Source organism: Shewanella sp. 10N.7, assembly GCF_020806285.1.
Lineage (GTDB): Bacteria > Pseudomonadota > Gammaproteobacteria > Enterobacterales > Shewanellaceae > Shewanella > Shewanella electrodiphila.
In genome coordinates this window covers 88,063-145,733 of sequence record NZ_JAJGZS010000002.1, presented here as the reverse complement: position 1 = coordinate 145,733, position 57,671 = coordinate 88,063, and the positions used below count along the sequence as shown (strand labels likewise).

General features: G+C 39.8%; 42 protein-coding genes, 2 tRNA genes and 2 pseudogenes (2 of these 46 only partly in view). 22 read left to right on the top strand and 24 right to left on the bottom strand.

The genetic code is table 11. From position 1 onward, the window contains the following. Both recB and recC read right to left on the bottom strand, forming a co-directional pair. Positions 1-2,734: the 5' portion of an exodeoxyribonuclease V subunit beta gene (gene recB, locus LMH66_RS02545; RefSeq protein WP_229368382.1), read on the bottom strand. The gene continues 1,106 nt to the left of window position 1, outside the view; 2,734 of the gene's 3,840 nt are visible here — the first part of the coding sequence; its start codon is at positions 2,732-2,734; the stop codon falls past the left edge of the window. Beyond that, positions 2,734-6,528 (bottom strand): exodeoxyribonuclease V subunit gamma, encoded by a 3,795-nt coding sequence (gene recC / locus LMH66_RS02540; RefSeq protein WP_229368379.1) that lies wholly within the window; start codon positions 6,526-6,528, stop codon positions 2,734-2,736. Before recC ends, recB begins: the two co-directional genes overlap by 1 nt. Positions 6,529-6,977: 449 nt before the next feature. Between recC and LMH66_RS02535 the strand changes: the two are divergent. Both LMH66_RS02535 and LMH66_RS02530 read left to right on the top strand, forming a co-directional pair. Further along, a pseudogene (locus LMH66_RS02535) lies at positions 6,978-8,099 on the top strand (ISAs1 family transposase). 194 nt (positions 8,100-8,293) lie between these two features. Beyond that, positions 8,294-9,415, top strand: coding sequence for a hypothetical protein (locus LMH66_RS02530; RefSeq protein ID WP_229368377.1), 1,122 nt, complete (start codon positions 8,294-8,296; stop codon positions 9,413-9,415). A gap of 130 nt (positions 9,416-9,545) precedes the next feature. On the opposite strand, the pseudogene LMH66_RS02525 reads toward LMH66_RS02530, so the two are convergent. The 7 genes and pseudogenes from LMH66_RS02525 to rmuC all read right to left on the bottom strand — a co-directional run. After that, positions 9,546-9,808, bottom strand: a pseudogene (locus LMH66_RS02525) (IS4 family transposase); the annotation flags it as partial. 293 nt (positions 9,809-10,101) lie between these two features. Beyond that, positions 10,102-10,572, bottom strand: a complete 471-nt coding sequence (locus tag LMH66_RS02520) for a DUF2059 domain-containing protein (protein ID WP_229368376.1) — start codon at positions 10,570-10,572, stop codon at positions 10,102-10,104. 73 nt (positions 10,573-10,645) lie between these two features. Next, a complete protein-coding gene (locus LMH66_RS02515) occupies positions 10,646-12,754 on the bottom strand; it encodes a transglutaminaseTgpA domain-containing protein (RefSeq protein WP_229368367.1) in 2,109 nt (702 codons plus the stop codon). After that, positions 12,744-13,820 carry a DUF58 domain-containing protein gene (locus LMH66_RS02510; protein ID WP_229368364.1) on the bottom strand — a complete coding sequence of 359 codons (1,077 nt, stop codon included), beginning with the start codon at positions 13,818-13,820 and terminating at the stop codon, positions 12,744-12,746. The genes LMH66_RS02515 and LMH66_RS02510 overlap by 11 nt, the downstream gene beginning before the upstream one ends. 5 nt (positions 13,821-13,825) lie before the next feature. Beyond that, complete coding sequence (locus LMH66_RS02505) at positions 13,826-14,737, bottom strand: AAA family ATPase (protein WP_102528334.1); 912 nt, start codon at positions 14,735-14,737, stop codon at positions 13,826-13,828. A gap of 154 nt (positions 14,738-14,891) precedes the next feature. Next, on the bottom strand, positions 14,892-16,841 hold the full coding sequence (locus tag LMH66_RS02500; protein WP_229368361.1) for a transglycosylase SLT domain-containing protein: 1,950 nt from the start codon (positions 16,839-16,841) through the stop codon (positions 14,892-14,894). Positions 16,842-17,039: 198 nt separating this feature from the next. Next, positions 17,040-18,521, bottom strand: a complete 1,482-nt coding sequence (rmuC, locus tag LMH66_RS02495; protein WP_229368359.1) for a DNA recombination protein RmuC — start codon at positions 18,519-18,521, stop codon at positions 17,040-17,042. A gap of 200 nt (positions 18,522-18,721) precedes the next feature. On the opposite strand from rmuC, the gene msrP reads away from it, so the two are divergent. The 3 genes from msrP to LMH66_RS02480 all read left to right on the top strand — a co-directional run bounded on the left by msrP (position 18,722) and on the right by LMH66_RS02480 (position 21,778). Then, positions 18,722-19,756, top strand: a complete 1,035-nt coding sequence (msrP, locus tag LMH66_RS02490; protein WP_229368357.1) for a protein-methionine-sulfoxide reductase catalytic subunit MsrP — start codon at positions 18,722-18,724, stop codon at positions 19,754-19,756. Further along, positions 19,753-20,361, top strand: coding sequence for a protein-methionine-sulfoxide reductase heme-binding subunit MsrQ (gene msrQ / locus LMH66_RS02485; protein ID WP_229368344.1), 609 nt, complete (start codon positions 19,753-19,755; stop codon positions 20,359-20,361). Before msrP ends, msrQ begins: the two co-directional genes overlap by 4 nt. A 571-nt stretch (positions 20,362-20,932) precedes the next feature. Then, on the top strand, positions 20,933-21,778 hold the full coding sequence (locus LMH66_RS02480) for a magnesium transporter (RefSeq protein ID WP_229368342.1): 846 nt from the start codon (positions 20,933-20,935) through the stop codon (positions 21,776-21,778). Positions 21,779-21,856: 78 nt separating this feature from the next. On the opposite strand, the gene LMH66_RS02475 is transcribed toward LMH66_RS02480, so the two are convergent. From LMH66_RS02475 to LMH66_RS02460, 4 genes are all read right to left on the bottom strand, one after another. Beyond that, entirely contained in the window at positions 21,857-22,204 is a 348-nt protein-coding gene (locus LMH66_RS02475; protein WP_229368339.1) for a hypothetical protein, read from the bottom strand. Between the two features lie 195 nt (positions 22,205-22,399). Further along, a tRNA-Pro gene (locus tag LMH66_RS02470) sits at positions 22,400-22,476 on the bottom strand. 108 nt (positions 22,477-22,584) lie between these two features. Further along, positions 22,585-24,387, bottom strand: a complete 1,803-nt coding sequence (locus tag LMH66_RS02465) for a DUF3413 domain-containing protein (protein ID WP_229368337.1) — start codon at positions 24,385-24,387, stop codon at positions 22,585-22,587. Positions 24,388-24,529: 142 nt separating this feature from the next. Next, positions 24,530-24,748, bottom strand: coding sequence for a YejL family protein (locus LMH66_RS02460; RefSeq protein ID WP_102528342.1), 219 nt, complete (start codon positions 24,746-24,748; stop codon positions 24,530-24,532). A gap of 276 nt (positions 24,749-25,024) precedes the next feature. Between LMH66_RS02460 and yejK the strand changes: the two genes are divergently transcribed. Continuing rightward, the gene (yejK, locus tag LMH66_RS02455; RefSeq protein WP_229368334.1) at positions 25,025-26,053 is read left to right on the top strand and encodes a nucleoid-associated protein YejK; all 1,029 of its coding nucleotides are present in this window, start codon (positions 25,025-25,027) and stop codon (positions 26,051-26,053) included. Between the two features lie 201 nt (positions 26,054-26,254). Then, the gene (corA, locus tag LMH66_RS02450; RefSeq protein ID WP_229368331.1) at positions 26,255-27,202 is read left to right on the top strand and encodes a magnesium/cobalt transporter CorA; all 948 of its coding nucleotides are present in this window, start codon (positions 26,255-26,257) and stop codon (positions 27,200-27,202) included. Between the two features lie 84 nt (positions 27,203-27,286). Here corA and LMH66_RS02445 read toward each other — a convergent pair whose 3' ends face one another. Beyond that, on the bottom strand, positions 27,287-28,543 hold the full coding sequence (locus LMH66_RS02445; RefSeq protein ID WP_229368328.1) for an HD-GYP domain-containing protein: 1,257 nt from the start codon (positions 28,541-28,543) through the stop codon (positions 27,287-27,289). Positions 28,544-28,670: 127 nt separating this feature from the next. Between LMH66_RS02445 and LMH66_RS02440 the strand changes: the two genes are divergently transcribed. Beyond that, positions 28,671-29,366, top strand: coding sequence for a 2OG-Fe(II) oxygenase family protein (locus LMH66_RS02440; RefSeq protein ID WP_229368326.1), 696 nt, complete (start codon positions 28,671-28,673; stop codon positions 29,364-29,366). A gap of 41 nt (positions 29,367-29,407) precedes the next feature. On the opposite strand, the gene LMH66_RS02435 is transcribed toward LMH66_RS02440, so the two are convergent. From LMH66_RS02435 to LMH66_RS02420, 4 genes are all read right to left on the bottom strand, one after another. Continuing rightward, a complete protein-coding gene (locus LMH66_RS02435) occupies positions 29,408-30,760 on the bottom strand; it encodes a sensor histidine kinase (protein ID WP_102528347.1) in 1,353 nt (450 codons plus the stop codon). Next, positions 30,751-31,425, bottom strand: a complete 675-nt coding sequence (locus LMH66_RS02430; protein ID WP_229368324.1) for a response regulator — start codon at positions 31,423-31,425, stop codon at positions 30,751-30,753. Before LMH66_RS02430 ends, LMH66_RS02435 begins: the two co-directional genes overlap by 10 nt. A 225-nt stretch (positions 31,426-31,650) precedes the next feature. Continuing rightward, positions 31,651-32,430, bottom strand: a complete 780-nt coding sequence (locus tag LMH66_RS02425) for a LysE family translocator (RefSeq protein ID WP_229368320.1) — start codon at positions 32,428-32,430, stop codon at positions 31,651-31,653. A 157-nt stretch (positions 32,431-32,587) separates the two neighbouring features. Next, the gene (locus LMH66_RS02420; protein ID WP_102528350.1) at positions 32,588-33,892 is read right to left on the bottom strand and encodes a dicarboxylate/amino acid:cation symporter; all 1,305 of its coding nucleotides are present in this window, start codon (positions 33,890-33,892) and stop codon (positions 32,588-32,590) included. A gap of 642 nt (positions 33,893-34,534) precedes the next feature. Between LMH66_RS02420 and LMH66_RS02415 the strand changes: the two genes are divergently transcribed. Next, positions 34,535-37,048 (top strand): hypothetical protein, encoded by a 2,514-nt coding sequence (locus LMH66_RS02415; RefSeq protein ID WP_420709396.1) that lies wholly within the window; start codon positions 34,535-34,537, stop codon positions 37,046-37,048. A 90-nt stretch (positions 37,049-37,138) separates the two neighbouring features. Here the strand turns inward: LMH66_RS02415 and astB are convergent, their stop codons facing one another. Then, the gene (astB, locus tag LMH66_RS02410) at positions 37,139-38,473 is read right to left on the bottom strand and encodes an N-succinylarginine dihydrolase (protein ID WP_102528352.1); all 1,335 of its coding nucleotides are present in this window, start codon (positions 38,471-38,473) and stop codon (positions 37,139-37,141) included. Between the two features lie 358 nt (positions 38,474-38,831). Between astB and topA the strand changes: the two genes are divergently transcribed. Further along, the gene (topA, locus tag LMH66_RS02405) at positions 38,832-41,495 is read left to right on the top strand and encodes a type I DNA topoisomerase (protein ID WP_229368316.1); all 2,664 of its coding nucleotides are present in this window, start codon (positions 38,832-38,834) and stop codon (positions 41,493-41,495) included. A 299-nt stretch (positions 41,496-41,794) separates the two neighbouring features. Here the strand turns inward: topA and LMH66_RS02400 are convergent, their stop codons facing one another. Continuing rightward, complete coding sequence (locus LMH66_RS02400) at positions 41,795-42,580, bottom strand: hypothetical protein (protein ID WP_102528354.1); 786 nt, start codon at positions 42,578-42,580, stop codon at positions 41,795-41,797. 354 nt (positions 42,581-42,934) lie between these two features. Here LMH66_RS02400 and cysB point away from each other — a divergent pair, with 354 nt between their 5' ends. Then, positions 42,935-43,909, top strand: a complete 975-nt coding sequence (gene cysB / locus LMH66_RS02395) for an HTH-type transcriptional regulator CysB (protein WP_102528355.1) — start codon at positions 42,935-42,937, stop codon at positions 43,907-43,909. Between the two features lie 82 nt (positions 43,910-43,991). Here the strand turns inward: cysB and purN are convergent, their stop codons facing one another. Together purN and purM are read right to left on the bottom strand one after the other, a co-directional pair. Further along, positions 43,992-44,636: a phosphoribosylglycinamide formyltransferase gene (gene purN, locus LMH66_RS02390; protein ID WP_229368314.1), complete on the bottom strand. Its 645-nt coding sequence runs from the start codon at positions 44,634-44,636 to the stop codon at positions 43,992-43,994. Continuing rightward, positions 44,637-45,674: a phosphoribosylformylglycinamidine cyclo-ligase gene (purM, locus tag LMH66_RS02385; protein WP_102528357.1), complete on the bottom strand. Its 1,038-nt coding sequence runs from the start codon at positions 45,672-45,674 to the stop codon at positions 44,637-44,639. It abuts the gene before it with no gap. A 241-nt stretch (positions 45,675-45,915) separates the two neighbouring features. Between purM and upp the strand changes: the two genes are divergently transcribed. Beyond that, entirely contained in the window at positions 45,916-46,542 is a 627-nt protein-coding gene (gene upp, locus LMH66_RS02380) for a uracil phosphoribosyltransferase (protein WP_102528358.1), read from the top strand. Between the two features lie 102 nt (positions 46,543-46,644). On the opposite strand, the gene LMH66_RS02375 is transcribed toward upp, so the two are convergent. Next, complete coding sequence (locus LMH66_RS02375; RefSeq protein WP_102528359.1) at positions 46,645-47,964, bottom strand: Na+/H+ antiporter family protein; 1,320 nt, start codon at positions 47,962-47,964, stop codon at positions 46,645-46,647. Positions 47,965-48,379: 415 nt separating this feature from the next. Between LMH66_RS02375 and LMH66_RS02370 the strand changes: the two genes are divergently transcribed. After that, positions 48,380-48,985, top strand: coding sequence for a peroxiredoxin (locus LMH66_RS02370; RefSeq protein WP_102528360.1), 606 nt, complete (start codon positions 48,380-48,382; stop codon positions 48,983-48,985). 62 nt (positions 48,986-49,047) lie between these two features. On the opposite strand, the gene rnt is transcribed toward LMH66_RS02370, so the two are convergent. Then, positions 49,048-49,725: a ribonuclease T gene (gene rnt, locus LMH66_RS02365; protein ID WP_102528361.1), complete on the bottom strand. Its 678-nt coding sequence runs from the start codon at positions 49,723-49,725 to the stop codon at positions 49,048-49,050. 138 nt (positions 49,726-49,863) lie between these two features. On the opposite strand from rnt, the gene LMH66_RS02360 reads away from it, so the two are divergent. The 9 genes from LMH66_RS02360 to LMH66_RS02320 all read left to right on the top strand — a co-directional run. Next, positions 49,864-50,733, top strand: a complete 870-nt coding sequence (locus LMH66_RS02360) for a flagellar protein MotY (RefSeq protein WP_102528362.1) — start codon at positions 49,864-49,866, stop codon at positions 50,731-50,733. A 1,525-nt stretch (positions 50,734-52,258) separates the two neighbouring features. Continuing rightward, the gene (gene ybgC / locus LMH66_RS02355) at positions 52,259-52,660 is read left to right on the top strand and encodes a tol-pal system-associated acyl-CoA thioesterase (protein WP_102528363.1); all 402 of its coding nucleotides are present in this window, start codon (positions 52,259-52,261) and stop codon (positions 52,658-52,660) included. Beyond that, complete coding sequence (gene tolQ, locus LMH66_RS02350; RefSeq protein ID WP_102528364.1) at positions 52,650-53,339, top strand: protein TolQ; 690 nt, start codon at positions 52,650-52,652, stop codon at positions 53,337-53,339. The genes ybgC and tolQ overlap by 11 nt, the downstream gene beginning before the upstream one ends. After that, complete coding sequence (gene tolR / locus LMH66_RS02345) at positions 53,339-53,764, top strand: protein TolR (RefSeq protein ID WP_102528365.1); 426 nt, start codon at positions 53,339-53,341, stop codon at positions 53,762-53,764. Before tolQ ends, tolR begins: the two co-directional genes overlap by 1 nt. A gap of 4 nt (positions 53,765-53,768) precedes the next feature. Further along, positions 53,769-54,704 (top strand): cell envelope integrity protein TolA, encoded by a 936-nt coding sequence (gene tolA / locus LMH66_RS02340; RefSeq protein ID WP_229368311.1) that lies wholly within the window; start codon positions 53,769-53,771, stop codon positions 54,702-54,704. A gap of 9 nt (positions 54,705-54,713) precedes the next feature. Beyond that, positions 54,714-56,042 carry a Tol-Pal system beta propeller repeat protein TolB gene (tolB, locus tag LMH66_RS02335; RefSeq protein WP_229368308.1) on the top strand — a complete coding sequence of 443 codons (1,329 nt, stop codon included), beginning with the start codon at positions 54,714-54,716 and terminating at the stop codon, positions 56,040-56,042. Between the two features lie 19 nt (positions 56,043-56,061). Further along, complete coding sequence (pal, locus tag LMH66_RS02330) at positions 56,062-56,613, top strand: peptidoglycan-associated lipoprotein Pal (RefSeq protein ID WP_229368306.1); 552 nt, start codon at positions 56,062-56,064, stop codon at positions 56,611-56,613. A gap of 63 nt (positions 56,614-56,676) precedes the next feature. Next, complete coding sequence (ybgF, locus tag LMH66_RS02325) at positions 56,677-57,402, top strand: tol-pal system protein YbgF (protein ID WP_102528369.1); 726 nt, start codon at positions 56,677-56,679, stop codon at positions 57,400-57,402. Positions 57,403-57,619: 217 nt separating this feature from the next. Beyond that, a tRNA-Lys gene (locus tag LMH66_RS02320) sits at positions 57,620-57,671 on the top strand; it runs 114 nt beyond the window's last position.

Genomic DNA, 57,671 nt, shown 5'->3' with positions numbered 1-57,671 from the left:
TAAGCTTTGTTGCAGCCAATTTAAGCTGCTCAAAATCGCACTCTTTAGTGGTAATACCCAGTAAATAACCGATAGCGGTTTCAAATAACTGACTGCTGATGCCCGCTTTTAGCATACGGCTATGGTTGGCAATATATAGGTAACACACATAAACAGGACGGGTGAGTGCCACATATAAAAGGCGTAAATCTTCAGCAAGATTTTCCTGTTTATATTGCTCCCAACCTTCCTTACTGGCTTCAACATCCCATATGAGTTCATCATTTTGGTGATACAGCATTGGCGTCGGCTTGCGGCGATTGTCACGGGCTAAACTAATGAAAGGCACAAAACACACAGGGTATTCAAGGCCTTTACTCTTATGAATCGTGACGATTTGCACAAGGTTTTGTTCGCTTTCAAGCCTAAGTTGCTGCTCATCACTACCTTGGCCATCAATAAGCTGTTGCTCAAACCAATTAATTAATGCACTGCTGCCATCTAACTCGGTAGCTTTTTGCTGCAATAATTCAGATAAATGGCGGAAATCGGTTAACCGGCGCTCTCCGCTCTCGGTGGCACTTGTCTCATCTGTTGAAGCTGATGTTAGTTTTGACGTCGATATATTGAGATCGCCTTTAGCTAAAAATCGCTTAATCAATTCTGTTTCACTGGCAAGGGATAGTAGCGACGGCATGATGCCATGGCGATTCCACAGTTGGTGCCACTGAGCAAATTTATCTAATAAGTCTTGGCGCTGCTCTTCATCTTGATTGAACTGATGGATTTGCTGTGCGCTATAGCCCATAAGTTCTGTAGCCATAGCGGAGCGTAAACAACGTTCATCTTTAGGATTGGCTAAGGCACGTAAAATGATTGCAATTTCAAACGCTTCTTGGGTTTTAAATACACTATCTCGGCTCAAAAATACTGCGCCAATTTGTCGCTCGCTCAAGGCTTGTTTCATTACCGCAGCTTCATTACGGTCACGAACCAAAATGGCGATGTCTTTGGCGATGAGTGGCTTACCCGTTTGAGTGTTTGATTTACCTGCCATGTAGCACTGGCCATTTTGCGACTCAGTTAATAGACGTTTGATCTCACTGGCGGCATCGGCAGCCAATATCTTACGGCCTGTGGCTTTGTTGAGGCCAGAGTCATCTTCTGCCAGTAACTTAATTCGTAAGGCTGCGCTATTTTCTGTGGCTTCATTGAGGATTTTTCTATCAGCGCTTTTAGGCGTATTGACCACGTCATAAGGGATCGCATCACTGATAAATGGGTCATCGTGTTGGCTAAATAATTGGTTTACCCCATTCACTAACGCAGTCGATGAGCGGTAGTTTGTTTCGAGGTTATAGTGCGCCTTGGTTTGTTTACGGGCCTGAATATAAGTGTGAATATCAGCGCCGCGAAAGGCATAAATTGCTTGTTTAGGATCGCCAATCATTAATAAGCTCAGTTTATCCCACTGTGCTTGTTGTTGATAAATTGCCGAGAAAATAGCGAACTGTAGTGGATCGGTATCTTGGAACTCATCGATTAACGCAACAGGAAAACGCGCAGCAATCGCATTAGCGAGCTGTTTTGAAATTAACTGCTCTTGTGATTGGCTAGTTTCAGTTTCAGTTTCAGTTTCAGTATCAGTATCAGTTGAGTTTAGCGCGCCCGCTAAAGTGATCAGCAAGTCATCTGGGGTCATTAAATTACGTTGAGCTTTTTGCAGCGCGAATCGAAGTTTAATCCCGTCTTTTGCGCGCACCAAGAATGCCGGTTTTATTTGGCTAATGAGATCAAATAAGCGCTCAATGTGATCCAATAAAGGCGCTTCTTGTGGCGTAGGAACTGTGCCACCTTTATTCAGTTTTAACCCCGATAACGCCAGCATTTCAAGTGTTTTTACTGGCGGTAAACCAGTGCCTGAGCTAACCCAGTTCGTCAAATTATCAAACATAGCCGCAAGCTTCGGGTATTCATCAGCTTTTTTGCCAAAGCGGGCGCCATTTAGCGGCAAACTGTGCAGCAGCGTTAATTCTGCTTCACTGTCTGCTGCCCAGCGCATTTTAAAGCGTGACAGGCTTTGGGTGAGTTCGTCAGTCAGTTGATTAAAGTCTTTAGCAATAAACGGTGTTTTAGCCTGGGTTGCGCCTAATAGCTGCCTTAATTGTTTAGCTAACTGATCAGGGCTACCAAACTCATTGGCGATGACTTGGGCTAAGACCGCTGGCAATGGATAACAGGTTTCACGCCAAAAGTCCCTTACTGCATGGTGTAAAAACTCGCTGTCATCGAGAGTAAATTCTGATTCAAATAGCAATGATGACTCGAATGCCATGTCAGATAATATCCGCTGACAAAAACCATGAATGGTAAAAATCGCGGCTTCATCTAACGATTTTAATGCTAAATCTAATCGTCTTAGGGCTATTGAGCGTTCTGACTCAGGTATTTGCTGGTAAAGTTGAGAGACAAATTCATCATCAGTATCAAGCCCAATAAAACACTTAAACGCAACCTGGATACGTTTTCTGATCCTATCGCGCAGCTCTTCTGTGGCGGCATTGGTAAAGGTCACCACTAAGATTTGCTCGCAGGTTAATGGCGCTCTTTCGATTTCTCCGTCTTTACCACCCAGTAATAGACGTAAATATAAACCCGAAATGGTATAGGTTTTACCAGTACCTGCACTGGCTTCAATTAAGCTGCTGCCAGTGAATGCTAAGGTGAGGGGATTGAGTGTAGTGACCTTGGTCATTATGCTAGCCCCTCTGTACTGATAGCATCGATGTTATTCACCGATGTTGTTTCATTGATGTACTCGTCTAAATCAGCCAAGGTGCCTTTGTGATATACGCTCAGCATTGGCTTAAGTAATTGCATGGCTGTATAACCAAATTCTTGTTCCGTAAAGTCATTCGGGAAATTAAATAAGCGTTTGTTATGCGGGTCGTTTCCTTCACCAAACTCTGTCTGCTCGTCAAGCCACTGGCTTTGCGCTTCATGTAGTTTTTCTGAATGTGAACCTTCAGCTTCAACATAGGCGAGTGCGGTGCGCGGCATAAAGCACAATGGCTGCGCTTGGCCATTAAAATAGCCCTGAACAAATTGTTGCAGTAATTGCTGCGCTGCCTCTGGTTTTATCGCTGTGAAAGCATGAAAATGACCGATATCCAGCAGGTAACTGTTTTTCTCTACTCCTGATGCGTTTAAGCATAAATGGCGTAAATAGACGCGTAAAAAGTCTCGGCCATGGGCTGTACCTGGGCGATAATTGACTTGGCCTTTCGCGTAAATGTCATCAATGCGACCAACCAAATTGACTGCAATGGTTTGTCGAGTAATGCTGCTATTAAGAGTACTGTTGTTAAAATTGCTGCTACTAAAACAGATGTCATCAAACCTAAGAGCAACATCTAATTCGGAAGTCTTTTGCACTTCTCCAGTTAAATACAATACTCTGCCAATAAGAGGAGCAATATCTTTTTGATATTGGTTGAGGAGTAAATCATCAAATGGCTTCATGGGGAGTGAGCCGCTGACTTTTAGATTGGCAACAAACTCCATATCAGCATGCTCAAGTTGGTTTGAAATAGCGCTATCTAATAAGGCTGATTGCAGTTTATAACGCTCAAGTGAATCTAAGCCAAAAGGTTCATCATTATCATCAGCTTGAATACGCAGATTAAAATCCACTTTTAGGCTTCGATTTAAAAAGAATTGCGCAGGGCTTCTAAAGAATCGCAGTAATGCAGATAGCTCAAGTGTATGTTGATGATCTTTTGCTGCATCAGTTAACTCTGATTGTAAATCTATAGCAATAGGCTGCGATGCGTTAATAAATGTGGACTGCCATTGTGCTGTTACCGGGTCATTAAACTTAGGCGGACACCATTGGTGGCTAAAGCTCTGTTGTAAAATAGATTGTTGCTGCGACGGTGAGTGAGATACCTCGGGCTGGAATAGTTTCACATCGAATGGTTGCAGCGGTTGCTGGATAATTAAATGATCAATAATGGCTTGATCTGCAGCTTCATTTGATATGTTTTCGCGTGCTGTGTTTTTGTTTAAATGGCTATTGTTTAAGTCGCTATTGCTTATATTACAGCTATTAAAGCAATAGTCGGCAAAATAACACAGTTGATAATACTCAATCAGCTCAGAGACTAACATCGACGGAATACGCTCAGCATTATCACGTTCAGAATGACCGATATAGCTGATGTATAATTGTTGCCTTGCAGAAAGTAGGGCTTCTAAAAATAAGTAACGGTCATCTAACCGTCTTGAACGGTCGCCTTTAATGGCACCATTGTGTGCCATTAAATCAAACCCTACAGGGTGTTGAACTCGTGGGTAAACGCCATCATTCATCCCCAGTAAGCAAACGACTTTAAAGGGAATAGAGCGCATTGGCATCAGAGTACAAAAGTTAACACTACCAGCAAGGTAGCGCTGGCCCACGCGGGATTCATTTAAGCGTTGATTAAACCATTGCTTAAGCACTTCAATGTCGAGTTCACCTTGATGCCCCGCACCTTCAAGTTCCTCTTTTAACGCTGTTAACGCTTCACGGATGGTTTGCACTTGTTCACGCTCATCATCGTCAGCTTCAAAAAATACCTCTAATAATTGATATAACTGTTCGATGCGCTCAAGCGTTGGGCAAGTGCTAGCAAGTTGCTGCTGATAGTCATCAATGGACTCTAAAAAGTTGAGCAAGTGACCTAATGTTTGCGCCGATTGTCCTTCAACGCCTTTGACGAGCAGGGTGTCATGATAAATCGAAGATTCATCATTAAAAGCATATCCTTGAATAAGGCGACTGATCCCAAATGCCCATGAGTTTTGCTTAAACCCAGGCACACCTTGTTGCAATCGGGTGTGTTCATCTCGCCCCCAACGAACATTGGCATCATCTAACCAGCGCCTAATAAGCTGAAGGCCATCATCATCTAACTGGAATTTGCGTAAAATAGCAGGGACTTCAAGAATGCTTAAAATATCGGTTAAACCAAAACGGCTTTGATTTATATCCAATAAATTTAAGAAACTGTTGATGAGTGGCGACTCTTGCGCAGCGCCTCTATCAGCAATGGCGTAAGGGATATAATAATTACTTTGCTGCTGGTGTGATTGGCTGTTACTGGTGCCAAATACCGCATCAATATACGGTGCATAAGCGGCAACATCAGGCATCATTACTACGATATCTTTAGGTAGCAGGCCCGCTGATTGCTGATCATTGGACAGCAATGCTAATAAGTGATCGTGTAAGGTTTCAATTTCGCGCAGTGGGCTATGACAGCTGCGTAAAGTGATTGAATCATCCGTTGGCAGTAAGCTTCTTCTTGCTTGAGTATTTTGATAAAAGTGGGCATCAGGGCCTAATGCTTGACCTAACGTTTCCATTTGCAAGATATCAAATTGTAATCCTTGCAACAGGTTTAGCTCATCGGCGGATTGTTCAGGTTCGATGTAGCAATCGTAACTAAAGTCAGTATGTTCAGCGGGTAACTCGAGCATTAAATCTAACAGCTCGCGGCCCATTTTACCGTTATTGGCTAAAATCGGGTTACCGACTTCGAGCTTATCTTCCCATGACTCACCGAGTTGCTTTTTATCGGCATATTGCAGTGCCATTCGCGCTCGCGCTTTAGGGTCAACAATATCGCCCCAGTAATGCTGACAGGGGCTAAGGGAAAACATAATGACTTCAATGCGCTCAGCAAGGTGATAAAGCACCTCAAGAGTTTGCGGCGGCATTGATGAAATGCCAAATACGAATAAGCGTTCAGGCAAAGAGCTGATAACGGTTTGCGGCTGTTTGAGCGCATTAATTAATTCTTGATGCAAGTTGGCGCGGTGATAATGACTGCCGTTAATTTCAACTTGGTTATATTCGATTAGCGCACGCCACAATTTGGGCTGCCATAGCTGATTTTGTTCAAGCTTGATTGGCTGCTCGTTACTTTCCCAACCTAAAATCCAGCTCGGACGATAAACTAAGTATTGGTCAAAAATATCGGCAATGCGGCCACAAAGTTGATACAGCTTCATCGCATCAAAATGCTGTTGATGTTGATGTTGATTAGCAAGTCTAGTCAAACTATTGCTACTAGGGATGGATTCATTTGTGTCAGAGCTTAAACCAGCACTTTTAATATCACTTACATTTGAAGCTGTGTTTGCGACTTCGGGTGTTAGGTAAGCTTGTAGTGGAGCAAAATCTTCATCAGTTAATAATCTTGGCAATAAATCCATTAACTTCCACGTCATTGCCGCTTTGGTAAAAGCATTGTCTTTAGGGACGTTAGGTAAGAGTTCATGGCATAACTGCCAAGTAAAACTGGACGGTAAAGGGAACGAAAGAGCAGCAGCGATACCATTGTATTTTGCCACTTCTAAGCGCAGCCAAGTCGACATCCCTGGGCTTTGAACTAACACATGCTCGTTGGCCAGTAAGTTAGCATTATCAAGGGGAATGGCTAACATCTTGGAAAGCTGTTCAGACAAGACTTCCATCTGATTCGATTGAATTAATCTAAGCATTACTGACTCGGCAACTGATGATTAAAACTATTTTAAGAGGTTGTGATTAGGTTTGAAAGGCTTTTATTGGATAGTGAGATTAAACGCTAAAATAGCAAGCAAATATTGTTGTGTGGTGTAATAGCGATTATTTTTCTTAATTAATATGGAAAAATTATTAAAGTACACATTAAGTACACTCTATAAATGAGAGGGAACAAATGTTTTATTACTTAAGAGTTGTGGTATGTATTTGACATTGTGAGGGTTGTGCATGCCTCATGACGATTTAATTAAGAATAGGTCTAATTAAAAATATTAATGGATGGTTGTGCGTGTGCAATCTTTAAGGACAGGTTAGTAACCAGGGTGAGAACGTGAACGTTTTTTGAACTGCTGATATTGATACACAATCTGTTTGACGCCTTGGCTTAGCTGTGAACTTCTACTCTCTTTTAGGAGAGTAAATTATATACCTTGAAGCCTTCACAACCTTTTTCAGTGAGCTTACCGACACTAGTCAATCGGCTAAAATCACTTATCCTCTCGAAGATATTTTATTTGTTACTCTCTGTGGTGTTATCGCTGGAGCCGAGCGCTGGAGCGAAATCCGTGATTACGCTGATGGTCATCTTGATTGGTTTCAACAGCATGGATATTTAAGAGATGGTGTCCCTGTCGATGACACCATCGCGAGGACAATCTCACGCATTGACCCCGAGCAATTTAGGCTGTGTTTCAAAAAGTGGATGCAAGCCGTACATGAAATAACGCAAGGTCAACTTATCGCGATTGACGGCAAGACATTGAGAAGCTCCTATCAACGTGGAAACCGACAATCAACAATTCATATGGTGAATGCGTTTGCATGTAAAAACAAACTCGTTCTTGGGCAAATCAAGACTTCTGAAAAGTCCAATGAAATCACTGCAATCCCAGAGCTCATAAAGTTTCTTGATATTGAAGGAATTTTGGTTTCGATTGACGCCATGTGCTGCCAAGTTAACATTGCAGAACACATTGTCGAGCAAGGTGGCGATTACTTATTTACACTAAAAAGTAATCAGGGCAATCTACATAAAGCTGTAGAAGCAGCATTTTCTGAGACACGCAAACCCCCGCTAAGCGGCTTAAGCTTTGAGCAACAACATGGTCGTATCGAAGCGCGAGTTTACCATGTCTAAAGTGCCAAACAGTTTAAAGAAGAATTCTCAAAATGGCCTAAATTACAAACGCTTGGCATGAGTATGAGTTTTCGACAGCACAAAGGAAAAGCGCCTGAGCTCATGTATCGTTACCATATCAGTTCCGCTGAACTGACAGAGCAGTAACTCGCTGAAGCTGTGCGTGCTCATTGGGCTGTAGAAAATAGCCTGCATTGGGTGTTAGATGTCTGTATGGCTGAAGATGCTTGCCAAATTTATCAAGACCATGGTGCTGAAAATTGGGCTATGTTACGCCAAGTCGCATTGAATATGCTTAGAAGCGAGCCTTCAAAAGGAAGTATACCAGCTAAACAAAAACGAGCCTGGATGAAAACAGCATACTTAGAAGGAGTATTAAATGCTGGATTCAGTGGTGTGGCAAATTAATGAACACTCATGCGGTTACCCTGGGTTAGTAACTTAGTATTATAAACTGAGTTTTAATGACTAAAAAAATCTAATCATTAAGTATAATTAAAGGTCATACTTTAGCTTAATATTTATACTTAATGCCTACTTTCGTTGGCGATATAGCCTTTCTTGTTATATGTTCAATTTAGGGATATAAATCAGGGGATGATATGAACATTAAATATATGGGGGGGCTATTAATTATCTGTGCAAATTTTTCTTGGGCGGAAACTGTTTATGAGTTGCCTGATAGTGATAGTGATAGAGTAATTATTAATAAATGCCTAGTTAAAAATGAGCAAGTAAAGTTAAGAACTTTACCTGAAGTTACTTTTGGACAGTGTACTGATTATACTTCAATTCCTAATAGGTTAGTTGTTGAGTGTCCTATAGATAAAATTGTCGAGTCTGATTATGAAGAGTTAACAAAAGTAAAATCTGAATTAGAAATTGATGTTACTAATACTTTATCTGTTTGTTTGGTTAAAGAGTTAAGACAGTTGAAAGATAATAGTTCTTCATTAGATGCAGTAAATGCGAAAAAACTGTATGAACAAATAACTCAATATTCATATATTGGTATTAAAGATAAAGATAAAGATAGTTCTAGGTGGTTAAGTTCTTTGACATTTGGCTATCAACAATTAACTGGATATGATGAGTTTAAAGATTCTACAGGGCTTGACCAATCTGGTTTTATTGCAGATTTAAATGTGAATGGTAGATGGAGACCTGACTACTTTAGATTTGATACTAGAGCTATAGTTTCTGCAGAAGCGGGAATGAAATTAGGGCAAACTCCTACAACTATTGATGAAACTAAATCCCAAACTACTCCATCAGGTTTTAATGATGTTTCAGACTCTATTGACGGCTACATTAAAATTTTATATTCCCCTGGAGGTTTTTTAGTTTCCCAGAATGGTGATTCCGTTTTATCTCTAGGTGGAGTTATAGGATTTAATAATAGAGATGAAGCAAGTAAAGGGAATGAGTTAACTAGGTACTGGGGAGTCGGTATTGATTTTAATATGTATGACAAAGATGCTACAAAGGAACCAAATCAGCTTCCTAGAGGTAATCTAAGTATATATTGGATGAGGCCAGAAGAATATGCGGAAATAAAAGATCCTAATGTTTTTTCTATTCACGCCCAATACCAACTTGTTGAGAAAATCCCCTTTTTAGTAGGTATTAAAGCAAATTTAGGTCCTGATGATAAAGATGATTTTGCTGTTACATTTACTTTTAGGTTTACTGGTCAGAAAATTATTGATTTCTTTTCAGGGTAATTTAAATCAGTAATTATATTTGGTGGTGCAATCTAAATGTTGTGATATGTCATTATTAAAGTGATTGCAATTAATTTTTTTATTATTTTTCAGCTTCGGTTGTTGGTTTTTATTTAATATTCTGTTTGGTTCAATAAGATTGTGAACATTTCAAATTCCTTTTTTTGTAAGCTCTTAAGTCAATAAATTGGTTTAAGAGCACGTTTCGGTGTTTTATTGAGTTAGCTTGATATTACCTTTGTCTATTTGCTGCTTTGACAGCTAAAGGAAACAGGAATAAAATATATTTTGATAGGCAAGCGGTGAGTAGGAGTACTCTTAATCTGTCTGACTTCTTCGAGTCTTTGCTCTGTCATTCATTTTTAGACCTGTTTTCACACACCTAAAGCCTTCTTATATCTAAACATAAAATAACTCTTTCACATTAATGTCAACGCAAATTTTTATATCCGATACATCGACTGTGGCAAGCAATGGGTTAAATTAATACACTGCGCTTATTTGTAATTGTCAATATGAATAAAGGTTATGCAGTTAATTTGTTCATGTTATGACTTCGGGGGGCCAAGAGGGAGTTGTTATTCGCTCCCTTTCGTTTGCTGTTCATAAAGTTAGGACGGAGCACCACGACTTTATCCTTTTAATTAGAAATAGCCTCTAATGATACTTTGGCGGCTAAACCATCATTAATGCGCTATTCTTTGTTTTTCTAGAAATGGCTGAACTCGTTCCATCAGTTGAGTTTGTTTAGATTGTGCTTCTTGCATGCCAATTTGTGCGCCCGATTGCATCAACTGAGGGGATTTCTCTAAGAATTTTTGACCAACAGGAGTTTGGTAAAACTCAGTGACTGCTTTAAGTTCATCGTCTGTGAAAGACTCTGAATACAGTGCTTTAATTTCATTGATTATTTTGGCGCGATCAATATCTTCATTAAACCAGGTGCGGAAGATTTGTTTAAGTTCTGCTTTACCTGCTTCATTTAATTGAAATTGGGCAGACATTTGGTCAATGACAGGGAGCATTGCCTCGAAACCGCCATTCATCTGAGTGTCCATATTCATGACTTTGAACATTTTGTCTATTGCCGCTTCTTCGGCCATTACAGGTGCGCTAAACGTCATAAATAATAGCGGTAATATTAGTACTTTTTTCATTTCATAACCTTATGGATTAATTGTATATATGATCTAATGGCAAGCGTTTGCATCATGAATTCCCAAATTAAACTCACAAGCCCATTTTTACCTTTCTAAAGTAGCGTTTAAACAAGATTTGATGTTGTTCTATCTGCTTATCACTCAACTGCTGATATTGCAGTGCAATAAAGTGCTCTGTCATCTTGTTAAAATCTTCTGCTAATTGTGGTTGTTGCTCACTCACTGTTTGATGCATAAAAGTAGCAAAGGCTTGGGGGGGCATGGTGTTCCGTGAGTAACCTTTTTTGGCTAACTTAGTGCAAATCAGGTTATAAGGTTTAATGATCGGGTCTTGTTTAGGGCGAACATTAAATACGCCAGCAAAATAGGCAATGATTAAAGCAATAATGCTAAAGCTAATAATCATTAAAACAATAATTTTACTGCTGTTTACTTCGCCTAACAGCTCACTTAATACCTGTTGCTGGCGCTCTTCATCAAAGCTTAAAACCCAAACACTCCAATAAAAATCTAAGCTGGCCAATTGCAAGCGGATGTTGTTAAGCCAAGGGATTTCTTTAAAGCGTAAACTGGTAAATGGGCTGTCTTGTAAATAGCTATCTTGGCCAGCAAACATGGCATCAAAGCCATCTAAAATTCGATTTGGGGCAATCATCGCAGTTGGGTCAAAACGGACCCAGCCTTGTCCTTCTAACCAGACTTCAGTCCAAGCATGTGCCATATATTGGTAAATACTGTAATAACCGGCTTTAGGGTTGTATTCGCCGCCTTGATAACCTGCCACCATACGTGCTGGTATGCCACTTGAGCGCGCCATAAACACTAATGCTGAAGCATAGTGAGAGCAAAAACCAGCTTTGTTATCAAATAGAAAATCATCCACTTGGTTAGCACCGATGGGCGGTGGACTTAAGGTATAGAAATAAGGTTGCTCTGCAAAATAGCCCATCATCGCGTTGATACGATCACGTGGGAGAGGGTAATCTTTGGCAAATTGTTGGGCTAATGCTTGTGTCTTAGGGTTCGTTTCTTTTGGTAAAGTCAAATTTATCCGCTTGGCTATCGGTGGTAATGACAATTCAAGTGAACTATTAGGGTAAGACGTGACGCGGTAGCTAAAGCGTTGGTCGATATTACGTAATGAAAACAGTCGAAAGTCATTAAGTTCAGCCACTTGTTCTGTGTTGGTAAAGGATTGATCTAATCCAAACAGCCATTTTTGATAAGTTGGCTCAGTGATAACTTGGTAATTATATGGATTCGACTGCTCAATGGTATGCGGCAATTTACGTTTAGGTAAAGGCCCATATGAAATCCGCTGTTCATTCTTTCTGAAATTTGATTGCTTCCAGGTTGTTCCGTCGTAATTTTCCATCACGAGCGCGCGCCAATATAGTTGCTCATTGGGAACTAATTGTAATTTATCGGTGTTATTAGTTTCGTTATCAAAGCCGACGCGAAATGCGAGACTAGGTGAGCGAGTTAGCTTGCTGATATCGCCCAGTGAGACTTCATCCGAAAGGCCCGTTGTTGCGTTTTTCATGCTTGGTGCAAGCCACAAAGGTGGCAGCCTTGGAAATACCACAAACAGTAATAGCGCCAGCGGCAAACTTTGCAAAAAAAGTTTGAATCCAAAACTTAAGTTTATTTTGCGGCTACTATGTTGATACACGCTGATTAGTACACAGGTATTAACAAGACAAACAAACAACAATTGAATGGTGTCTAAAATGCTTTGTCGTTCAAGCAAGGCAAACGCTATAAGAAAATAACCCACTAGCACGACGACTTTTACATCGCGTATTTGACGCATTTCTATGTATTTAAGTGCATACCCAAGTAAAAGTAAGTTAACTAGCGCATTAAGCATACCGATTTCTTTAGCCACCAATGCCAAGGTGGCTGCGGCGCCAACAGCAAGACTGGTAACCAGTAATTTGGGCGGTGCGGCGACTTTGCCGAAATAAATACCGACACGCCAAACAAAACAAATACCGCAAATGCCAATGCTCCATAAGGTGGCATCTTGATAAAGGGGAAATAGCACTAATGCATTAGTCATCAACAACCAAAATAGGGTATTTCGGCCTATGTTTTCGTTAAAGTTATCTTGCTCGATAAATTGCTTTTTATCATTTTTCGCCTGAGCTGTTTGAGAAAATGAGTCATTACTTTTCATCATTGACTCCTGTTTCTACCGTTGCATCAGTGATTTTTTTGCCATATAAGGCGATTAATTGCTGGCATTGTTTACGGTGTATTTCACCACTATTTTGTTCAATCACTTGTTGCTTAAGGGCTAAACCAAATACTTGTTGCCCTTGAGATAGCACATTAACTTGCCATGCCAATTTGCTGAGTTTTTGTTCAAGGCTATTACCATCGGTATCGTCCAGGCTTAACCACACAGGTTTTCCTTCTGGCTGAGCAAATTCTTTGGTGAGCATTCCTCGACCTTGAGCCCATTGTTTCCAAGCGACTTGTTTTAACGATTCACCTTCTATATAAGTTTTTAAGCCTTTGTAATCATCGACACCAGATTGTAATTTCCCATGCTCAAACTCGCTGCTGTTATCGTCATCGAGACCGGTTAACGAGACCTGGCTAGTTTTTGGCTCGGCATAAATAATATGGTGAACATCTAAATCAACATAAGACCAAGTACGAAACAGACCCAATGGAAAATTAGATGACACCTTAATGCGCCCGGGGTTGAAACGACCTCGTTCTTGAGGTGTGAATGTGATACTTGATTGACTAGACTCACCAATATCAGTCAGGCGCACATGTCGCTGCTCTGCAAAGTTAAGGCAGATTTGTTGATGGCTGGTATGTTTGTTATCTGGTTTTGCTTTACTGGTTAAGGTCACAGGAAAAGCAATGCTTTGGTTAGCTTGGGTTTCTGGTGGCGTTTGCGAGGTTAAAGTTAACCCTGCGAGATTTTTATAACTGTAAATAATGCAGGTATGCAGCAGGCTCGCCAGTAATAAGCTTAAACCGATAACTAAGTTATTTTGATAGTTAGTGCCAAAAAGGTACAGCACGCCAATAAGCATAAACCACGCTATGCCAAAGCCACTGGGTAAAATAAATATACTCTTATGAGTCAGGGTAACCTGTTTATTGGGAGGGATCCGCTTATTCAGCCAGCGGCCCCAACGTTGCTTAATTCTTTGGGGGATAAAGCGTGTATACCATTTGGGCTTAGGCTGATAATGGGCTTCAGTATTTACTGATTTTTTCATGCTAGTTAACTAATTGGGTTAACACTGGCAAGAATATGATCTGACAAGGCTTGGCCTTGTAACTGATTATTAGTGCGAATACGGTGTTCAGCCACGCAGTGAAATACCGCTTGGATATCTTCAGGCACTACATAATTGCGGTGATGAATAAATGCCCATGCTTTAGCTGCGTCCAATAAGGCAATACTCGCTCGAGGTGACAGGCCATTGCCATCGGCTTGCTGGCGAGAGAACTGGGCTAAATGAATAAGGTATTTAAGCACAGCATCAGAAGCACTGACCTTTTGTACCTGATTTTGTAAGCTGATGAGTTCATTGGGTGTAAAACATTGTGCTAAAGGCTCAGCAGTATTTCGTGAAGTGAGTCCTTTGAGCATTTCCAGTTCTGCTTGCTCATTTGGGTAACCAATCGAAATACGCATCATGAAGCGGTCTAATTGTGACTCAGGTAAGGGGAAAGTACCTGATTGCTCGATAGGGTTTTGTGTTGCGATAACAAAGAAAGGTTTTGGTAATGGGTGAGTGGTGCTGTCTAAGGTGATTTGGCGCTCAGCCATGGCTTCAAGCAATGCACTTTGGGTTTTAGGGCTTGCACGATTGATCTCATCAGCTAGCAACATCTGATTGAAAATGGGACCAGGATGGAAAGTAAATTCTTGCTGCTCCTGTTGGTAAATTGATACCCCAAGAATATCGGCAGGTAACATATCACTGGTGAACTGGATGCGTTGATAGCTCATGCCTAAAGAGGTGGCAAGCGCTTGGGATAAACTGGTTTTACCCATGCCGGGTAAATCTTCAATTAATAAATGACCTTTTGCCAAAATACAGGCAACCGCCAGTTTAATTTGTTCAGGTTTACCCAGTAATACACTTTCTAATTGCGATAATAATTGTTTTAGTTTTGACGCTGGCACTCAGGACTCCGTTAGTTAACAAATGGTTTGGCCATATTTGTTAACAAATACATCGAAACTATAACGTTACCTTGTCATTAATTAGAAGGAAAGCACTTAACGGCATTAAGCTGTAAATGTTTATTAAATCTTGCGTTAATTTTGTACAAAACATTTAATACATAAAATTAAGCTCTTTAGTGCTAAACATACTGCTTTCAGGGCTATGGGATTGTTGGTATATCAAACGGTAACTGAGTACCGCCTGGACGTATTCTCGGGTTTCTTTATAAGGAATCGTTTCGATAAAGCTCATTACGTCTAACTTACCGTCTGATTCTTTAAGCCAACGCTTCACGCGATGTGGCCCAGCATTATAGGCAGCAGAGGCTAATACGCGGTTATTATCGAATTGTTTAAGTAGTTCAGCATAATAGGCACTGCCCAGTTGTACGTTGTATTCAACCTGATATAAATCAGTTTTACGTTTAAATGTAAGTTTGTTTTTTCGCGCGGTTTCTTTAGCGGTTGCTGGCATTAGTTGCATTAAACCACGGGCGCCGACACCTGATGTAGCATAGGGGTAAAATGCGCTTTCACGCCGTGCGATAGCGCGCACTTCGTCAATGTTGACCTTATATTTTTTACTGGCCTTTTCAAATTCAGCTTGGGCAGCAGGTGGAAAACGTAGCTGTAAACTGTTCCATTGCTTTGCTTGAATACTGGCTTCAACACTATAGTCAAACCAGCCTTGCTCAAGGGCATACAGTCCATACTCTGCACGCATTGGATTGCTCTGCCTGCGAAGCATGTGCACCCACTCATTGCGAGCATCACGGGTTTTATCCATGGCAATCAGTTCAATAATTCTCGCCATGGCTGGATCATCATTTAATCTCGCGGCAAGAACAGGGTTTGACTGTAAGTTGTCATCGTTCATTGCCAAGGGCGCTTTGATGGTTTGTGCGGTGTGAAAACCGTAAAAGTTACGCGCTTGACTTAACTGTTTGGCAATCTGTGCTGATGTTTGTTTATCGGCATAATTTTTAGCGTTTTCTTCAAGATAGCGTGCTTGCCAATATTGCCAGCGGGAATCATCAATCACGTCGTCACTTAGTAATGCAAGATAATGTTTGATGGTGGCAGTGTCTTGTTCGCTAATGGCCCAACGCAGACGAATTTGAAACAAGTCATCTGAGTCTAATATAGGTAAGCTCGCGTCGATATGTTCAAGTAAATCAGCTTCTTTGTAAATTAAAGCACGGCGGACAATATAACGATTAAGTTGTTGTCCTTTAATGGCATTAAAGCGATTCGCTTTGTCATACTTTTTGTAAAGTTTGACTGCTTGTTTTAAATCTTTGCGTGCCAGTTTGCGCAGCCCTACAGTGACAATGTCGCCAACCATGGGAGATTTAGACGAGAACTTACGAGTATGGCGCAAGCTATTCGGGTCGCGATAAACCGAAATAAGCAGATCTGCTTCAGCTTTATTCTTAGTAATCTTTCTAGCCAGATATTGAGTTAAACCGTATTGGCTTTCATTAAAGCTTAATAGCATTCTTGACCATATTAATGCTTGAGTTCGCTTACCTGCTTTAGTCCATTCGCTAAATAAAACATCACACTCTTTTGGACGAGAACGGCCATACTGCCATAACCTTTCTGCGCCGTCGTAGGCAATTTTTTCATTACCTTGGGACAATTGGGCGCGAAAGTAATAACACTGCAAAGCAGTATCGTTAGGGACAGTCGGTGAGATAGCAAGAAAGTTGTCCCACTGTTTTCGATTACCTGCATTTTTCAGATACCGATAGCGCAGAGTATTGTATAGCGGGGTTTGATTGAATGCTTCTATGGCTTGATGGGCTTGCTTGCCATTAAGGTTTGATATACTGGCACTTTTTTCATGATAATCAAGGTATACATTAAGTGGGTAATCACCAAGCTGCTGGCGTAATTTTTGGTAAGTTTTCATTTGTTTTTTATCCAGTGCTATACGTGCATCCAGATAAAGCTGCTGTTGAGCGCTATAAATGATTTCTTTAGCGCTAACGCAATGACTAAAGCCCTGCAAAAATAGCAGAGCAACTGTGACAATTGAAAAATACACCATGTTACGCATAATAATGAGATCTCCGTCTCAGTACGACTTCGTTGCGAAAACTCAACTTTAGTATTTATAGTATTGGTATTATTCGCCAGTTGGAGTAATACGGCTTAGGTATTTCTACCCTGTGTTTCAGGTAAGCTCAACAAAAATAATAGTGCAAATGCTCACTTATGCGCTGCTAAATCGGCTTTAATCGTTTTAATTTACGCTTTAGTGCTCTTTTGAATCATCTAATGCTTTATTAATGAGTTGTGGATCTAAATTTTTACTGGTTTCGACCCCTAGGTTTTGCATGATATGTGCTTGCCTTATTAGGTTGCCTTTACCTTGTGACAATTTACTCATTGCTTGCTGATATGTTTTGTCTGCGGTTTCTAACGCGCGGCCTAATTTGTCCATGTCTTCAACATAACCGCATAACTTGTCGTAAATCTTAGCTGCTTGAGCGGCAATGCTTTGAGCATTTTGATTTTGATATTCATAACGCCAAATATTGTTAATGGTGCGCAGAGCAACTAATAAGTTTGTTGGACTGACAAGCATAATATTATGATCAAGGGCAAAGCTTACCAAAGCAGGGTCTGACTCAAGTGCTAATAAAAATGCAGGTTCGATTGGAATAAACATCAACACATAATCAAGGCTCTTAAGACCGTGTAGTTTGTGATAATCCTTTTGGCTTAAGCCCTTAATGTGCTGGCGAATCGATAAGGCCAGTTCTTTAATCGCTTGCTGTTGAACGATTTCATCATCACTATTAAAGAATCGCTCGTAGGCTACCAGTGACATTTTTGCGTCAATGACCACATCTTTTTGCTCTGGAAGGTGAACAATGACATCAGGTTTAAAGCGTTTGCCTTGCTCATCTTTTAAATCTTGCTGGGTGTCATATTCATGACCTTCACGCAAACCACTTTCTTGTAGTACACGTTCAAGGATAACTTCACCCCAATTACCTTGCTGCTTATTGTCACCTTTAAGCGCTTTGGTGAGGTTAATCGCATCTTGGCTCATTTTAAGGTTGAGATCTTTAAGGTGATCAAGTTGGTGCTTTAAAGCACTTCGCTCAGTTTGCTCTTGAGTATATGATTCGCGGATTTGTTGTCTGAACCCTTCAAGTTGTTGTTTAAGCGGCCCTAGAACGCCATCAATTTGAGTGACATTTTGCTGTTTAAAGTTTTCGCTTCTTTCTTCAAAAATACGATTAGCAAGGTTTTCAAATTGTAGCTTTAATCTTTCTTCTGCATTTTCTAGTAAAGATATTTTGTCATTCAATGCGGCTTTTTCGGTATTCGCTTGGGTTTGAATACTTTGTTGCATCGCATTTGATTTGGAAAGCGCCAGTTGAGTCTCCATGAACTTACGCTGGCCGTCAGCTAAGGTTTGTTCTAATTGAGGAATACGCTCGGCTTGAGCTTCTAATTTTGATAATTGGGCAATGAGTAATTCTGATCTTTCTCTTGTTTGAGCCAGTGCTTGTTCTTTGTCTTCAATCTGTTGCGCTAATAGCTGCTGTTTTATCTCAAAATCGGATTGTTGCTGAGTCATCTCAGCCGCAATTTTGTCTCGATGTTGTTCCCAACGTTGACGAGTTAACCGTTGATTAAGTAATGCGCCTATGAGTAAACCTAAAAAGGCCGCTGCGGATAATGCGATGATTTCAGCGATAGATAAAGAAGTAGGAAGCGTCATGATGTCGACCAGATAAAAATGATGCTTAAGATTCTCATGCCGCTAGTATGGGCGCAAGGGAGTTAAAGTGGATTTAATACTTAAGCGCTTAATTAATAAACTCAAAAGCTAAACTTTTTGAAATTTATATTCGTATTAAACTGTCTTATAGTTAATCGCAGTGAATAATCTCGTTTTTCGGGAATAGTAAGGAGTAGTTTATGGTGTCTAAAAAAGGTTTTACTAAGGGCGTTGGCAATACGCCTTCTTGGTCTCTTAAGGAAAATGAAGTGACACCTGAAAGTGTATTTAGTGATAGACGTAACATCATTAAAGCACTTGGGCTTGGCGCTTTAGGGGCAAGTTTACCAGGGCAAGTTCAAGCAGGATTATTTGATTTGTTTGGCGGCGAAGAAAAGCCTCCTTTTGCTGTACAGGGACTTGATTACAGTAAGCCTAATCAATTCCAAATAGTTGATCGTTTAACCCCTGAAGATAAAATCACTCGCCATAATAACTTTTATGAGTTCGGTACCAGCAAACAAGATCCGTTTGACAATGCGCAGCAGTTTGAAGTTAATCCATGGGAGCTCAGGATTGAGGGGTTAGTGGATAAGCCGTTAACGCTCGATTTGAATGACTTAACCACCAAATTTGATCTTGAAGAACGGATTTATCGTTTACGCTGCGTAGAGGCATGGTCGATGGTTGTTCCTTGGGTAGGGTTTTCATTAGCTGAATTACTTAAGATGGCAGGAGTGTCGAATAAAGCGACTCATGTTGCATTTGAAACTCTATTCGACCCAGATCAGATGCCAGGTCAAAGGAATCGTTTAATGGGCGGGGGGATTCATTACCCTTATGTTGAAGGATTAACGATTGCTGAGGCGATGAATGAATTACCATTCTTAGCCGTTGGACTCTACGGCAAAACCTTACCGCCACAAAATGGAGCGCCAGTACGTTTAGTTCTACCGTGGAAGTATGGTTTCAAAAGCATTAAATCAGTGGTTAAAATTCGCGTAACAGATAAACAGCCACCAACCAGTTGGAACCAATTGGCACCACATGAGTATGGCTTTTATGCCAATGTAAACCCGCAAGTCGATCATCCAAGGTGGTCACAAGCCTCTGAGCGAAGTATTGGTGAGGGTGGATTATTTTCAGCGAAACGAATTCCGACACAAATGTTTAATGGCTATGGTGAACAAGTAGCCGATCTGTATAAAGGTTTAGATTTAAGGAAGTTCTATTGAAGCGCTTAACTCAAAGAGGATTATTTTGGCTTAAAGTATGCCTGCATATTAGTTTTTTAAGCCCAATAATTTATCTAGTTTTGATGGTGTTAACTGATAATGCTGGTGGTGATCCAGTGCAGTATATTATTCATTATACTGGCATGGGCGCGCTGAATGCTTTAGTGGTAACCTTACTAATTTCACCGCTTGCTAAGCGATTTAAGCAAGGCTTGCTACTACAAACTAGAAGGTTAGTGGGCTTATATGTGTTTGCTTATGCTTGTTTACATATTGCCGCCTTTATTAGTTTAGATTTGCTTTTTGCTTGGGGATTTTTGTTTGAAGAGATTGTTAAACGTCCGTATATTTTAGTCGGCGCTGCCAGTTTGATTATTGCTACGCTGTTAGCTTTAACGTCTTTTCAAGCGGTAAAGCGTAAACTGGGAAAACGCTGGCAGTCTTTGCATAATTGGATTTATGTTATGGCAATACTCGCGCCGATCCATTTTTACTGGTCAGTTAAATCTGAAATTATCGAACCCAGTATTTATTTTGGCATCTTCGCTTTGTTACTTTGGTACAGACGAAAATCTATCAAACAGTGGCTATTTGGTAGAGCATAGTTTTTTCCTAAACGTTTTACATAAGCTCTTTACATAAGCTCTTTACATAAGCTCATTGAATTAGTCCTTAACTAGACTTTTACAATAGATTTTAATTAAAGCCAGAGACAGTTTGGTTTAGTGCTCCCGCTGAAACCTTGATTGATTTTTTGTTATCAATAAAGGGAGGCTAAACCGCTTCTGTTTACTGACTTTGATTTTGTGTCATACCTTTGTTATTTTTGGCTTTTTCACATCTTGGTTTCTTGTTACTTTCCGTATCTCTTTGATATATTACGTGGCGCTGGAATAGCCAGTCATAATTGGAGACGAGAATGAAAACGACCGACTATCCTCCTAGTAGAAAGGGAGAAAAATAACACCTGTCGGCCTGTCAATTTTGTTCAGCCCTTCAGTGGCTTAGAACACATTCAATATGCTGTTATCTTTTTATTTTTTCTCCCAAATCTCTACTCGACACCACAAATACATTTGTATTTAAAATGATTAGCATCTTTTAAAGGTGGCTAATGGATAATACCTGCCGTTTATCAATTGGTTGGTTAAGCTATACATGATAGAGAGATATACCATGAAGCTAATGAATAAAGCCTTAGCTTATGATTCAGTGTCATTAACGAATGAAGAGTCTACCCCAAATACCAAAATATTTACTCAATACACTCAAGATGAACAAATAGCGTTGTTGACCTCAATGCCTATTGAAGACGCAGTTAATATTCTTGGTGGGTGCTCTGTTGTGCATGTGCAAAAGTTGATTGCTGAATTAGATATTGTTGGTGAAGATGTTAGAGCAAGGCATTTTGCTCATCAGTTAGGGATCATTCTCTCAGAGGTTGAACCCCACAAAGGCTATTTAAACACAGGGGTTTTCGCCCACGTTCAGCAGCGAATAGGCTGGATTATAGGTTTAGCGTTGTTAGGGATTGTATCAGGGTTAATTATTACCAGTTATGAAGATACCCTGAGCCAATTAATGCTGTTAGCGATTTATATGCCTGTTATTGCAGCTGCTGGTGGTAACACTGGGGCTCAAGCGGCAACCTTAGTGATTAGAGCACTCGCCACTGGAGAGCTTAAAAAGCGTCAGTGGTTGTCGGTACTTTGGAAAGAAAGCAGAGTGGCGTTAATTATTGGTTTGGTGATTGCGCTTGTTATTGTCGCAAGGGTGATGTTTTTCAGTGATGGTATGTCAACGGGAGGCTTTGAGTTAGAGCTTATTGCCAGTGCAGTTGCTGTGGCACTGTTTATTCAAATCAGCATATCAACAACACTTGGTGGTGTGTTACCGATTATTGCTAGAGCATGTAAATTAGATCCCGCAGTACTTGTTAGCCCATTACTGGCGTCGATTGTCGATATTTCTGGTATGTGGATTTACTTCAGTATTGTGAATGCGTTCTTAGGCATTAGCTAACAAAATTATTTGGCAAAATACCACTAACCAGACACAAAAAAGCCGAGTTGAACTCGGCTTTTTTGTGTCTAATTCTGGCTATCTAAATAAACAATTTTTATGTTTTGGAGGGTTAACTAAGCCATTTATACAGTAACTTGAGAATAAGCTGAAGCCAATAACACTGCCCATAATTACGGCGAGCAAGTACCAGTCTTGCTGCATGGAAATTCTAAGGTCAATATATTGGAAAGTAACAACGCCCCAGACGCCAAATGTGCCAGCGAGGAGACCTAATTGAAGGATTCGATTTATGAGGTTATTTTTGAGTAATGCCAGCAACGGCAGCATGGTGCACAACACTGCTAGATTTATTTGACCGTAACGCATGAAATGCGCTGCCAGTAATATATAAGCTAAAGTGATAAAAACAAGGCGCCACCACATGGTAGTTTCCTTCTACAAATTTAAGTGAAATTAGGCTAAGAGGCGGCAATATAGCGGCAAAGGAGAATATATTCTCATGCGTAAATCACAAAACGACGTTTTGAAGTGTGCTTTAGGTGACAAAGGTCTAATAGTCTAGGTTTAATCGAATTAACTGAGAATAAAAACAAGGGAAATTACAGAGGTGAAAAAAAGTGGTCGGGATAACAGGATTTGAACCTGTGATCTCTTGTCCCCCAGACAAGCGCCTTACCGGACTAGGCCATATCCCGAGCATTCTGTTTCGCTGTATAGACTATCAATAAGGTATTTTTCAGGCAACCTGTTTGGTGAAAAATACTTTCAATCGATTGTTAAGTAAACGATAAATCAATTTAATATTATTGATTGTAAAGTCTTCGTCCTTCACGCATCACTTGAATAAGCTCGGGAGCACTCAGTTTTTGTTTAAGTTGTTTCTGGTAATTAATATCATAAATACGATATTTCCCATGGCGGTCTAAAACAGTAATCTCAGATTTTTGATATATAGCAAAGGTGCGGCTATCACCAATATAAACCCATTTTTGCTGACTAGGTTGTAGCAGGCTATAGCCAGAACTGTAGTCCGTAGTTGAGTTATTACAATGTAATACTTGGCTCATTATTGTCGGTACAATACCAAAATGACTGGTGCGATAGCTGACAGTATCAGCAGATACTTTTGGCCAATGCATGACAAACGGCACTTTAACATTACCAGGGGAAAGATCTTGGTTAACCTCAGATGGATTACTGCTAAATATTTGTCCATGGGTACCAGTAATCATGATGAGAGTGTCATCACCAACATGATTAAGTAACTCTTTAAGTTGTTGATCAATAAAGTACAAAGACTGTCGATATTGGTTATACAATACTTTTTGTGCTGGCTTTACATCAATGTGCGGCTTAATCGTTTCAATCCCTAAAAAGCCAATTGGAGTGTCATAATGTTTTGGGGCAGATAAATTGACTAGCGAGAACCAATGAGATTGCTGACTTGCGCTCCAATCAATAAACGCCTGAACATTTTTCATGTCTGTTTGCGCGCTGCCTTCTTCACTCTCGTTAGTTATGACAGAGAGTCCGTCAAATATTGAGCGATTGTCGAATACTTTTTCATTTTCTTCAGATAGAAAAATAGCTTGCTGGTAACCCGCTTGATCCATCGCCACAGTCATAACTGGCGGCGTGTGATAAAACTCTTTTCTATCACCATAGTTACCCTGTAAGCCATAAAACATGGCAAATATGCCGGTTTTAAATTGATTTCCGCCACTGAAATGGTCAGTAAATTGTTTATTGTCATTCTGATACTGGGTTAAGAATGGCATGGTGAGTTCATTGACCATATCAGCTCTTAAACCATCAACAGAAATAATTAGCACATTAGTTTGTTGTGAAAGCAGTGCAGGATCTTTGCATTGCAAAGGCAGTATTGGGTAGCTGAGGTTTCTTGATTTGGTTTGATATCGGCTATCGTCACTATTGGTTCCTTCAATGCCGTGGCTCTCCATGAAAGAGCGGGCCGTAGCAGGATAAGATAGCGGATAAGTGTCATCAAAACGGGTAATTTGAGTTACATCAGAGGCATCTGCCCAAATATGGACTAAATGGCTACTGATAAAGCATATGCCGACGAAGGCTATTGCTTTATTACCAAACTGCTTTTTCTCTAATTTTTCAATTCGTTTCCAAATAAAATTAGCAGCGGTCAGTTCAATTAATATAATCGCTGTCGGGGTAGCGATATAGGAGGTACTTTTTAACAGAGCATTGAGATCTGTCCAAGCAAGATCGAACGCAAAAGGACTTAAATGAATACCATAATCATCAAAGACAATGGTGTCATAAAGCAAAATACACAGGCCTATTGTCGCAACGAGTGCGGCATAACCGCGTAATATTTTTGAATAAGGTAGTAAAAGGGTAATAGGGAATAGAAAGACGACATAGACAATGAAGGCTAAAAAACTGAAATGACCAATGGTGCTAATAGCTAGGTAGCCCCAACCAATAATGGTTTCTGGGTAACCTACACTGCTTAAATAGCGGGCGCCAATTATCATAGCTAAAAAGCCATTAAAGAAGGCAAACCAATGGCCCCAATTTACAAGGCGTGACACTTTGTCACGGGTCATCTGTTTTTTACGCTCAACCATGCGGTATCGTTTTCCTAATCCTATCTGGAATCAAAATCTATTAGCCCTGATGCAAAGTATAAAAATAGCATATCTTTGAACAATTTAAATGGCGTTTAGTTTGATCTTTAACTTAGACCTATCTTTGGGTCTTGAGTTTTACTTAGTCAGCTTTAACTGATTGTGCTAATGCTTTAGCGAACTGTTCAGCTACCGCTTGACGAGATTCACTCGGTACTTTGTTTTCAAGTAAGTGTGAAACGCAATTGCCTAATACCATCAGGCTTAAATCAGTTGGTGCTTGGTGCTTATTAAGTACTGCTAAAAGCTCAGTTATTAATGCTTCAACTTGGGTGTTGGTATATTTAGATTGGATAGCCATAATCAGAAAAGTTCAAAAAGTAATGAATTAGCCCATTATTATATCGGATTTCATCCGCTGTTGCTGCAAGTTTCTAATGTTCAAAATTACATCAAATCTCAGCGGTTTATCTGAGTTTATTAACCCCTTTGGCTCTTATCGCTTTGCTGAAGTTTATTTAGCTTAACTGATTTGTAATTGCGCATTTTTGCGAAGATTTTTTTAAGACTTTTTACTCTGGTCTGTTATGATATTGAACGCTATTTCGCTTCCATTAATAGAGATCAGTCAGGGCTTATGAGCATCAATATCGAGCAAGCAATTATCCACGAAATTTCCCAAGACAGTCAGGGACAGTTAAGTTGTCGTCTTAGACCGCAGCCGCTATTAAATAGCAATGCTGTTGAGTCTATGTTGGAAGAATTACATCAAACTTACACTGGAAAAGCGGGTAAAGGCTTTGGTTTCTTTGGTACTCATGGCGAAGATGGTGAAGCAAATCCGGCTTTTTCTAATGCATTAAATGAATATCGTAGCGGCGAGTTAGGCTTTGTTGAGTTCAGTAGTGCGGCGAGTAAATTACTCCAAGAGGAACTCGCAAAATATGACTTTAGCCAAGGTGGCTTCTTATTGATGTCATGTTATACCAGCATGACAAGTGACTATTTATTTGTTGCCTTATTGAATGCTAAACCATCGATGACTGTTTTAGATGATATGGAGCTATCGCAGAATAATCATTTGGATCTAACTAATGTTCAGTTAGCTGCACGTATTGATTTAACAGAATGGCAAGCAGATAAAGAATCGCGCAAATATATTTCATTTGTTCGCGGTCGTGCAGGCCGTAAAGTGGCTGATTTCTTCTTAGATTTCATGGGTTGTGTTGAAGGTGTTAACACTAAAGCACAGAATAAAACCTTAATGCACGCAGTTGAGGATTTTGTTGCCAGCAGTGAATTGACTAAAGATGAACGCCAACAATGCCGTGATAAAGTGTTTGATTACTGCAGTGAACGCGCTGATGAAGGTGCTGACATTGAAGTAAAAGATTTAGCTGATGAACTTGCTGACTCGGGTATGGATTCTTTTTATGACTTTGCCTGTGGTGGAACTTATGAATTAGATGAAGAGTTTCCTGCCGATAAAGCTAGCTTACGCACCTTGAAGAAGTTTTCAGGTACTGGCGGCGGCGTGACACTAAGTTTTGATGGCTGCCATTTAGGTGAGCGAGTTATATATGATCCTATTTCAGATACCTTATTGATTAAAGGTGTACCAGCAAACTTAAAAGATCAGTTAGATCGTCGCCTTAAAGGTGAATAAAACATCAAATTTAAATTAAAGCGTCCATTTGGACGCTTTTTTTTGCTTTTAATATGTGAAATTAAGGTTTTCAGTTAATATTCGATGTTATTTGCTTGTTATGACATTTATCAGTTTTATTTTTAGATTATTTTAGTACACTAGCCAAAAATTTAACCTATTGACGGTGATTGCTTTTTAAGTGGTTACTAGGGGGGAAGCATGATAACAGCCTATGTTTATAATCAGCGAGAGTTAACGGTCCACGAACTCAATGTTCACGACAGTATACCCGAACAAACATTATGGTTAGATATGTTCAAGCCCAATGATGATGAAAGGGAATGGTTGAGTCGTTTTTCGGTAGAGGAAGTACCTGACGAAGAAGATATCAATGAAATTGAAGCTTCAGCACGTTTTTTTCAGAGTAAAGATGGTCTGCATATTAATTCTTTGTTCCCGCAGCGTTCTGGGTCTGATGTGCGTGCAATTAACGTGTCATTTAACTTACGTAAAGATTTTTTACTGACCATTCGTGAAGAAGATGTCGGTCTTATTCGCCTGCTGCGTAACTATTTACGATTAGGTCGTTTAGATGCCACGACACCTCAAGGTTTAATGCTGGAGTTATTCCATCTGAAAGTTGATTATTTATCAGATTTAATCGAAGACGTGTATGCGGTCTTAGATAATGTCAGCTCGAAAGTGTTTAATGATGAAGAATTAGATGAAGTTTTCAAGATGATCACCTTGCAAGAAGATTCGAACGGCAAAATTCGTTTGAGCTTGCTCGATACGCAGCGTTCGTTAAGATACATTCAGCGTTATTATCGTGAGCATTTATCTGAAGAGAACATTAAAGACTTACGTGAGATGTTATCTGATATTGAATCCTTAATGCCTCACAGTCAGTTCATTTTTGATAAATTGAATTTCTTACTGGATGCTGCAATGGGCTTTAGTGGTATTCAACAAACCAAAATTATTAAAATATTCTCGGTTGCTGCGGTGGTATTTTTACCTCCGACCGTGATTGCCAGTAGTTATGGAATGAATTTTGCCAATATGCCAGAACTAGATTGGCGCTTTGGTTACCCTATGGCGATTGGGTTAATGCTTGCCAGTGCCAGTGGTACTTATTTATTTTTTAAACGTAAAGGTTGGTTATAAAGCCATTTAACGGTTTGGTCTTTAAGATAAAAAACCATTAATAACTGAGTTATTAATGGTTTTTTTGTGCTTGTTATATACAGACTATGGCTTACCGATACCGTAGCTAATTCGCTCTCGTGGGTTTAGATATTTAAAAATATTTTCAGGCAAGGCTGATACTGGTAAGCAGCGTACGATACTGATTTCTTCACGCTCTAAATCAATTATCGGTGCTTGCTCTTTTGGTACTAAAGGATCGTACAGCATGATTTGCGGAAATAAGATTTTATTCAGATTAACCGACATCACCATACCAAACTGACCACTGGATAACTCAATTACACTGCCCGGTGGATAAATGCCGATAGTTTTGATTAGTTTGCCAACATATTCAGTATTAAGCTTTTTTTGGTAGTTTTTATAAATTAAGCCAAGTGATGCGTATGGGGTTTTGGCTTTTGAGGTTTTGGTGCCATTACATAAATCATCGTATTCATTGACCACAGCGATTAACTGAGAGAATTTGTCTAAATCATCACCCTTTAAGCCTTTAGGGTAGCCTGAACCGTCAATAAATTCATGATGGTTAGCAATCATAGGTTTAGCTTGCTCAGGGAAGGTATCTGCTAATTTGAGAAAGTTCAGACTCATTAATGGATGCTGCTTAATCAGGTTTTGTTCTGGTTTAGTTAGCGGCACTTGCTTATTGAGAATATTACTGGGTATTTTGAGTTTGCCAACATCATGAAATAAGGCACCTAAACCGATTAATTCTATATCTTCTCGATTCCAATTTAAGCTTTTAGCCAACATCATACACATAACGGAAACGTTTAAAGAGTGATGGTAAATCAAGTCACCGGGCTTAGCATCGCCCATTAAATGTAAAACTAAATCATCAGAGCTCAGTAACATATTTGTCATTGAGCTAACCATGTCTTTCGCATCATTAACAGAGTTTAAGGGACGGCTTCCTAACTTTGAAACTGTCGATCGCATCATAGACAAAGAACGGTCAAATTGTTGTTCAGTTTTCTTGATACTGCGACGAAGTTTTTTTTGCGATTCAATTTGATCTTGCTTGTATTGATCCATCTCAAGCTTGAGTTCATCTAAGCCATCTTCTTTAATCAATCCGGCTTTTGACTTAGCTTCTTCTTTATCAAGTAGCTTCACATCACTGCGTTCGGTATCAAAATAGACTTGTTCAATCCCGAGGCTTTTGATTAATTCAATTTGAGATTGGGTTTTGACTTTAAAATTGCTGAACAGAAAGGGGTGATCTTTCCACGAGACAGGTAAGCGAATAAAGTTACCCACTTGAATTTGATTAATAGAAACTTTTACAGAGTTTTTCATAGGTTAAAGCAAGTACCCGAAGCCATCTTTTATAATTTGAATTGCCAATGATGAGCTGACTGTTTTGCCAATTTATCAATTCCATGGCAGCATATTATCATTACATTATAAAAAGTGCTGATTTAATATGGATTTTATTGAAGTCATTCCAAATGCATTAACTGATGATCTCTGTGACAGGTTAATCAATGCATTTGAACAACATGATGGTGTTATTGAAGGTAAAACTGGTCAAGGAGTCGATAGAGATAAGAAACGAAGTTTTGATTTAACTCTAGATAATCATAAGGATATGACACAGCTTAAAAATGAGCTGTTACAAAATACCTTAAAACATACTGCAGATTACTTTAAACAATACCCAATGGCTCTAATGGGAGCTGTATCTGTGTCTGTTGCTGACGAACAAGGAAAACCTGCGACTTTATCGCCTGATAACTTTGCTTTATTGGGGGAGCCAAGAGCTGAAGCTTTAACTAAGTATTTATATCGAAGTGGTGTCATCAATTTACAGAAATACAATCAAGGTGTCGGCGGATACCCGCATTGGCATTCAGAACATTTCCCACAAACAGGTTCACATGAAGCACTGCATCGCGTGCTGCTATATATGTTTTACCTTAATGATGTAGAAGACGGCGGTGAAACTGAGTTTTATTATCAAAACAAGTCGATTAAACCTCAAAAAGGAACCATGGTAATAGCGCCTGCTGGATTTACTCATACCCATAAAGGTAATACACCTATCAGCAGTGATAAGTATATTGCGACTTCATGGATTATGTTTAACAAAGCAGAGCATTTATATGCGCCAATCAAATAATAAATAAAATGATAACGAAGAGATAAACCCTCGTTACTTTATTATTGTGGTGGAATTTTTATGGTGAATTTTGCGCCTAGTAAATGACTTTCGGTAATAGACAGTAAGCCATGATAACTGCTTACAATCTCATTACAGACAGCTAGCCCAATCCCTTGTCCTGGTGATTGGGTATCTGCTCTTACGCCGCGTTGTAAAATTCGCTCTTTTATTGCATCGTCAACTCCAGGCCCATCATCCTCGACGATGAGTGTTGCATTGCCGTCAAGGTCGATTCTTGCTGAAATTATCACTTCGCTAATGGACAGTCTGAAAGCGTTTTCCATCAAATTACCGCAAAGTTCCATTAGATCGCCTTTATTAATCGGAAAGCTAACTTCAGGGTCAACATTAACCGTAAACTTCACACCTTTGTCACGGTAAATCTTAAATAGCATTTGCGAAAGTTGCTCAACCATTGGACGAACGAGTGTTTGTTCGTGAACTAGGCCTTGGCGTCCAACCAGTGCGCGCTTTAATTGATATTTTACCAGCTGATCCATTTGACCTACTTGCTGCATAATCTTGTCACTGGCATCAGCTTTACTCAAAGAATGATCATCAGTAATGGCATGCACAGCTGCTAATCGTGTTTTGAGACTATGGGCCAAATCATTCATCGCATTTTGGTAGCGTTCCTGCTGATCGCTTGACTGGACTAATAATTGGTTTAGTGCTTGGGTTACGCCTTCTAGTTCATGGGGGTAACCGTCAGAAAGTGCCTCCTTTTTGCCATCACCAATGGCTTGTAATTCACTTTTTAGTCTTGCCATAGGGCGCATTCCCCAATAAGCGGCACTAATCAGTAATATAAATGCGAGCATCATCACGACAGTCAAACGAAGGTAGGTGAGTTTTTTGAAGCGTTTGAATTCGTTTTCAACAGAATCAGCATCTTTTAATACCACCATATTGTATTGAGTTTGATTTAACTCAACGGGTAAAAGGTAGGCAAAGTAGGACTTTTTATCTGACATGGTGAGGTAATAGGGAGGGCTTGTGTCTGCTATTGACTCAAATCGCTGACATATATTGTTAAGACCACTCTTTCTTGCCAGTGTGGAAACCCAAACTTCGTCAAAGGTTTGTGTACAACTGGCCATCATATAGCTTTTTTGTTTATTATTTTCATTGAGCCAATTATTGTCAGCAGGAATGAGATCGTGCTCTCTGAGCTCTGCCGCAATTTGAGGCATTTCAGCAATCAGTTGTGAGGTTTCTTTATTATAGCTATTTTGAGCATGTAAAATGGTCACAGACCATGCAAGCCCAAAGCCCACCAATGCAATGATGGTTAACGAAGTAATAAACATCCGTGTGAGTAGACGCTTTTTGGGCATAAAATTTAGCTGCATGGTAAATTAAATTTATATCCTTGGCCGCGAATAGTGGCAATTGGGTTTTCAATCCCACCTTTATTGAGCTTTTTACGAATTCTACTTACCATAACTTCAATGGTATTAGGGTCACCTTCTTTGTCGCCATAGACCACGTCTAATAAGCGTTGTTTCGCCACCACCTCATGACAATGTCGCATCAAGTATTCTAAAATGAGGTATTCAAATGCGGTCACTTCCATGTTTTCATCATTCAGACTAACTTGTTTTGCCGCTAAATCGAGCTGTAAAGTACCACTACTGATTGTCGGTTTTACAAAACCAGCGCTACGTCTAACTAAAGCATCTAAACGTGCCACTAGTTCCTCTTTTTGGAATGGTTTGACTAAGTAATCGTCAGCGCCTGCATTTAATCCTTCGACTTTATCTTGCCAGTTCACTCTGGCAGTCAAAATCAAAATAGGGGCCTTAACATCCGCATTACGGATTTCAGATATCAGGGTTATTCCGTCTTTGTCAGGTAAGCCTAAATCCACAATGGCGATATCAATAGGGTAATTAGTCGCTTGATAAAAGCCTTCTTTGGCAGTCAGTGCAACTTGTACTTGGTTACCTAATTCAGACAGCTGTACGTTTAGATGATGGGATAAGATTGGATCGTCTTCAATGACTAAAATTCTCATATTAATACTCTTAGAAATAAATGTGTGAACTCCATATTTAGCTCAGGAACAAAAAACGATTTTGCAATGTTTAGCTATTAGTAAGTTAATCTTAAATAACGGTTTGCTTACGATGAATTTGATAAAAATATTAACTTATCTTTACTTAACCATTACTGACTGTAATTGTTAATAACTAGTTCGACAAGCAGCTATTTTTAGCAGGGGTTAATGTAAACGGATCGACTAAGCGAGATAGTCATTTAGTAAACTAACCAAAATCGTGATAGCAACGCCCATGAATATCACACCAGTTATCGCGTCGATTAATCTGCTACCTTTTGCCATTTTATGCTGAATCACGGGCTTTGTTAATACTATCGCAAGAAAGCTAAACCAAAATAAAGACAAGATAAATAGTAGGCTCGCGGCAGCGACTTTTGTTTCGGTCGTGACTTGAGGGGTCACCAAAACGGTGAAAATAGTGATAAAGAAAATCAGTGCTTTAGGGTTAAGCATGTTGGTGTATAAGCCTAAACGAAACCCTTTTGCTGGAGTGAGTACATTTAAGTTTTCTGTTGAATCTTTACTATTTTTAGTATTAGCCGTTTCAGTATTAGCCGTTTCAATATTACTTTTTACATTATTTGCTATGTCAGGCTCAAGATTCGCGTCCGCAACGTCTTCTCCTACAGCATTGTTATTTGCTGAAGAAGGGTTTGAATGTGTTTTAAATGATTTTAATACTGAACTTAATGCACCAAATCCCATGTAAGCAAGGTAACTAATGCCAATTATCTGTACTGCAAGATAAGCCATTTCTGACTGTTGGATCATTAAACTAATCCCTAAAAGCGACAGCAAACTGTGGACTAAAATTGCGATGCTGATACCAAAAGCGCACATTAATGCTGTTTGTCGAGTTTGTTGGGTTGAGGTTTTTACAATAATCGCAAAATCAGGACCAGGACTAACGAGTGCAAGACAGTGAATAACAGCGAGCGTTGATAGAAGAGCAAAATCCATTTTATATCCGAATTAAAGTGTAATAAATATACTTAAATATAAGTATTGAAAATATAGGCTCAGGCTAGGTTATCTTAAAAACTAAAAAGGCGCCATACGGCGCCTTTGGTTGTAATAACGTTTTGATTATAAACTTATTAGTATTCGTTAATTGCCATTAGGCATTTTTAACTTGCTCTTCAAAGCTTGAACCAACTTTACCTGCTTGTGAGTCATTGAAAGTTTCTTCGTTGAATTCACCTTCAGATTTGGCAATAACAACTGTTGCTACAGAATCACCGGTTACGTTAACAGCAGTACGGATCATGTCGAGTAAGCGATCAACACCAATAATAAGTGCAATCCCTTCAACGGGTAAGCCTACTTGGTTTAGTACCATGGCAAGCATGATTAATCCAACACCTGGAACACCCGCAGTACCAATTGATGCTAATGTGGCTGTTACGACAACAGTAACATAATCCATTAGGCTTAATTCAATACCAAAGACTTGCGCGATGAATACCGTCGCAACCCCTTGCATGATGGCTGTGCCATCCATGTTGATAGTTGCACCTAAAGGCAAGGTAAATGAAGCGACTTTATTATCAGCACCTAAGCGATGTTCACAGGTTTCAATCGTAACCGGTAAGGTTGCATTTGAACTTGCTGTACTGAATGCAAATAATTGTACATCACGCATCTTACGCAAGAACATGAATGGGTTTAGACCCGTAAATGTTTTCAGTAATGTTGGGTAAACGACAAGTGCTTGTACCAGCAATACAAAAATAACTAGGAAGAAGTATTGAACCACACTGCCTAATGTTTCTAAGCCTAAGGTCAAACTTAGCTTGGCCATTAACGCAAATACACCGTAAGGAGCCAGTTGCATGATTAATGTCACAACGCGCATGATCACTTCATTTAAATCATTAAATAAAGCAGACACTCGAGCACCACGTTCCCCAATGTGAGATATAGCAAAACCAAAGATGACTGCGAAAATAATAATCTGCAGCATGTTACCTTGGCTCATCGCTTCAATTGGGTTTGTTGGGACGATGTTAATCACAACTTCAGCAAGACTTGGTGCATCTTTAGCGCTGAATTCCATCGCTGAACTTGCCAACGAGGCGTTACCTGGATGAACTAAGATAGCTAATGAAATCGCAACGGTGAGTGCAATGGCTGTCGTGAACATATAAAAGGCAATGGTCTTGCCTCCTAAACGTCCTAACTTTGAAGGGTCACTTAGGGAAGAAGTACCACAAACTAATGAAACAAAAACTAATGGCACAACTAACATTTTCAAACTTGAGATAAAGATGGTCCCAACAACGTGTAGAACACCTTCAGTAATATAATCTTTTACAAATAGGCTATCTGGAAATACGTTTCTCAAAATCAATCCGAGAAGAATACCCGCACCCATACCTATCAAGATCTTGCTTGTTAAACCAAGCTTACTATTTTTATTCAAAACTACTTCCTTCCAATCTCATTCATCGATTTTTGATGATTTATATTTTTTATCTTTTAAAGCGTAGCAGGAAAATAAATCTTATGAAACGGCATAAAAGTTAAAGTTTTTAAGGAAAAATGCCGAAGAAAACAGTAGAGTAACAAAAAAGTTGCCAGAATTTTGTGTAATATGACGAGATAAGTAACTATTATAAATCTTAAGTACGATTTTAATGTAACAGGGAGACTGACAATGAGGTCAGCACAAAGACTATTTTTAGCGCTTTTAAGTTCAATTTTTCTTTTTGCTTGTAGTGGTGGGGGAAGCATTTCTGATGATGGTGGAGGAGGGACGACTCCAACAGAAACAATTTCAATAGAGTTATCGTCATCGGTTGCATCTGATGTAGAAGTTGATGCAACAACTGGGGCAGTATTAACAGCAACAGTTACGAGCTCTACAAATGGAGCGGTAAGTGGGGAATTAGTCACTTTTGCATTAAACAATGCTGAATTAGGTACTTTCAGTAATGAAACTGCGACAGCTGTAACTAATTCATCAGGTATCGCAACTATTAATATACTGTCAGCCAATATTGCTGGTTCAGGAAGTGTTAGTGCAACCATTGAAAGTGGTGAGTCTACCTCTATTGCATTAACAATGAAGGGTGATGGAAATGACGGTGGCGGAGTCAATGTCACGACAGTGGAGCTTTCGCTTTCAACAACCACTATTAATGCTATTGATGGTTCAACTCTTACTGCGCTTGTTTCGAACTCTATTAATGGAGCTATAGAAGGCGAGCTTGTTACTTTTGCGTTAAATGATTCTGATTTAGGTAGTTTCGATGTTACAACAGCGACTGCTGTTACGGATACTGATGGTATTGCAACTATTAAATTGTTTTCTGCAGAAATTGCAGGTTCTGGCTCTGTTTCTGCAACAATAGAATCTGGCGAATCAGATAGTTCGGCTTTCACTATGGTGGGTGATGGCGGCGAAGCTGGAGGTGGAGCACTTGTTACCCTTCAATTACTCAATTCTACAGGAGATGAAGTTGATACTATTAGTACACTGGTTCCTGGTGTTTTAGTTGCAACTGTTACGGGTATCAATAAACCCACTATTGTATCTTTTGTATCAGAAATTGGTGACTTACCAATAACTTCAGCCGTTACAAATGATGAAGGAAAAGCATCTGTTGATATATATGCTGGAAGTTCATTAGGTGCAGGTATTGTTACTGCTTCGCTTACTTCAGGTGAAAAAGGTGAGGCAATTGTCATTGTCGGTGCAACTAACGTTGTTATGGGAAGTGGTTCACCATTTGTTGAAGGTCAAGCTGAAGTTATTCTTGCTGACGACTCTCCAGATGGTTTAACTGCTGGGGGAACAGCGACTATAAATGTGCTTATTCAGGATGAAGATGGTAACCCATTCACACAACCAATTGATGTGAACTTTTCTTCTACTTGTGCGACAAAAAATCCTGCTCAGGCAGAGTTAAGCTCACCTGTATCATCGTCTAACGGAATTGCCACTTCGACATACCTTGCTCAAGGTTGTGTTGGCGAAGATCAAATTAATGTCACAGCTAACGCTGGCGGTATTAGTTTATCAGCTGTGGCCACTATTAATGTTTTACCATCTGAAATAGGCAGTATTGTGTTCGTATCAGCTGAGCCAGAAAGTATTGGCATATTAGGCACAGGTGGTATTGAATCTTCAGTGGTTAAATTTCAAGTTCTAGACAAAAATAGTAACGTTGTCGCGAATCAAAAGGTAGATTTTGCATTAAATACAGACATTGGTGGCATCTCAATTGAACCACCTAATGCAACTACTAATAATGACGGTATCGTTCAGAGTGTAGTAACGACAGGTACGGTAGCGACTTCTGTACGTGTGACTGCAACGGTTGACAGTGATGCAGTTCCAGCTATATCAAGCCAATCGAAACAGCTTATTGTTTCAACAGGTATTCCTGACCAGGATAGTTTTTCATTATCTTCAACTATTCGCAATGCTGAAGGATGGAATAAAGAAAGTACTGAGGTAGAAGTAACAGCTAGAATGGCAGATGCATTTAATAACCCTGTACCAGATGGAACAACTGTATCATTTACCACTGAAGGCGGTTCTATTGAAGATGCATGTCAAACTATCAATGGTGCTTGTTCAGTTATGTGGACCTCTCAATTACCAAGACCTGAGGGTAAGAGCTTTTTTGATGCGCTTGGTAATCAAATATTAAGCCCACAAGCTAAATTAAAATGCTATAGACTGACTGACAAGTCCGAAGACCCAACTTGTGAAGAAGATAATATCGTTTATGGCAATTTTTATGGTCAGCCATATGGTGGTCGTGCAACGATTACTGCTACAGCAATTGGTGAAGAGTCTTTCCCTGATTTAAATGGTAATGGTCGTTTTGATGCTGATGAAATGAATGAGTTTTTAACTGGTACAGATGTAAGCGGTGAGAAATTTGATTTAGATGATGCGTTTAATGATTATAACGAAGATACTGTATTTAACCCACAAGCTTCTGATTCATTGAAAGGTCTAGATGGTGGCTCTCTGGAAAAGTTAATTGACTTTAATGTAAATGGAGTTTTCGATACTGCAGATAGTTTGTATAACGGGGTTTTATGTTCTGATCCAGTGCATGCAGGATGTGCTGATGGAGTCACTGATTCTAAGTCTTTATTTGTGCGCAGAAGCATTGTCATTGTAATGTCTGGCAGTAATGCTGTTTCTACTTTACCTACAGAGATTCAAATAGAAGATGAAATTATGGGAGAGGACGAAAATGGCGAACCAATCAAAGTTATCCGGGAGCATGTTGCTGCCTATTACGATACTGATGGTGAACTCGTAGCATTCCCAATTCAAATTATAGGTAAAGGTGCAGCAAGTGTTCAATTTACACTTTCAGATCTTCATAATCAGCAAATGCCGGCAGGTAGTACTGTAACATTTGCTGCTTCTGCTGGTTCAGTTTCAAGTACGTCTGAATATACTTGGCCAAGTTCAAACTATAATGGTGGTCGTTCATTCTCGGTTTCACTCAAAGGTGAGGATGAGCCAAATAATGGTACTTTCAGTGTGACTGTTGAAACACCTCTTGGGACAGTAACTGAAGTTATTTCCATACCTATTAATATACTTTAATCGACAAAAAATGCCGCTCAATGAGCGGCATTTTTATTTCTAGATATTTAGTTAATCATTATTGATGATTATATGTGAAATATATTGATATTACTTTTGGAACTGATAAACACTACCAAGTTTCAAGATTTGAGTGAGTTCATCCAATGCTGTACGTGATTCAATAATAAGTTGTGGATCTGCTAAATCTTTTACTTCTAAGCTGTCACGGTAATGCTTATCTACCCAAACATTGAGCTTATTGAATAACGCATCATTCATAAGTGTATGTTGATTTACTGCTGATACTTCTAATTCACTCATAGCAACACGTAGACGTAAACAAGCTGGGCCGCCACCATTTTGCATGCTTTGCTTTACATCATAATATTGAACTTGTTTGATAGGAGTACCTAACGTAACTAATTCATTTAGGTAGGCAAATACTGCAGGATTTTCTTGGCAGTTAGTTGGGGCAATGATTGCCATTTCGCCATTGGGTAGGGTGATAATTTGGGTATTAAATAAGTAGCTCTTAACTGCATCATTTATCGAGACTTGTTCAGTAGAAACTTTAACAAAGTGAACATCAGCATTCATTTTGCGTCGAATTTCTTCAAATTTCGCATCAGTATTTAAAAAAGCCTGTTCGTGATAGAACAACACATTCTGGTTACCTACTGAAATAACATCGTTATGGAAAACACCTTGATCGATTACATGAGGGTTTTGTTGGATAAAAACACTGCTTTCGTCATCCAATTGATGCAAACGTGCAACAGCTTGCGATGCTTCTAATGTTTGTCTAGCTGGAAACTTTGTCGGTTTTATCGCATTCGGATTTGTGGCTTCTTGGCCGTATACAAATAACTCAACACCTGAGTGACCGTAATCATTACACAGGCGAGTATGATTAGCCGCGCCTTCATCACCAAAACTTGCGTGTTCTGGTAAATGTTGATGATGTTTGAAGAAACGCTCGTCTTTAAAAGTCGCTTTGAGGATATTACCAGTAGTGATAGGTTCAATACTGCGGTGTAACTTGTCGACTAAGTTTGCAGGTGTGAAGTGAACTTTACCATCACGAGTATCAGCACTAGGAGACACTGTCGCTGCATTTGCGGTCCACATAGATGATGCACTACAACATGCATTAAGTAACGCAGGAGCATGCTTAGCGGCTTGATTAAGCACCTCAGCATCAGAACCTGAGAACCCCATACGGCGAAGTGAATATAAATCTGGGCGTTCTTGAGGAGCTAAAACACCTTGAATCATGCCTAAGTCAGCAAGAGATTTGGCTTTTTTCAGTCCCTGTTTGGCAGCTGACTTTGGATTTGAAGCTTGCGCAGCGTTGCTATATGAGGCTACATTACCAAAAGATAACCCTGCATAATTATGGGTTGGTCCGACAAGTCCATCAAAGTTCGCTTCGAAGTGCTTCATTTATTATCCTTAAATTTATTTATTATTGTTATAAAAATTGTTGTGAAAATGAGTTCATTTGCTGCTAGGCAATGCAAGAATACAGCCAGTATACTGATGAAATAGGCCTTAACAAGCGGTGACTTTGGTCGCAAAAATCGAAAAAGTGACTAAACATGCACAACTTTTACTTGCTAGACCATAAATAATGAAATATTACTTTTAATTAACGCAATATTATTTTTTGTCATTTTTTATAATTGATTAAAAAATGGCTCGCTGGGCACATAATAGAGGTATTTACTTGAAACATTCGTCTCAACACTCTATATATGGAACCAATTTAATCTATCAGAGACTTTTTGGCGCAAATTAAACTATGGGTAAATCGCTAGTTATTGTCGAATCGCCGGCCAAAGCCAAGACTATTAATAAATACCTTGGTAAAGAATTCATCGTTAAATCGAGTGTAGGGCACATCCGTGATTTGCCTACATCATCATCGCCTGACAGCAAGGTTGCGACTAAAACCCCTGCTGAAGTTAGGAAAATGGCCCCTGAAGAAAAAGCCAAGTACAAGCTACAACGCGATAAACGCGCATTAGTAGCCCGTATGGGGATTAATCCTGAAAAAGGCTGGGCAGCCAAATATCAAATATTACCTGGCAAAGAAAAAGTCGTTAAAGAATTAAAAGCACTTGCAGAAAATGCTGACCATATCTATCTCGCAACCGATTTGGATAGAGAGGGAGAGGCAATTGCTTGGCATCTACAAGAAATCATTGGTGGTGACGAATCTCGTTATCAACGTGTTGTCTTTAATGAAATTACCAAGTCAGCTATTCAAGATGCATTTAGTGAACCATCAGTACTAGATACTAATATGGTGAATGCTCAACAAGCGCGTCGATTCCTCGACCGTGTTGTGGGCTTCATGGTATCTCCGTTACTTTGGAAAAAAGTAGCGCGTGGTTTATCAGCAGGTCGTGTGCAATCTGTTGCTGTGCGACTAGTGGTAGAACGTGAAGGCGAAATTAAAGCTTTTGTTCCTGAAGAATTTTGGGATGTTCATGCCGATTTAGCCACACCTGAGCAGCACAAGTTAAAAATGCAAGTGGCTAAGTTTCAGTCAGCCGCTTTCAGCCCAATTAATGAAGCGCAAGCACAAGTTGCACTTGATGCATTGAAAGATGCGAAGTTTGTTGTCACAGGTCGTGATGATAAAGCCACTTCAAGTAAACCTTCAGCTCCATACATTACTTCTACTTTGCAACAAGCAGCGAGTACGCGTCTTGGTTTTGGTGTTAAGAAGACCATGATGATGGCACAACGTTTGTATGAAGCGGGTCATATTACTTATATGCGTACCGATTCAACAAACTTGAGTAAAGAAGCAGTTGAAGGCGTGCGAGATATGATTGGTTCTGAGTTCGGTAAGAAGTATTTACCTGAACAGCCACTTCGTTATGGAAGTAAAGAAGGCGCTCAAGAGGCGCATGAGGCTATCAGACCGTCGAACGTCATCGTTCAGTCAGCATCTCTAACTGATATGGAAAGAGACGCTCAGCGTCTTTATGAGTTGATTTGGCGTCAATTCGTCGCCTGTCAAATGATGCCAGCTAAATATGATGCGACGCGTTTAACTGTGACTGCAGGCGAATACGAGCTTAAAGCGAGTGGTCGTACGCTGCGATTTGATGGTTGGACGAAAGTTCAGCCGCCAATGGGCAAGAAAAACGAAGAAGACAATACGCTGCCAGCACTAGATAAAGGCGATGTATTAGATCTTAAAGATTTATTGCCAAAGCAACACTTTACTAAGCCGCCTGCACGATTTAGTGAAGCGTCTTTAGTTAAAGAGCTTGAAAAGCGTGGTATTGGTCGTCCATCAACGTATGCAACGATTATTTCGACGATTCAAGATCGTGGTTATGTCAAAGTTGAAAATCGTCGTTTCTTTGCTGAAAAAATGGGTGAAATTGTCAGTGACCGCTTAGTCGAAAGTTTCAGTGACATTATGAACTTTGACTTTACTGCGAGCATGGAGCAAACACTCGATGATGTTGCGCAAGGTAAGTTGGAGTGGAAAACTGTTCTTGATGGTTTCTACGGTGATTTAACTAAGCAACTAAAAAATGCTGAACTAGATCCTGAAGAAGGCGGTATGCGTCTTAACGAGATGGTACTAGCTGAAGATATCAAGTGTCCGACTTGTGGTCGCCCAATGGGGATCCGTACAGGCACAACAGGTGTTTTCTTAGGCTGTTCAGGTTATGCATTGCCGCCAAAAGAGCGCTGTAAAACCACCATGAACTTAACGCCTGGTGAAGAGGCTGTTAGCGATAACGAAGATGCTGAAACTGATGCATTACGTGCAAAACATCGTTGTGGCAAATGTGGCACAGCAATGGACAGCTATTTAATCGATGAATCTCGTAAGTTACATGTTTGTGGTAACAACCCGACATGTGAAGGTTATGAGATTGAAGCTGGTCAGTTTAAAATTAAAGGCTATGAAGGGCCTATCATTGAGTGCGATAAGTGCGGCAATGATATGGAACTTAAAAATGGTCGCTTCGGTAAGTATTTTGGTTGCACTAATACTGAGTGTAAGAATACCCGTAAACTGCTGAGAAGCGGTGAAGCGGCGCCACCGAAAGAAGACCCAATTTTCTTACCAGATTTAAAATGTACTAAATCAGATGCGCACTTTGTATTGCGTGATGGCGCTGCAGGTATTTTCCTTGCTGCAAGTACGTTCCCTAAATCTCGCGAGACAAGAGCGCCTTTAGTTGAAGAACTTGTTACTTACCGTGACCAATTATGGCCAAAGTATCAATTTTTAGCTGACGCGCCTGTGACTGATGATAATGGTAACAAAGCCGCTGTTAAGTTTAGCCGAAAAACTAAGGAGCAATACGTTGCGACTGAAGTTGATGGCAAGGCAACAGGTTGGTCTTCGAAGTTTATCGGCGGTAAGTGGGTAAGCGAGTCGGCAAAGAAAAAACCTGCTAAAAAAGCGGCTAAGAAAAAAGCCTCTTAATTTATCTGAACTGAAGCTAGTTTAGTTAGTATTTTAAAATGGGACCTTTGGGTCCCATTTTTTGTGCTTAAGATGTCAGCGGATTTTGTATGTCATTATAGGAAACTGTACTAGAAGTAATCATAGCACTAGGGATTGAGGAGTGCGCTTTATAAGCTAGAAGTTAAGTGTTTGGCTACATATGTATTCAATTTGAGATGCCTAGATAATGTAAGTTCTTGCGTAGCTCAACAAGCTTTTAATTTACGCAATAAAAAAGCCTCTTTCGAGGCTTTTTACATGAATAATGGATGCTGCTATTACCACTTCTTTTTAGGCTGAAACAGCATATCGATATCGTCTTCATCCTCTTTAGGCGCTTTAGCAATATCTGGGTTCAGTTGTTTTTGCTGAGAATTAATTTCTTCTAATAACTCTTTTGCCTCATCCACTTTGCGGCTAATAAATGGGTCGTTAGGTGTTTTAGCTTTAATGGCTTGCAATGTTGCCAATGCTTTTGACACCATTTGTTTAGAAGAACCAAACTGTTTAAGTGAGTTAGCGGCGCGAGAACGCGAAAGCATCGACTCGACGTTAATACGTAGTTGGTAGCTATCAATTCGATTTTCAGCTTCACCGAAGACTTGTGGGTCCAGCTTACCTTTGTTGTTCTCAGCTCGAATAATCGCCTTAAGCTTTTTAAGCATTTGCACTAGTTCTAAAATTTGTTTGTCATTGTCAGGCAAACGAAAATTTTCAATAGCTAATGCTTGAGATGGACTAGAACTGAGTGTCGTTATTTGGTTTTGAATATCAGCTAAACGGCGTTGATAGTCAGCTTGTTGCGGCTGGTTTTCTAGGTGAGTTAACGACAATTCCAGTGCTTCATTGATTCGCTTATAGAGCACTAAAATAACGCTGCTGGGAAATGATGCTAATCCAGTGTTAGATAAAACAGCTTCAGTTTCGTTGATGATTGCTCTATGGCGCTTTAATTCCATTCTGCGTTCAGCTTCAGCGCGTTCTTTTTGTTGCTGAATAACACTGATACCAATGATCAGGATAAAAAGTGCACCTAACAGGATCAATACCAAGGTAAAGGTCATATGGTTTCCGTTCAATAATTAATAGCAGAGTGGTTGAGTACCACTTTTATCTTATTTGTAGTTATATCTTAGCGCAAGACACAGCGAGTGTCGTAAAAAAGTTATTCAATTTGTTAAGAATTACTATAACTTTGGACTGAGTCCGCAAGGTTACCATTAGAGCCTTAGAACATGCAAAATTCTCAATCTCTTTATTACTGTTTGCATTAATATTTTAGATCGTATATAACATTTAGCTATAACGAGTCTTTTTATAAACAGTTTTAGTTCTATAATTTGTAAATTGATTAGTTTTATTAGAAGTCTTAAAAAACCAAATTCAAACTCTGTTTGGCATAAAGTAAAGGTCGTAGCATGAAATTACAGCAACTAAGATATATTGCAGAAGTGGTGAAACACAATTTGAATGTCTCAGCTACGGCTGAAGACCTTTACACTTCGCAACCTGGGATCAGTAAACAGGTTCGAATGCTTGAAGATGAACTTGGCATTCAAATCTTTGGTCGTAGCGGTAAGCACTTAACTCATGTGACACCCGCTGGCCAATTAGTGATTGATATTTCAAACGATATTTTAGGCAAAGTTGAAAGCATAAAAAAAGTCTCAGAAGAATATACTCAGCCAAATCAAGGTGAGTTGAATATTGCTACAACTGATACCCAAGCTCGTTACGCTTTGCCACAAGTGATTAAGCCTTTCATTAAACGCTACCCAAAAGTTAATTTACACATGCACCAAGGAACGCCTTCGCAAATTAGTGAACAAGCAGCCCGTGGTGATGCTGACTTTGCGATTGCCACTGAAGCGATGCACTTGTATTCCGATTTGATTATGCTGCCGTGTTATCACTGGAATCGCTCTATAGTCGTTACACGCGATCACCCTTTGGCCAATCGTAAAACGTTAACTATTGAAGATTTAGCTGAGTTTCCATTAGTCACTTATGTGTTCGGTTTTGATAAAGCCTCTGAAATTGAAAAATCATTCAAAAAAGCTGAACTTGAACCAAGAGTGGTATTCAGCGCCACGAGTGCTGACGTGTTAAAAACCTATGTTAGATTAGGACTGGGTGTTGGCGTGATAGCATCGATGGCAATCGATCCTGTGATAGATAAAGATTTAGTGGCAATTGATGCAAGACATTTGTTTGCTCACAGTACAACAAAAATTGGTTTTAGACGTGGTAGTTTCTTACGTAGTTATATGTATGACTTCATGTATAATTTTGCACCGCATTTAACTCGTGATGTGGTTGAAAAAGCGGTGGCACTGCGTGACCAACAATTAATTGATGAAATGTTCGCAGGGATGGACTTACCTGTTAGGTAAGCTTTTGAAAAAGCCAAATATCAAATAATAAAAAATCTCGCATTTGCGAGATTTTTTGTTTATGGCTTTATTCTAAATCGATTTAATCAGGCGCATAGCCATGAATACCAATCAATTGGTCGTCAAGATAGGCTTGATTTTCTAACATTTTAAGTCGATTTAAACTAAACCATTTAACCACAAGAGGGTAAATAGCATGCTCTTGCTCATGAACACGGCTAGATAATGTTTCTACAGTGTCGTCTTCATAAACTGGTACTTTAGCCTGTAAAATTACAGGTCCAGCATCCAGTTCTGGAATAACAAAGTGAACACTTGCGCCATGTTCTTTATCTTTTGCATCTAATGCTCTTTGATGGGTATGCAGTCCAGCATATTTAGGCAATAAAGAAGGGTGGATGTTCACCATCTGCCCAATATATTGACTAACAAATTCATCAGATAAAATACGCATAAATCCAGCAAGCACAATTAAATCAGGTTGATACTGTTCAATGGCTTGCTGTAAGCGAGAGTCGTACTGCTGACGGCTTTCATCCTTGCGAGCGATAACACAACTAGTATTGATTTCAGCGTGATGAGCACGGATGAGTCCGTAGGCATCAGGCTTGTTACTGATAACGCCAACAACTTCAGCGTCTACGTTATCATCGCAACCATCAATAATGGCTTGTAAGTTACTACCGTTACCCGAAATAAGAACGAGAACGCGACAGCATACAGGCATCTAGTTAATCTCCACTTGCTCTTCGTCACCTTGACGATTTGCAATTTCGCCGATTAACCAAGCATTTTCGCCTTCAGCTGTTAGCAGTGCTAATGCTGATTCTACTTTTTCAGCAGGAAGGGCGATAATCATGCCGACACCACAGTTAAAGGTGCGGTACATTTCGAATTGTTCGATGTTACCGTTTTCCATTAACCAGTCGAATACAACAGGCCACTGCCAAGAGTCACCTTTGACTACCGCTTTACAGTCATCTGGCAATACGCGTGGGATGTTTTCCCAGAAACCGCCGCCAGTGATGTGCGCCATTGCATGAACTTCAGTTTGTTCAAGTAACTTTAGTAAAGGCTTAACATAAATTTTAGTCGGTTCTAATAAGTGTTCGATTAGTGGCTTACCAGCGAGATCTTGTTGAGGATCCGCTTTGCTCACTTCTAATACCTTACGTACTAAAGAGTAACCGTTTGAATGAGGACCTGTAGAGCCTAAAGCGATCAATGCATCGCCAGACTTAACTTTTGTGCCGTCGATGATTGCTTCTTTTTCAGCAACACCAACACAAAAGCCTGCTAAATCATAGTCTTCACCTTCATACATGCCTGGCATTTCAGCAGTTTCACCACCGATTAATGCACAGCCTGACTGGTGACAACCTTCAGCAATACCGTTGACAACAGAAGTTGCCGTTTCTACATCTAACTTGCCTGTTGCGTAGTAATCTAGGAAGAACAAAGGTTCTGCACCAGATACGATTAGGTCATTTACACACATAGCAACTAAATCAACACCAACAGTGTCATGCTTTTTGTAATCAATGGCTAAACGTAACTTGGTTCCAACACCGTCAGTACCTGAAACTAATACTGGGTGTTTGTACTTCGTTGGTAATTCGCAAAGAGCGCCAAAACCACCTAGGTTGCCCATGACTTCAGGACGGTGAGTGCGTTTTACCGCAGATTTAATGTTATTGACTAATGCATTACCAGCATCGATATCAACGCCAGCGTCTTTATAGCTAAGTGGTGTAGGAGTGCTCACGGAGGATCCTCTAAGGTACATCGTTTTATGGGATTTTATGCGGCGCTATTCTATCAGCTTGTGATAGGCGTCGAAAGTCATGTTTCAGGTTTATCCGATTATGAAAACAGTTTTCTGTAATGGTTTTAGCTGTTTAGCGTGAGATTGGCTGCAATTATGAAACTTTATGTTTTATAAAGAGAATAAATAAACTAGAATTTGAACAATTTGCGAAAAATATCTCATCATTAGGAGTGCAAAAATGAAAGTCGTTGAAGTAAAACATCCGTTAATTCGTCATAAAGTAGGGTTAATGCGTGAAGCGGAAATCAGTACTAAGCGTTTTCGTGAGTTGGCTACAGAAGTAGGCAGCTTATTAACGTACGAAGCAACTGCAGACTTTGAAACAGAAACCGTCACTATTAATGGCTGGAATGGCCCTGTTGAGATTGAACAGATCAAAGGTAAAAAAGTTACTGTAGTACCTATTCTTCGTGCAGGACTTGGCATGATGGATGGCGTCCTTGAGCATATGCCTAGCGCTAAAATCTCGGTTGTGGGTATTTACCGCGACGAAGAAACGTTAGAACCTGTGCCTTACTTCGATAAGTTAGTAAGCAATGTAGATGAGCGTGTAGCAATTGTAGTTGACCCAATGCTTGCAACTGGCGGTTCAATGATTGCCACTATCGACTTATTGAAAAAACGTGGCTGTGTATCAATTAAAGCACTTGTGTTAGTTGCAGCCCCTGAAGGAATTAAAGCATTAGAAGCGGCGCATCCTGATATTGAACTATTCACTGCATCTATTGATGACTGCTTAAACGAGCAAGGTTATATTTTACCGGGCTTAGGTGATGCAGGTGATAAGATTTTTGGTACTAAGTAACTCAGAGTGTTAAATCACTCTACTTATTAAGAAGTTTGATTTAATAACTAAAAAGGAGCCATATGGCTCCTTTTTTATTGGGTGTTGTTAATTTTTAATCGACTACAGCACCATGGCTGCAATCCAACCAAAACCGATTAGCGGAATGTTGTAGTGAATAAAGGTCGGGATAACACTGTCACGAATATGATCGTGCTGGCCGTCAGCATTAAGGCCGGCTGTTGGTCCTAAGGTTGAATCTGACGCTGGTGAGCCCGCATCACCCAATGCTGCAGCTGTTCCCACTAATGCAATAGTGGCAGCAACAGAAAAGCCAAAGGTTAGTGCTAATGGCACATAAATCGTGGCGATAATTGGAATGGTTGAGAATGAAGAACCAATACCCATGGTAATCAACAAACCAACAACCAACATTAGTAATGCGGCTAAGGCTTTATTGTCACCAATGATGTCGCCAAGCGAGGTGACTAAGGTACTGACTTCACCGGTTGATTTAACCACAGCAGCAAAACCTGCAGCTGCAATCATAATGAAGCCAATGTTGGCCATCATTAATACACCTTGGTTGAACATATCTTGTCTTACATCAGGTTTTATAATGCCTGAGAAGCGGAAGATGATGAAACCGGTTAGTGCACCAAAAATCATTGAATCTGTTTGTAACTGAACCACTAAGGTAGCCAAAATTGCAATTAAAGAAATAATGATGGTCTTTTTATTAATGCCTACCACTTCTTGCTCTACTGTAATATCAGTGGCTTTATAAACGCGCGGCTTACGGTAGGTAATAAATACTGCAGTAAGTAGACCCGTTATCATACCTAATGCAGGCAGTAACATAGCCGCTGGGATTTGTTCTTTAACCGCATCTAGACCGTTGTTGTTTAAATTGGCAAGTAAGATGTCATTTAAGAAAATGCCACCAAAACCAACAGGTAGGATCATATAAGTTGTAACAAGGCCAAAAGTGATAATACACGCAACTAGACGTCTATCTATTTGTAGCTTGCTTAATACATGCAGTAATGGCGGAATTAAAATTGGAATGAATGCGATATGAATCGGCAAAATATTTTGAGAACTAATGGCCATTAACAATATTGATGCAAGTAATAGCCAGCGCACTACTAGAGTATTTGTGCTGTTTGGCTCTTTACCTACTTTTTTAATGATGTTGTGCGATATCAAGGTTGTTAAACCAGAATGTGATAAAGCGGCTGCAAACGCGCCAAGTAAGGCGTAACTTAACGCAATTTGCGCTCCGCCTCCAAGACCGTCATTAAAAGCTGCGATTGTCTGATGGATATCTAAGCCTCCAACGAGACCTGCAACAAGTGCACTTACAGTAAGCGCGATGACAACATTCACACGCATGAGACTTAATGCAAGCATTAAGGTGACAGCAATTACGACCGCATTCATATTAATTTATTCTTATTAAGTTTTGTTATTTGATAGACATAGTGAAGTTATTCTTGTCTGTATCAAAGGCCATGTCCAGTTTATCTCTAATGAGTTTACAAAAAGTGTAGGCATGTAAGGAGGTTTTTTCATTGATGTAACAAGGCCTGTCACTATGTTGAAATTAATCTTTTGTCTCTGGCCAATATCGTTCTGGCGTGTTTTTTCAGCATGTAAACCAAATTTCATCTTAAAAGACTTATTTCTTTAAGCAATTAGGGGTAAGGTATACCGCAAATATGCAAGGTACATTTTTTTATCAGGCAAAAGCAAATGTGTGAGCAACCTCGCATAATGCTTTTGTTTGGGTATAATGCTACTCAGTTTAACAGGCATTGTTTTTAAGTTTTTTTCAATCCATAGATGGAGATATAAAATGAGCGTATTAGTAGGCCGTCCGGCCCCAGATTTTACTGCCGCAGCGGTTCTTGGTACTGGTGAAATCGTTGATAGTTTCAATCTATCTACCGCGATTAAAGGTAAGTCAGCAGTTGTTTTCTTCTACCCACTAGATTTCACTTTTGTGTGTCCTTCAGAGTTGATCGCATTTGATCATCGTATTGAAGAGTTCACTAAACGTGGCGTTGAAGTTATCGGTGTTTCAATCGATTCTCAGTTCTCGCATCACGCTTGGAGAAATACTGCTGTAGATAAAGGCGGTATCGGTGAAGTTAACTACACATTAGTTGCTGACGTTAAGCACGAAATTTGTAAAGCATACGATGTTGAGCATCCAGAAGCTGGTGTTGCTTTCCGTGCATCTTTCTTAATCGACAAAGAAGGCCAAGTTCGTCACCAAGTCGTGAACGACTTACCACTAGGTCGTAACGTTGATGAAATGCTACGTATGATTGACGCGCTACAATTCCACGAAGAGCACGGTGAAGTTTGTCCTGCTGGTTGGGAAAAAGGCGATAAAGGTATGACTGCAACAACTGAAGGTGTTGCTTCTTACTTAAAAGACAATTCTGACAAGCTTTAATAGCGAGAGTTAGAAATCAAAAAAGCTGCCTAGGCAGCTTTTTTTGTGTCTTTAGATTGTGATTAGCTTTCTGAGTCTTCTTTTACTTCAACTTCGTCAGCTTCTTCACTCACCATTGGCCAACCACCTAATGTTTTCCATTTATTGACGATATAACAGAATAATTCAGCGGTACGCTCGGTATCGTATAAAGCTGAGTGAGCTTCTTTATTATCGAAATCTATACCTGCCATTTTACATGCCTTAGCAAGTACAGTATGTCCGATAGCGAGACCTGCTAACGTTGCGGTATCGAAAGTGGCGAAAGGGTGAAACGGAGAACGTTTCAAATCATTTCGCTCAATCGCTTTATTTATAAAGCCAATATCGAATGCTGCGTTATGCGCAACGATGATACAGCGGTGGCAGTCAGCGGCTTTTTGAGCCTTTTTGACATTTTTGAAGATTTCTAGGAATGCTTGTTTTTCATCAACCGCACCGCGTAATGGGTTAGTTGGATCTATGCCATTAAATGCTAATGCTTCAGGCTCAAGGTTTGCCCCTTCAAATGGCTCAATATGAAAGTGCTGGGTTTTATCTAACTCGATAAAGCCATCGGCATTCATTTTAAGGGTGGTGACCGCTATTTCTAGCAACGCATCAGTTGCGGCATTGAACCCGGCTGTTTCGACATCGATAACAACTGGAAAGTAGCCTCTAAAGCGGTGTTTGAATTTGTTTGCGTCGCAGATATCGCTCATTAAAAACCTCATTCTCTAATATGTCGGCTATTATGCTAAAACTGTGGCCAAGTGTCATGTTTGATTGTGTGATTTCTCTGCTAAAGAATAATAAAACTATGCCGATATAGAATTGTGATCATCAAACAGGGTGTTTTTATGTGGCGTAAAGCAATTCTTTTATCGAGCTTAGGCTTTGTATGTTCAGCACAAGCTGATCTACAACACTATGTTGCGTCTCTAGATGACTCAATGTGGCGCATCAGCCAAAACAGCCCAATTGAATGCCGCTTAGAGCATGATATTCCTGATTATGGTAAGGCTGTGTTTACGAGTCGAGCAGGTAAAGACTTAAACCTTAACTTTACCCTCGATATGTGGAACAAGCCTGATCAAGTGACAAATGCTGAATTGATCAGCAAAGCGCCTCAATGGCGTCCAGGGGTTAATGAGAAAGCTATTACCAAACTTAAGTATCAAAAGCAGTTTAATGGTGAAGTACCTAAACAAGCAGCTTGGTCTATGTTGTCTGAGCTAAGTAAAGGTATGCAACCGACGTTTTACTATGCTGATTGGTATAATCAAAATGATAAAGTCGCTGTTGGCTTGTCGGCTGCAAATTTTGGTGGTCAATACAGACAATTTCGTTCATGCCTATCAACCTTATTACCTTATGGTTTTGATGATATTGCTTTTACCGTGTTAAATTACGAGGAAGGCGGAACTAACTTAACCCGTTTTTCTAAACAGCAACTTAATCGTGTCCAAGAGTACTTATCCTATGACTCTGATGTTGAATTAATCTTTGTTGATGCATATACAGATAGTTATGGTGGACGCTCAATAAACCAAAGAGTATCTGAGCGTCGTGCAGACTCTGTTGCCGACTTACTCGTTGCCAGCGGCATTGAAGAAAGCCGTATTCATAAAACAGGCCATGGCGAAAGGCGACATGTCGCTTCAAATAACCTTGTTGAAGAAAGAGCGCGAAATCGCCGTGTTGTGATAAAAATATCAAAAAGCATTTAATCTTGCTGGCGAGATTTGGCTGATTTATTATTTGAAAGTACCCCAAGTCACTTTACTTAAAAAAAAATATAAAATATCTACGTATTGATCATGGTTTAGCAAACCCAGCTAAGCCATTTTTTATGCCTATCAAAAAGTGATTATTTGAGATTTTGTAAATGCTAAATTTTAGATAAAAAAAAGCCCGCTTAAAATAAGCGGGCCAAACAATTTGTATTCACAAATTCAAGGAAGGAAGTCAAGCATAAGAACCAGGGATAAGATGAGGTATTGGGGTACATCATCTTGGAGTTCTTGGTTTTCAATAACTAAATTAGCTATGTCCTGAAAACAAGATGTATATTAGAGATTTTACTCTAGTCTGACAAACTAGAAAAATTTCAGTTTATCATTAGTAAAACTAATATGACTTTTAAAGGGGGTTTTTACCGTAATCACATTAAAGTGTTCAAAATGGAATAAAATAAACTTTATAAGCGTACTGAGTGCATATTTAGTCGAATTCTGCCTTTTTAGCTATGATATACAATTGTTAAATCTCAGCATGCCAAGCATGATTGATAATATTTTTTGATATTTAATTTACTTTAAAAGCCTGTGTAATTAGGGGTGTTGGTTGAAATGGTGATGGAGATCACTAATTGATTGGGCTGTTCGATATTGGATAAGTTATCAAAGCGAATAATGTCAGTTCGTTTTGACTGTTTAACAATGAATTTGCTTACTAAATATTCAGTTGCCGTTAATTCTTGATTCAGAGGACTGATTTTATCTGTGTTGGTAGCATCTCTATTTACGAGGAAGCACGAGTTTATTATCGATAAAAGCAATAAATTAACTTATCCAAACTGATATTCTATATATCCAAAGCTAGGTACATACAAAGTTACTTCTACTCCAAGCGACTTACACGCAGAGTTGCTTATATTCGAAGCTTGTTAAATAGAATGCTTCTTAAATAGAATGCTTCTTAAAGAAAGCTACTTAAAGAAAGCGACTTAAATACAAAGCGACTTTAAAAAAGCTACTTTCAATATAAGTATAGAGAACTCGAAGCTGATTTTGCTAAATACCAATATTGATTACGTCACCAGAAAGCTCAAGCTTGCTGGAACCCCCAGTTTCTAATGGATGAAAACCTGTATAAATCGCCATCGAAAACATGGTCTAAAGATCAGCCTTGTTGTCATGATTAGTATTTATAAGTATACCCATGGATATTTGGGTGGGCTGAATGGCGCAGGAGATTGAGATAGAGCGATAGATTAATTAATGTGTTGCTGATAATTTGTCCATTCTTGAATCAAGCTTGCTTCAATATAAGTTAATAGAATGTAAATATATCAAGGGTTAACATTAAAGTTTCTTCATTTCTTACGCTTATGCCTGCAAAAGGGGTTTTTTAATGGCAAATTAAGCATCGAACCATAAAATAAAGCCTGCTTTACACAGTCATTTTGTTCACAAGCGTTGTGGTACTCGGTATAGTAAGCCATCTTTTATTACGCAAAATTCACAATCGCTTATTATGTTTACATGGCCTATTTCTATTTATTATGAAGACACCGATGCTGGTGGGGTAGTTTATCATTCTAACTACTTAAATTTCTTTGAACGTGCCCGTACAGAGTGGCTTAAGTCCATGGGAATCGTACAAAGTAAACTGTTAGCAGAAGATATTGCTTTTGTTGTTAAGCATGCTGAATTAGATTTTCGCATTGCTGCAAGGTTTGAACAGAACTTATTTGTTGAGTCTAAGGTCATAGAATTGAAAAAAGCCTCTTTGGTATTTAAGCAGCGTTTGCTTGATGATAAAGGCGACTGTTATTGTGAAGGCACTATTATTGTCGCTTGTATCGCGTTATCACGTATGCGACCAAGAGCTATCCCATTAAATATTGTGCAGGAGTTTAATCGTGCAAGCTGAAATTTCTTTTATCGGTCTTTTTTTAGAGGCAAGTGTTCTCGTTAAGTTAGTGATGCTAACTTTATTATGCTTATCTATCGCCTCATGGGCTGTGATTATTCAGCGCCGCAAGTTACTTAATAGTGCACGCGCTAAATCAGTGAAGTTTGAAGATACGTTTTGGTCTGGTGTAGATTTAAATAAATTGTATAAAGAATTGTCCGCTCGAAATGAAGGGGTTTCAGGCCTTGAAGCTTTATTTGTCGCAGGCTTTAAAGAGTATTCTCGTTTAAGTCAGGCTAATAGTAAGTCACCCGAAGCTGTCATGGACGGAACAACGCGCGCTATGCGAGTGAGTTTATCCCGTGAAGTTGAGCGCTTAGAAACCCACCTTCCTTTACTCGCTACCATTGGTTCTACTAGCCCATACATTGGCTTGTTTGGAACAGTATGGGGCATCATGAACTCATTCATTGCACTTGGCGCTGTTGAAAATGCGACTTTAACAATGGTTGCTCCAGGTATTGCTGAAGCTTTGATTGCGACAGCCATGGGCTTGTTTGCTGCTATTCCTGCAGTAATTGGTTATAACCGTTTCTCTACACAAGTTGAAAAGATTGAAATGGCACACGTTAACTTTATGGAAGAGTTCTCTAACATATTGCAACGCCAAGCCTACAGTGAGAAGGAAGCGGTGTAATGTATCAACGTAAGCGCCGTCGTCCGGTCGCCGAAATCAATGTTGTACCTTATATTGATGTCATGTTGGTGCTGCTGATCATATTTATGGTTACCGCGCCTATTGTTTCTCAAGGTGTCAAAGTTGAATTACCTCAAGGTGAAGCAGAGCCTTTGCCTGCTGAAAGTAAGCCACCGATTGTCGCGTCGATAGACGAATTTGGTGAGTACTTCTTAAATGTGGGCAGTGGCTCAAATGACGATCCACTTTCATTGGATGAAATATCAATTCAAGTTGGGGCAATGATATTGCTTGAACCTGAAAGACCTGTGGTTGTTAAAGCAGATCGCCGAATTCCATATGAAAATGTGATTCAGTTAATGGTCAGCTTGCAAGGCGCAGGTGTGCCAGCTGTTGGCTTAATGACTGATTCACCTAAGGAGTAATTTAGTGACTGCTAAATCTAAATTAACCTTACCCATTACCATTTCTGCTGGTGTTCATGTCGGTGTGATTGTGGCGTTAGCATTAGGCATTAGCTTTGATGATAAACCAAAGCATTTACCACAAGCACAGCAATCTGAGCCAATAGTGCAAGCAGTGGTGGTTGATCAGCAACGTATTAACGAACATGCCGAAAAATTGAAGAAGCAACGCGCTGATGCTCAGCAATTGGAGCGAGAGCGTCAAGCAGAGCTAGATAGACAAGCCCGCAAAGCGAAAGATGAAGTACGTAAAGAGCAAGAGCGTATTAAACAGCTTGAAAATCAGCGAAAGTTAAAAGAGCAAGAAACACTCAAAGCGAATAACGCAGCCAAAGCAGCCAAGCTTAAAGAAGCAGAAGAAAAAGCTAAGGCACAAAAAGCTGCAGATTTACGTAAAAAGCAAGAAGCTGAACGTCAAGCTGCTGAGAAAAAGGCCGCTGAAAAACGTAAAGCGGAAGAAGCTGCTGCGGCTAAAAAACGTGAAGATGAGCGTAAACGTAAAGAAGAAGCTGAAAGAAAGCGTAAAGCTGAAGAAGCGGAACGTGCTCGTCAAGAGCGTGAAATGGCGGAAGCGATGGCTGCCGAGCAAGTGGCGGTATCAGCTGCTCGTAGCAGACAGGTTGTAAGTGAAGTCAATAAATATACCGCTATGATTACATCTGCGATACAGCGACGATTAATTGTTGATGAGTCAATGCGAGGAAAAAGTTGCGTAGTCAATGTTCGCTTGGCTAAAGATGGCTTTGTTACTTCGAGTAAAACTGTAAGCGGTGATCCTGTGGTTTGCCGTGCGGCGAAGGCTGCAATTAACAACGCTGGACGTTTACCGGTTTCTTCTGAACCAGATGTCTATGAAAAAATGAAAGAAATTAATTTAACCGTATCACCGGAATTTAATTAAAGGAGTCACATGAAGATTTTGGCAAAATGGTTAACGATATTGGTACTTTTCACCAGTACTACCGCTAACGCAGCATTAGATATTGTTATTACTGAAGGGGTTGACGCCGCAAGACCCATCGCGATTATGCCTTTTGTTTGGCAGGGAACAGGGCCAGCACCAGAGCAGATCAGTGATGTCGTTAATAGCGATTTAGCTAGAAGTGGTACTTTTAGCCCACTTGATGCACGTGGGTTACCACAGGCCAATATTAGTACTGTTAAAGAGTTTGTTGCGACAGGTTGGGGCGATACTGAATCAGAAGCGTTATTAGTCGGCTCGATAAAACCATATGGTACTAATCAATATTTAGTTAGCTTCGATCTGATTGATTTAGTGAAAGCTCAACTGCAAACTGATAAAGGTCCAATGCCATCAAGCGATTTATTGCTGGAAAGTCGTGAAACTGTCATTAGTGAAGCACAGTTTAGACAATATGGTCACCGTATCAGCGACATCGTTTATGAGAAACTCACAGGCATTCGTGGTGCTTTCTTAAGTCGAGTTGCTTACGTTGTTGTCAAACAAGGTGAAAAATCACCATATCATTTGATGATTTCTGATTATGACGGGTATCACGAGCAAATGTTGCTACGTTCTCCTGAACCTTTAATGTCACCTGCTTGGTCACCTGATGGCCGTCGTTTAGCTTATGTGAGTTTTGAAAACCGTAAAGCGGAAATTTTTGTTCAGGATATTTATACCCAAGAGCGAGTAAAAGTTAGCTCTCATAATGGCATTAATGGTGCACCTAGCTTTTCTCCAGATGGTAAAAAACTTGCTGTTACCTTATCTAAAGATGGTCAGCCAGAAATCTATGTTATTGATATTGCCACGAGAGCATTAAAACGTGTGACTAATCATTATGCCATTGATACCGAAGCTTCTTGGATGCCTGATGGTCAATCGCTAATTTTTACGTCTGAACGTGGCGGCAAACCACAAATATATCAAGTAAAATTAAGCACAGGTAAAATATCACGCGTCACATTTGAAGGAGAGTGGAACCTAGGTGGTACTATTACTCCAGATGGTCGTAGTATGATTTTTGTTAACCGTACTAATGGTAAATACAATATTGCGAGAATGGATCTTAAAACTCGCTTTATGCAAGTGCTGACTTCGACTCAACTTGATGAATCACCGAGTATTGCACCAAATGGAACCATGGTTATCTATGGTACTACTTACCGCGGTAAACAAGTGTTAGCAGCGGTATCTATGGATGGACGATTTAAAGCAAGACTACCAGCGGGCCAAGGCGAAGTGAAATCGCCTGCCTGGTCTCCATTTCTATAAAATTAATTAAGGATTACCCATGAATCTGAATAAGTTGTTTAAAGCTATGTTAGTTGTTGTACCTGTTATGGCATTAGGTGCATGTAGCACAACTTCAGAATCTGAAACTGACGCGAGTGGTTCTACAAGTGGTACTACTACCACGACAACTGGCGGTGAATATGGTTCTGGTGGTGTTGAAACTGGTGGCGTTGCACCTATTTTAACCCCTGAAGAGCAGCAACGTGTTGAGCAAGAAGAATTACGCGCTCAAAACATTATTTACTTTGACTTCGACCGCAGTGAAGTGCAAAGCGAAAATGCTGCAATTATCCAAGCACACGGTAACTACTTAGTTGAACACCCAAACGTTCGAGTACTTATTGAGGGTCATGCAGATGAGCGTGGTACGCCTGAGTACAACATCGCTTTAGGTGAGCGCCGTGCCAAAGCCATTGCTAAGTACTTACAAAGCATGGGCGTTCAAGCAAGCCAAATGAGCGTAGTGAGCTATGGTGAAGAAAAGCCATTAGATTTTTCTCGCTCAGAAAGTGGTTTTGCTAAAAACCGTCGTGGTGTTTTAGTTTATTAATAACGTTAAAAGAACTGACGTTTACGGAAGGCCAGCCTAGCTGGCCAGTTTAGGAGTTTATTGATGAAACATGCTGTTTTAGTTGCTGCAATGTTTGTAGCTGCAGGCGCCACAGCGGCACCTGCACCAGTACAAGATATTGCTAGTGGGTCAAATGATGATCGAATTTCTCGTTTAGAGCGTATTATTAAAGCGAAACAACAAACTGAATTTGAAGCACAACAACGTTTAGATGCATTACAACGTGAAGTTCTCGATTTGCGTGGCATTAATGAGCAGCAAGATTACCAAATTAGTCAAATGCTTCAACGTCAACGTCAGCTCTACGAAGAAATTGCCAATTTATCAGCAAGTGCAGCGTCAACAACAGTTACTGTTGCAGATTCAAGTGCAGGTTCTTCATCAAACTCGACGCTAGGTGAAACGGCAAGCTATGAGCAAGCGGTTAATTTAGTATTGAAAGAAAGAAAGTACGATGAAGCGATTCCTGCCTTCAGTGGTTTTATTAAACAATACCCAGATTCCACTTATGCAGCGAATGCTAATTATTGGCTTGGTCAGTTATTATTTAATAAAGGAACGTTTGCTGAAGCTAAGCAAGCTTTTGATACTGTAGTGACAAAATACCCTAATTCTAATAAGCGTGGTGATAGTTTAGTCAAGCTAGGCATGATCGCAGAGAAAGAAGGTGATAGTGCTACAGCAAAGACTTTCTATAACCGTGTATTAAAAGAATATGCCAATAGTGCCTCCGCTCGACTAGCACAACAACAACTGTCGGCTTTATAAGCCTAATTTAACTAAAAAACAGCCTCTTAGTTTATTTTTAGTGCAAACGGCAAAAAAACCATAAATTGCGCTTGCATGAGAAGATGAAAAAGGTATTATAGGCGCCCTCAGAACGGAGCGACGTTCTGGGGTCATTAAACAGGTTAGATTAACTTATTTTGATGACAGATTGATTGAACTCTATTTATAGTCTTCACTTAATCTAATTAACAAAGATGGGTCGTTAGCTCAGTTGGTAGAGCAGTTGGCTTTTAACCAATTGGTCGAAG

Coding starts and splice junctions, on each gene's coding strand:
- pal (WP_229368306.1), top strand. CDS start 56,062: ATGAATCTGAATAAGTTGTTTAAAGCTATGTTAGTTGTTGTACCTGTT.
- LMH66_RS02475 (WP_229368339.1), bottom strand. CDS start 22,204: ATGTGGTGGCGCCTTGTTTTTATCACTTTAGCTTATATATTACTGGCA.
- LMH66_RS02465 (WP_229368337.1), bottom strand. CDS start 24,387: ATGGTTGAGCGTAAAAAACAGATGACCCGTGACAAAGTGTCACGCCTT.
- LMH66_RS02430 (WP_229368324.1), bottom strand. CDS start 31,425: ATGAGAATTTTAGTCATTGAAGACGATCCAATCTTATCCCATCATCTA.
- recC (WP_229368379.1), bottom strand. CDS start 6,528: ATGCTTAGATTAATTCAATCGAATCAGATGGAAGTCTTGTCTGAACAG.
- tolR (WP_102528365.1), top strand. CDS start 53,339: ATGTATCAACGTAAGCGCCGTCGTCCGGTCGCCGAAATCAATGTTGTA.
- yejK (WP_229368334.1), top strand. CDS start 25,025: ATGAGCATCAATATCGAGCAAGCAATTATCCACGAAATTTCCCAAGAC.
- msrP (WP_229368357.1), top strand. CDS start 18,722: ATGGTGTCTAAAAAAGGTTTTACTAAGGGCGTTGGCAATACGCCTTCT.
- LMH66_RS02500 (WP_229368361.1), bottom strand. CDS start 16,841: ATGCGTAACATGGTGTATTTTTCAATTGTCACAGTTGCTCTGCTATTT.
- topA (WP_229368316.1), top strand. CDS start 38,832: ATGGGTAAATCGCTAGTTATTGTCGAATCGCCGGCCAAAGCCAAGACT.
- LMH66_RS02400 (WP_102528354.1), bottom strand. CDS start 42,580: ATGACCTTTACCTTGGTATTGATCCTGTTAGGTGCACTTTTTATCCTG.
- upp (WP_102528358.1), top strand. CDS start 45,916: ATGAAAGTCGTTGAAGTAAAACATCCGTTAATTCGTCATAAAGTAGGG.
- LMH66_RS02520 (WP_229368376.1), bottom strand. CDS start 10,572: ATGAAAAAAGTACTAATATTACCGCTATTATTTATGACGTTTAGCGCA.
- astB (WP_102528352.1), bottom strand. CDS start 38,473: ATGAAGCACTTCGAAGCGAACTTTGATGGACTTGTCGGACCAACCCAT.
- LMH66_RS02530 (WP_229368377.1), top strand. CDS start 8,294: ATGAACATTAAATATATGGGGGGGCTATTAATTATCTGTGCAAATTTT.
- tolB (WP_229368308.1), top strand. CDS start 54,714: ATGAAGATTTTGGCAAAATGGTTAACGATATTGGTACTTTTCACCAGT.
- rmuC (WP_229368359.1), bottom strand. CDS start 18,521: ATGACGCTTCCTACTTCTTTATCTATCGCTGAAATCATCGCATTATCC.
- cysB (WP_102528355.1), top strand. CDS start 42,935: ATGAAATTACAGCAACTAAGATATATTGCAGAAGTGGTGAAACACAAT.
- rnt (WP_102528361.1), bottom strand. CDS start 49,725: ATGAGCGATATCTGCGACGCAAACAAATTCAAACACCGCTTTAGAGGC.
- ybgF (WP_102528369.1), top strand. CDS start 56,677: ATGAAACATGCTGTTTTAGTTGCTGCAATGTTTGTAGCTGCAGGCGCC.
- LMH66_RS02510 (WP_229368364.1), bottom strand. CDS start 13,820: ATGAAAAAATCAGTAAATACTGAAGCCCATTATCAGCCTAAGCCCAAA.
- purN (WP_229368314.1), bottom strand. CDS start 44,636: ATGCCTGTATGCTGTCGCGTTCTCGTTCTTATTTCGGGTAACGGTAGT.
- LMH66_RS02515 (WP_229368367.1), bottom strand. CDS start 12,754: ATGAAAAGTAATGACTCATTTTCTCAAACAGCTCAGGCGAAAAATGAT.
- LMH66_RS02360 (WP_102528362.1), top strand. CDS start 49,864: ATGTGGCGTAAAGCAATTCTTTTATCGAGCTTAGGCTTTGTATGTTCA.
- LMH66_RS02425 (WP_229368320.1), bottom strand. CDS start 32,430: ATGGATTTTGCTCTTCTATCAACGCTCGCTGTTATTCACTGTCTTGCA.
- LMH66_RS02370 (WP_102528360.1), top strand. CDS start 48,380: ATGAGCGTATTAGTAGGCCGTCCGGCCCCAGATTTTACTGCCGCAGCG.
- LMH66_RS02415 (WP_420709396.1), top strand. CDS start 34,535: ATGAAGGGTGATGGAAATGACGGTGGCGGAGTCAATGTCACGACAGTG.
- LMH66_RS02435 (WP_102528347.1), bottom strand. CDS start 30,760: ATGCAGCTAAATTTTATGCCCAAAAAGCGTCTACTCACACGGATGTTT.
- LMH66_RS02375 (WP_102528359.1), bottom strand. CDS start 47,964: ATGAATGCGGTCGTAATTGCTGTCACCTTAATGCTTGCATTAAGTCTC.
- LMH66_RS02440 (WP_229368326.1), top strand. CDS start 28,671: ATGGATTTTATTGAAGTCATTCCAAATGCATTAACTGATGATCTCTGT.
- LMH66_RS02445 (WP_229368328.1), bottom strand. CDS start 28,543: ATGAAAAACTCTGTAAAAGTTTCTATTAATCAAATTCAAGTGGGTAAC.
- LMH66_RS02480 (WP_229368342.1), top strand. CDS start 20,933: ATGAAGCTAATGAATAAAGCCTTAGCTTATGATTCAGTGTCATTAACG.
- corA (WP_229368331.1), top strand. CDS start 26,255: ATGATAACAGCCTATGTTTATAATCAGCGAGAGTTAACGGTCCACGAA.
- LMH66_RS02460 (WP_102528342.1), bottom strand. CDS start 24,748: ATGGCTATCCAATCTAAATATACCAACACCCAAGTTGAAGCATTAATA.